We start from the raw sequence: 55198 nt of genomic DNA on the forward strand, positions 1-55198 counted from the left end.
GCACGAAACCGCTGAGCAGCGGAGCGAGGCGCTCCGGGACGCGGACCGTGACCTCCCTTTCCTCCTCCAGCCCGGCGAACGCCTCCGGCACCCGGTCGCCACCGTGCGTGCTGGGGATGTCGGTGAGGGTGGGCGCGCTGACGCGATCGAGGTGGAACGTGCGCATCGCCTCGCGCATGTGGCACCAGCCCTGCAGGTACCACTGTCCGTTCGTGATGAGGATCTGCACGGGATCCACGGTGCGCGTGGTGGGCTCGGCGTCGGGAGCCTGGTACGTGAACGACACGGCCACCCCGTTCTGCAGACCGCGCGCGACGACCTCACGCACCTCGTCCACCGCGGTCGGGGCGACGACGACGTCGGCCGGCGCATCGGCGGCACCGCGCGAGAGCTTCGAGATGAGGCCGGCGACGAGGCCGGAGTCGGATACGGCCGGGACGGCGGCGACCATCTGCAGACCGGCGAGCAGGGCTGCCGCCTCCCGTGCGGTGAAGCGCGGCACGCGGCGGAGGGCCACGTCGTTCGTGATCTCGATGACGTCCTCGAGGTCGAGGAGATCCCAGTTGATGTCGAACATCTCCTGCGGCTGCTGCCAGTAGCCCGCTTCGCCCGGCAGGCCGATGACCGTCAGCTTCTCGACCATCGCCCGCATCTCCCGCGGGGTCACGCCGAACTCCTCGGCGGCCTCGGCGAGCGAGACCTGCCCGTGCTCGAGCAGGTACGGGACGAGCGTCAGGTACAGACGCACGCGATCCGCGGCGAGGAGAGGCTTCGGAGCCGCGCTCATGCGGACACCTCCGCATCGGTGTGGGCCTCGACCACCGCGCGCAGGCGGCCGATCACGGCATCGCGGAGTCGTGCGGGCTCGACGACGCGGACCTCGGGACCGTAGGACGCGAGCTCGTCCGCGAAGATGTGCAGATCGACGAAGGGCACGTGGATACCCTGCGCCGCGGGCGTCGCCCGCCGCCCGAGCCGCAACGCGGCCTCAGTGCCGGGCGTCACCTCCAGGAGCGCCGAGTTCTCCGCGGCGACGCGCTCCAGACCTCGCAGAGCCCGCTCCCCCGCCCCTTCGCGCAACGCGGGGTCGAAGGTGCTCGTGCTGACGACGACATCGCCGACGATGCGGCTCAGCAGGAACGTCCGGTCCTCGTCGATGTCGACGTCGACGCCGTACACGTGCCAGCGCGCTTCATAGTCCACGAGGGCGAGGGGCCGGATCCGACGCCGTCGAGGAGCGTCCTCGCCCGGCTTCACGTAGTCGAAGGACACCACCCTGCTGCGTTCGATCGCGTCCTGCAGCGGGGCGAACGCGGGGTCGCGCGCGGTGATCCGCGGCGCGAAGCCGATGATCGGTTCGTCGCCGTCGATGCCGAGGGCCCGGATCTTGCGGACACCGGACTGTGCGTCTCCCGAGACCGACTCCGCACTCCAGACGCTGCCCGCGAGGCGGAGTACAGCCAACTCGGCAGGCGAGAACTCGATGTCCCCTGGCAGATCGTATTCCGCCTGCGGAATGCGATACCTCGCCTCACGGAGATCGTTCGGGTCCGCCGCGTCGCCGATGGTCTCGATGGGGACACCCAGCGAGCGGAGCTCGTCCTTATCCCGCTCGAACATCTTCTCGAGCGCATCCGACCGCGTGCCCGCGTCGGCGCGCTGGCGATAGCCGGAAACGTTGTCGAGGATCTGCTGCTTGGTGAGCCCGATCTCCGTGGCCATCAGCGCCACGACGAGATTCGTCAGGCGCTCTTCGGCAGGGATCCGGGCGGCCATCAGGGTGCGGCGACCGGGGACACGCCGAGGATGTCGACCACGACGGCCATGGCCGGGGAGCTCTCGGTCTTGGGGAGCACGACGAGGACCTGCGAGCCGACCGGCTTCCCGACCAGCGCATCCGCGACCGGCGCGGCGATCTGCCGGATGCCGTCGGTGGCGGACTGGCCCCAAGTGCTCTGCACGACGGTCTTGTCGTCCCAGTTCACCGCGGTGAAGTGCACGAGCGGCGTCTGCTCCTCGGTCAGCTCCTCGCCGTCGCCGCGGATGAGTGTCTGGACGACCTGCTCGTCCGGGGCGGCACTGTCGGGGATGATGATGCCGGGGGTGCCGTCGTCGGCGCGCACGACGGTCGGCATGCCCTGCGCGTCGTTGAACTGCAGCGTGCCCTCGGCCTTCGGGAGGAACGCGTCGACGACGTCGATGACGAACACCGCGATGTCGTCCTGGCCCATGCCGAAGCCGCCGAGATTCGCCTCCCCGAAGTCCTCCGGGGTCAGACCCGCCACGATGCGGCTGCCGCCGGTCGCGCACTCCAGGACATCGGCGAGTCCGGGAGACTGCGCGGCCCAGGACCCGATGGTCGAGGCGCGCGTGGTGTCCTCGTCGTACGTGGTCGCGAAAACCTGCTTGCCGGTCGCCCCGTCGTAGATGGAGATCTGGGCGACGAGCGGCTGGGCGTCGTCGACGAGTGCACGGCCGTCCCCCGTGACGACGTCCGCATAGGACGTCTCCGTGAGGCGCACCGGCGCGAAGATCTCGACGTCCGGCTCGGAGCCGACCTCACCGGAGACGGTGACGGCGCTGTCGATGCCGTTGGCGTGTCCGCCACGATCGCACGAGGCGTCGGCGGACGAAGAGGTCACGCTGCACCCCGTCAGAGCGAGGGCGGCGAGGCTGAGGGAGGCCAGAACGGCGGACGTTTTACGCACGCGCTCCAGTCTATTCCGTCGTGTGCTCGGATTCGCGCGATGCCGCCGCCAGCCGCGCGCCCTCCGCCGCCTTCCCGGCCTCTCGCGCGCGCTTGCGGAGGTTCTTGTCCGTGATCTCCCGATCGCCCACCGCGCCCGGCGTCCACAGTTCGACGTCCTCATCGCTGTAGCTGCTCTTCGAGGCCCGACGCTTCACAGACGGGGCCACGGCACCCGGGGCGAGCCGGCGAGCCGTGAGGAGGAACCCCGTGTGCGCGACCATGCGGTGGTCCGGCCGGACAGCCAGCCCCTCCACGTGCCACCCGCGGACCATGGTCTCCGACGCCTCGGGGTCGGTGAAGAGCCCGGTGCCGCGGATGAACTCGGCGACGCGGGAGAGCTGCGTGGCGGTGGCGATGTAGCAGAGCACGACACCGCCGGGGGTCAGCGCCTCCGCGACCGCCTCGATGCACTCCCAGGGCGCGAGCATGTCTAGCACCACCCGGTCGACGGTGCCGGGTTCGACTTCTTCGGGCAGCGCGGCGACGAGGTCTCCGACGACGACGCGCCAGGAGTCGGGGCGCTCCCCGAAGAAGGTCTCCACATTGGCCTGGGCGACCTCGGCGAAGTCCTCGCGGCGCTCGAAGGAGAGCAGGCGCCCCGTGGAGCCCACGGCCCGGAGGAGCGAGAGCGAGAGAGCACCGGACCCGACACCGGCCTCGACGACGGTGGCGCCCGGGAAGATGTCGGCCTGCATGACGATCTGCGCCGCGTCCTTCGGGTAGACGATCGCGGCACCGCGGGGCATCGACATCGCGAAGTCCCGCAGCAGCGGCCGCATCGCCAGGTACTCGTGCCCGGAGCTGTTCGCCACGACCGAGCCATCAGGGAGCCCGATGAGGTCGCGGTGCCGGAGGACCCCGTGGTGCGTGTGCAGCTCGCCGTCCTCGCGGAGCGTCACGGTGTGCAGGCGACCCTTCGGGCCGGTGAGCTGTACGCGGTCGCCCTCCCGGAAGGGGCCGCTGGGGCGCGGGGCGGACGTGGTGGTCATCGAGTGGCCTCCGTGATCGCAGCGCGGGAGCCGAAGAGCTGCACGAGGTCGGCGGCACCGCGGCCGTCGAGGGTCGGCCACAGCTCGTGGGCGCCGAGGCCATCGAGCGGGACGATGTGGGGCACGCCGAGCGTCAGAGCGCCGGAGGCGAGGCCCGCGCGGAGACCGGTCGGGGAATCCTCGATGACCACGACCTCGGCGATGTCGACGTCGAGGAGCGCGGCGGCCTGGAGGTACGGCTCCGGGTGCGGCTTGGGGTTGTCGACATCATCTCCGGCCACGACGATGTCGAAGGCCTCGAACTCGATCAGCCCGACCACGTCGAGAGCCATCCGGCGCAGCGACATCGTCACCAGACCGGTCGGGATCCCGGCGGCACGGAGATCGCGGAGAAGCTCCTGGGCGCCCGGCCGGAAGGGGACGCCCTGGGCCCGCAGCGACTCCTGCACGGCCGTCGTGAGGTGGGAGACGATCGCCTCCGGAGCCATGTCGACCCCCGCGCCCTGGAGGATGATCGCGCTGTCGATGAGGCCGCTGCCCACGAGCTGCAGGGCGTCCTCATGGGACCAGGTGCCGCCGAACGACTCCACCAGTGCGGTCTCGGCCGCCATCCAGTACGGCTCGGTGTCGACGAGTGTTCCATCCATGTCCCAGAGGACCGCGCGGGGCTTGTTGCTCACTGAACCCATGCTAGCCGGGCCCGCCCACATCCCCTCGACGCGGGCTAGCCTGGGGGGACGGAGCCACGACCTCGAAGGGAGTACGGCATGGACGTTCTCGGTTCGCGCATCATCATCGCCGCCTTCGACGGCTGGAACGACGCCGGTGAGGCCGCGACCGGAGCCGTCGGCGCGCTGCAGGCGGCGGGCGGCTACGACCTCGTGCACTCGGTCGACCCGGAACTCTACTTCGACTACCAGTACACGCGACCCGCCACCCGGCTCGACGCGGAGGGCCGCCGTCAGATGACGTGGCCGGAGGCGGGGCTGTGGCGTCCGCGCGAGCCAGGACCCGGCCCCGAGTTCTGGCTCCTCACCGGTGCCGAGCCCGCGCGCACCTGGCAGGCGTTCGCGTCCGAGTTCATCGACGTCGCCCTGCGCGACGACATCACCGGCTTCGTGACCCTCGGCGCCATGCTCTCCGACGTGCCGCACACTCGCCCGATCTCGATCTTCGCGTCGAGCCAGAACGAGCAGGTCCGGGAGGCGCATGCGCTGGAGCGGTCGGTGTACGAGGGCCCGGTCGGCATCCTCACCGTTCTCGAGCACTTCGCCGAGAACGCGGGCATCCCCTCCGTGAGCCTCTGGGCGAGCGTCCCGCACTACGTCGCCTCTGCCGCCCCTTCGCCGAAGGTCACCCTGGCCCTCCTCGACCGTCTCGAGGAGCTGACCGGGGTGGATGTCGACCGCCGGCACCTCCGCACGGAAGCCGCGGCCTGGGAGGCGTCGATCGATGCCGCCGCATCCGAGGACGAGGACATGGCGGAGTACATCCGGCAGCTGGAGCGCACGCGGGACACATGGGACTCCCCCGATGCGTCGGGAGACGCGATCGCCCAGGCCTTCGAGCGCTACCTGCGGCGCCGCGACGACGGCCGCGGCGACCGCAAGCGCTGATCAGGCGTCCGGCTCAGGCCGAGGCCGGGATCACGCCCATCGCGAGCAGCACGAGCAGCACGCCGCCGAGCAGGATCCGGTAGATCACGAACGGCAGGAAGCTGCGCTTCGAGATCCAGTTCATGAAGAACGCGATCACGCCGAGCGCGACGACGAAGGCGACCCCTGTCGCGGCCATCGTGTCGCCGAGCGAGAAGAAGGACGGCTCGCCCCAGCTCTTGAACAGCTGGTAGAAGCCGCTGCCGAACACGGCCGGGATCGCCAGCAGGAACGCGTAGCGGGCGGCGGCGGCGCGCTCGTAGCCGAGGAACAGCCCCATGGTGATCGTGCCGCCGGACCGCGAGACGCCGGGGATGAGGGCGAGTGCCTGGGCGAGTCCGAAGGCGATGCCGTGCGGGTAGGTCAGATCGTCGAGCGTGCGGCGCTTGGCTCCGACGTGGTCGGCGATGCCCAGGAGGATGCCGAACACGATGAGCATGATCGCCACGATCCAGAGCGAGCGGAAGACGGTCTCGATCTGGTCCTGGAACAGGAGTCCGAGCAGCACGATCGGGATGCTGCCGATGATGATGAGCCACCCCATGCGCGCGTCCGGGTCGTTCCGCGGCACCTTTCCGGCGAGGGACCGGAACCACTGGGAGATGATGCGGACGATGTCGCGCCAGAAGAACACGACGACGGCGGCCTCGGTGCCGATCTGCGTGATGGCGGTGAACGCCGCGCCCGGGTCCTCCCCTGAGGGCAGGAACGTCCCCACGACCCGCAGATGGGCGCTGGAGGAGATCGGCAGGAACTCGGTGAGACCCTGGACGATTCCCAGGATCAGAGCTTCGAGCAGGTGCATGGAGAGGCCTTCGTCTTTCGGGGCGGCACGGAGCGCGTGGACGCCGCTCAGTACGTGCGCAGCAGATCGGCCAGCACCCGCTGACCGAAGACAAGTGAGTCTACGGGCACCCGCTCGTCGACTCCGTGGAACATCCCGGTGAAGTCGAGATCGGCCGGCAGGCGCAGCGGGGCGAAGCCGTAGCCGGTGATGCCGAGCGTGGCCAGCGCCTTGTTGTCGGTTCCCGCGCCCAGGAGGTACGGGATGACCGGGACACCGGGGTCGTGCCGCCCCAGCGCCGCCACCATCGCCTCGACGAGCTCCCCTGTGAACGGCGTCTCCATGCCGATGTCACGGACCACGGTCTCGATCCGGATGTCGTCACCCACGATGCGCTGGAGCTCCGCGAGCACGTCATCCTCGGTCCCCGGGATCACGCGGACGTCGATCAGCGCCTCGGCGCGCTCCGGGATGACGTTGTGCTTGTAGCCGGCGGTGAGAGCCGTCGGGTTGGTCGTCGTGCGGAACGTGGACCGGAGGAAGGCCTCAGCCGGACCGGCCGCGGCGGCGAGGGCGTCGGGGTCGTCGGCGCTCCGGCCGCTCAGCGCGCTCAGGCCCTCGAGCAGCGCCTCCGTCGTCGGCGTGAGCCGGACCGGCCACCGCGTCCGGCCGATGGCGGCGACGGCCTCGGCGAGCTTCGTGACGGCGTTGTCCTCGTGCAGGCGACTGCCGTGCCCCGCCCGGCCGGTGGCGACGAGACGGATCCAGATCAGGGCCTTCTCCCCCACCTGCAGCAGGTACGCCCGACGGTCGTCCACCGAGATGGAGTAGCCGCCGACCTCGCTGATCGCGGCCGTCGCCCCGGCGAACCACTCCGGCCGGTCCTTCACGACGAGCGCGGAGCCCTCGACCCCGCCGTTCTCCTCATCGGCGAAGAACGCCAGGACGAGGTCGCGCTCCGGCTGCTCCCCCGCGCGCAGGATGTCGGCCACGGCGGTGAGGATCATCGCGTCCATGTTCTTCATGTCGACCGCGCCGCGACCCCACAGCATGCCGTCCTGCACGGTGCCGGCGAACGGATCCACCGTCCAGTCCTCGGCGACCGCGGGCACGACGTCCAGGTGGCCGTGCACGACGAGAGCCGGCTTGGTGCGGTCGCGGCCCGGGACCCGCGCCATGACATTCGTGCGCCGCGGGATGGGCTCGTAGTACTCGACCTCGAGTCCCAGCTCCTCCAGGTACGCCCCGACGTACTCGGCCGCCTCGCGCTCCCCTTTCGCGTTGCCGCCGCCGTAGTTGGAGGTGTCGATGCGGATGAGGTCGCTCGCGACGCGGGCGACCTCCGGCAGGGAGGAATCGGTCATGGACTCAGGCTATCGAAACCGCGTGCCACGCCCGGGCGTCACGCTCGGTTCGAGACGCCTCCGAGAACGTGCTAATCTCATTCTTCGGTCGGCAACGATCAAACCCAACACCTGCGCGGGTGGCGGAATGGTAGACGCGCTAGCTTGAGGTGCTAGTGCCCGATAGGGCGTGGGGGTTCAAGTCCCCCTCCGCGCACAGAGAGCGAAGGCCCCGGATCCACGGATCCGGGGCCTTCGTGGTTTCCGGTGCGGTCATGGCGGTGCGCTGCGGTCCCGCGCGAGCGGGACCGCAGGACCGTCACACCGCGCCGACGCCGAAGAGCAGACCCAGCGCGTAGGTCACCGCCGCCGCGCCGAACCCGATGGCGAGCTGCCGCAGGGCCCGCCGGAGCGGCGGTCCTCCGGAGAGGACGCCGACCATCGCACCGGTGCTGAGCAGCGCGACGCCGACCAACACGAGCGCGAGCACGATCGCCGCGGTGCCCTCCATGCCGAAGATCCAGGGCAGGACGGGCACGATCGCGCCGGAAGCGAAGAGGAGGAAGCTGGAGATGGCCGCCGTCCAGTCGTTGCCGACGACCTCGTGGGCGTCGCCGCCCTGGACGGCCACCGGCCCCGTAGCCGCACGCCGGACGCCTTCCTGGGCCGCCTGGACGATGCGACGGGCCCGGGCCAGCGACTCGCCCTGATCCATGCCGCGGGCGCGGTACACGAGCGCGAGCTCGTTCTCGTCGATGTCGAGGTCGGCCGCGGCCGCCGCGGCATCCTCGTTCGCCTCGGTGGCCGTGAGGAGCTCCCGCTGCGACCGCACGGACACGAACTCCCCCGCGCCCATCGACAGTGCGCCCGCGAGGAGACCCGCGATGCCGCTGAACAGGACGAAACCCGAGCTCACGCCGGTGGCGCCGATGCCGAGCACGAGGGCGAGGTTGCTTACGAGACCGTCGTTCGCCCCGAAGACGGCCGCGCGGAAGGAGCCGGAGAGGCGCCGGCGGCCGCGCGCGGCGAGACCGCGGACGACCTCGTGGTGGACCTTCTCGTCGGCGCGCATGGCCGGGGTGGCCCAGCGCTCGGCGTCGTACGGAGAGCGGGCCTCGGCGCTCTGGGCGAGGGCGAGGACGAAGATCGAGCCGAAACGGCCGGCCATCCACCCCAGGAGGCGGGAACGGACCCCGGCCCGCGGCAGGCGCGTCGGTTCGCCGCCCAGCAGGTCGAGCCAGTGCTTCTCGTGGCGGCGCTCGGCCTCGGCGAGCCCGAGCAGGATCGCCCGCTCCTCCCCCGACCGGCGGGCCGCGAGGCGCTGATAGACGGCGCCCTCCGCCCGTTCCTCGACGAGATAGCGAGCCCAGCGCCGTCGATCGGCGGCCGTGGAATCGGCTGCGGCAGGGGCTGTCATGGAACCTCCAGGTGTCACGGTGCCCGGCATCCGGGCAACCGTTCCACGCTATCCGCGCGGTGCCGCCCCGGCCGCGTCCTGGCACGGATTGCCAGCATTTCGGGGATCCGAAGCAGCGACCGGAAAGTGCTCAGGAGCGGACGCGCTTGCGCAGCACCTCGATGCGGGACTGCAGCTGCGTCACGGTCGCCTGCGCCACCGCCGGACCGCCGCAGATACGACGGAGCTCGGCATGCACGGCGCCGTGCGGCTGGCCCGACTGCCGGGCGTAGAGGCCCACCAGGCTGTTCAGCAGCTGGCGCTGCTCGCGCAGGGTGCGATGCAGCGGCGCCGGCAGTGTCGTCGTCTGCGTCGGGTCGGCCTGGGCCTCCCGGACCTCGCGGTGCCGGGACTGGCGGGCCTGCCGCTGCATCAGGAGCTCGTGCACGTGCTCGGGCTCGAGCAGACCGGGGAAGCCGATGAACTCCTCCTCCTCGGGCGTGTTCGGCTCGGCGAGCTGGCCGAACTCCTTCCCGTCGAACACCATGCGGTCGAAGTGGGCGACGGAGGAGATGGCCTGGTAGCTGAACTCCTGGGTCAGCGCGTCGGAGGCCTCGTCCTCGCGGTTCGCGCTCTCCAGCAGCGAGTCCTCGAGGCCGTCGTCGTCCTTCGACTGACGGTCGAGCGCGTGATCGCGCTGCTTCTCCATCTCGTTCGCGAGCTTCATCAGCACGGGGACGTGCGGGAGGAAGACGCTCGCCGCCTCGCCTCGACGACGCGCCCGCACGAAGCGGCCGATGGCCTGAGCGAAGAACAGCGGGGTGGACGACGACGTCGCGTACACGCCCACCGCGAGCCGCGGCACGTCGACGCCCTCCGAGACCATGCGCACCGCGACCATCCACCGGGCGGTGCCCTCCGAGAACTTCTCGATACGCTCGGAGGCGGTGGCGTCGTCGGACAGCACGATCGTCGGCTGCTCGCGGGTGATGCTGTGCAGGATCTTGGCGTAGGCCCGGGCGACGGTCTGATCCGTCGCCAGCACGAGTCCGCCAGCATCGGGGATGTGGTGCCGGATCTCGGTCAGACGGCGATCCGCCGCGGAGAGCACAGCAGGCATCCAGTCGCCCTCGGGGTCGAGGGCCGTTCGCCAGGCCTGCGAGGTGACGTCCTTCGTGTTGTCCTGTCCCAGATGGGTCTCGAGTTCGTCGCCGGCACTCGTCCGCCACCGCATCTTCCCGGCATACATGTGGAAGAGCACGGGACGGACGACGCCGTCCGCGAGAGCGCGGCCGTACCCGTAGGCGTAGTCGGTGCTGGAGACCCGGGCTCCGGTCTCGTCCGGGAGGTACTCCACGAACGGGATCGGTGCGGTGTCGCTCCGGAACGGGGTCCCCGAGAGCAGCAGTCGGCGTTTCGCAGGTCCGTAAGCATCGCGGATCGCGTCGCCCCAGCTCAAGGCGTCGCCGCCGTGGTGCACCTCATCGAGGATGACCAGGGTCTTCGCGTCCTCCGTCAGGTGACGGTGCACCGACGACTTCGCGGCGACCTGCGCATACGTGACCACGACGCCGTGATAGTGCCGCGCCGGTGCCCAGTCGCTGTTGCGGAAGCGCGGGTCGAGCCGGATGTGGACGCGGGCGGCGGCGTCGGCCCACTGGGTCTTCAGGTGCTCCGTGGGTGCCACGACGATGACCCGGTTCACCTCGCCCATGCGCATGAGCTCGACCGCGAGGGTGAGCGCGAACGTGGTCTTGCCGGCGCCCGGTGTGGCGGCCACGAGGAAGTCACGCTGGTCGGCCTGGAAGTACGCGTCCAGAGCCTCCTGCTGCCATGCCCGCAGCTTGTTCGCCGTTCCCCACGGGGCGCGCTGAGGGAAGGACGGAGAGAGCATCGACTCCACGATAATCGCTCCCACCGACACCGCGGCATCCGCGGGGGTGCCGCGCGCGTCCCCCCTCGAAGGCACCGGCACGGGTAGGCTCGGTCACTGCGCGGCGGTCACCATCGTGCGCGCACGCCTTCGCGAAGGAGAGCCGGATGAGCGATCAGGAATCGACCAGGACCCCGTACGTCGCGAACGAGACTCCGCACCCGTGGCGCCGGTTCGTCGCGATCGGCGACTCGTTCACCGAGGGCATCGGCGACCCGGACCCGGCGGCCCCCGGGGGTCACCGCGGCTGGGCCGATCGCGTCGCCGAGGTGCTCGCCCAGCAGGTCGACGACTTCGCCTATGCCAACCTCGCCGTCCGAGGAAAGCTCATCGCGCAGATCGTCGCCGATCAGGTGGAGCCCGCCGTTGCGCTGCGCCCCGACCTCATCTCGATCTGCGCGGGCGGCAACGACGTCATCCGCCCCGGCACCGATCCGGATGCCATCGCCGCACAGCTGGAGGACGCGGTGGCGCGCCTGTCGTCCACCGGCGCGGCCGTGGTCGTGTTCACCGGCATCGACACGGGGTTCACGCCGGTGTTCCGTCCCTTCCGCGGCAAGGTCGCGATCTACAACGAGAACGTCCGCGCGATCGCGGAGCGCCACGACTGCATCGTCGCGGACCAGTGGGCACTGAAGGTCGTGCAGGATGCGCGATTCTTCGACGACGATCGCCTGCACTACAACGCGCTCGGCCACCACGAGGTCGCGCGGATGGTGCTCCGCGCCCTCAACGTTCCGAACGACCTCGAGGCCATGCAGCCCGAGCCGCTGCCGCTGCGGACCTGGCGTGCCGCCCGCAGCGAAGACCTCGGCTGGGCCCGGGAGCACCTCGTGCCCTGGGTGCTCCGCAGGCTGCGCCACCAGTCCTCCGGCGACCACATCGCTGCCAAGCGCCCCGAGCCCTCCCCGGTCATCCTCCCCGGCAAGGAGTGACGCGCGCTCTCACTCCGCGGGAGCGAGTGCCCACAGCGCCACGGCGGCGGCCGAGGCCACGTTGAGCGAATCCACGCCGCCGGCCATCGGAATGGTGACCACGGTGTCCGCGCTGTCGAGCGCGGTCCGCGTGAGACCGTCGCCTTCGGCTCCGAAGAGCAGCGCCACCTTCTCGGGCCGCTGTGCCGCATACATCCGGAGATCCACGGCTGTGTCGCTGAGCGCGAGGGCAGCGATGTCGAAGCCCTCCTCACGGAGATCCGAGAGCGCCGACGACCACTCGTCGATCCGGGTCCAGGGCACCTGGAACACCGTGCCCATGCTCACCCGGACGCTGCGACGGTAGAGCGGGTCGGCACAGCGCGCCGACACGAGCACCGCATCCGCCCCCAGGCCGGCGGCGGCGCGGAAGGCGGCGCCGACGTTGGTGTGATCGCCCAGGTTCTCCAGCACCAGCACCAGCCGCGCGTCGCGCACCACGGCGGCGACCGGCGCCAGAGCCGGACGGCGCATGGCGGCGAGGGCTCCGCGGTGGACCTGATAGCCGGTGACCTGTTCCGCGACCTCGTCCGGGACCACGAGCACCGGAACGGCGCGCTCCCCCAGGATGCGCCGCACCTCGTCGACGCGCCGGGCCGAGGCCAGCACCGATCGGGGTTCGTGCCCGACGGCCAGCGCGCGCTCGATCACCTTGGCGGTCTCGGCGATGTAGAGTCCCTCCGCGGGCTCGCGGACGGCGCGGAGGGCGGTGTCGGTGAGGCCGCGGTAGTCGTCCAGCCGCGGGTCGTCGATGTCGGTCACATGCTGGAGGTCCACCGCTCCACTCTGCCATCCCGGTTCTCGTCCCCCCGCGCCGCGTAGACTCGATCGAGGAGGTCCTGTGAGCGTGACGAACACCGCCGAGCCGTCGGCCGAGCTCTCCCACGCCGCCGACCTGCTGCGCGGCAAGCGGATCGCCCTTCTCACCGGCGCCGGGATCTCGACCGACTCGGGCATTCCCGCGTACCGCGGCGAGGGGGCGCGCACCCGCAGCGACCCCATGACGATCCAGACCTACCTCGGCGACGAGGCCGCCCGGCGCCGCTACTGGGTCGGCGGCCACCTCGGCTGGCGGGCGTTCGCGCAGGCCGCCCCGAATCCCGGCCACCGCGCCCTGGCGGAGATGGAGTCCAGGGGCGTGGTCTCGGGTGTCATCACCCAGAACGTCGACGGACTGCACCTCCGCGCGGGCAGCTCGCACGTCATCGAGGTGCATGGGACCATGCGCCGCGTGCTCTGCCTGCACTGCGGTCAGGTGTTCGACCGTCGCGACATCGCCGTGCAGATCGAGGAGCGCAACCCCTGGATCACCGTCCCGGAGAACGTGGCGCTGGCTCCGGACGGCGACGTGCTCCCGGAGAGCACCGAGGGCTTCGTGGTCCCGACCTGCACCGTGTGCGCGGGCATGCTCAAACCCGACGTGGTGTTCTTCGGAGAGTATGTGCCGCAGGACCGCTTCCGTGCCGCCGAATCGTTGCTGCGCTCCAGCGACGCGCTCATCGTGGCCGGCTCCTCTCTCGTCGTGAACTCCGGCGTGCGCCTCGTGAACCGGGCGCGTCGACGCGGCATCCCTCTGATCATCGTCAATCGCGAGCCGACCCGCGCGGACGCCTGGGCCGATGTCACCATCGCCGCCGGCACCAGCGACGCGCTCCCCGCCCTGCAGGAGATGCTGTCGTGACCTATCTCACCCTCATCCGCCACGGTCAGACCGACTGGAACCTCGCCCGCCGCATCCAGGGGTCGACCGACATCCCGTTGAACGAGACGGGCCGCGAGGACGCGCGGTGGGCGGCAGAGAAACTCGCCGGCACGACGCACCATGCCGTCTACACGAGCCCGCTCGTGCGGGCGAGCGAGACCGCCGGCATCATCGCGGAGCGCCTGGGCTTGGAGATCGCCGGCGTGGTCCCCGACATCCGGGAGCGGGAGTTCGGCGAGGGCGAGGGCATGCTCGTCCCCGACTACATCTCGACCTACGGCGACTGGCACGCGGAGGTCCCCGGCGCGGAATCGCTGCACGAGGTCGGCGTCCGCGCCATCGCGGCGCTCCACCGCATCGCGCGCGACGCCCGGCGGAGGTCGGCGCCGCAGGCGGAGTCGGTGCTCGTGGTGACCCACGGCGGAGTCATCCGCGCCGTCATCGACCATGTCTCCGGCGGTACGCTCCCCCGGGACGGCGAGGTGCTGCGCAACGGCTCCGCGCACCGGTTCGTCGCGGCACCCGGCTACCTCCGACTGCTCGAGGAGACGCCCGTCCTCTGACGGGACGGTCAGCCGGCGCGGGAGACCACGGCGCGCGCGTGGCGCAGGACGGGCTCGTCCACCATGCGCCCCCGGAAGCGAAACACACCGCGCTCCTGCGCCGCAGCGGCGAGCACCTCGCGCGCCCATGCCACGGTCTCGGCGTCCGGGGCATATGCCGCCCGGATGACCGCGACCTGACTCGGATGGATGCATGCCGTCGCGCGGAACCCCGACGCCGCCGCATCGTTCGCCTCCCGCTCCAGCCCCGCGGTATCGCCGATGTCGACGTGCACCGCGTCGATCGCCGCCTTGCCGTGCGCACCGGCCTCCAGGAGCACCCGGGAGCGGGCGTAGCGCGCGATGTCGCGGTAGCCGCCCTCCGTGTTGCGGGACGAGGTGCCGCCGAGGGAGGCCACCAGATCCTCCGCGCCCCACATCAGTCCGGCGACCGCCGGGTGCGCGGCGATCTCGGGCGCCGCATGGATTCCGCGCGCCGTCTCGCACAGCGGGAGGAGGGTGAAGCCCGCGTCGAAGGCGTCCAGGCCCTCCGCGCTCTCCGTCTTCGCCACCATCACGGTCCGGAACGGCGAGCGAGCCAGGGCCTTGAGGTCGTCCGCGAACGCCGCGGAGTCCGGCGCATTCACCCGTACGATGACGCGCGCGGGGTCGAGGTCCGCGGCGACGATGTTCTCGCGGGCCTCGCTCTTCGCCTCCGGCAACACGGCGTCCTCCAGATCGAGGATCACGGCATCCGCCCGCTCCTGGGCCTTCGCGAAGCGTTCCGGGCGGTCCGCCGGGCAGAACAGCAGGGCAGGGCCGAGTTCGAAGGTCATGCGGCGTCCTCCTCCGGCCGGCAGCGCACCAGCACCGTCCGGACGGCCGTCGCGACCACCGTGCCGTCCTGATTGCGTCCGGTGTGCGCGATCTGCACGACGCCCTGGCCGGGACGGGACGACGAGAGCCGCTTGTCGACGACGACGCTCTCGGTCGTGAGCGTGTCCCCGGCGAACAGCGGATGCGGGAAGGCGATGTCGCCGAGGCCGAGCTGCGCCACCAGCGTCCCCTGCGTGAGCTGGGCGACCGAGGAGCCCACCATCGTCGACAGCGTCCACATGGAGTTCATGAGGCGCGCGTGGAAAGGCTCCTGGGCATCCGCGAACGCCGCGTCCAGATGCAGCGCCTGGGTGTTCATCGTCAGCGTCGTGAAGAGGACGTTGTCCGCCTCCGTAGCCGTGCGACCGGGGCGGTGCACGTACCGGACGTCGGTCTCGAACTCCTCGTAGTACAGGCCGCGCTGCACGACCTCGCGCATGGTCATGCCTCCACGCTACCGGGCGAGTCCGAGCGCCCTGGCGATCACGAGGAGCTGGACCTCGGTGGTCCCCTCGCCGATCTCGAGGATCTTGGAGTCACGGTAGTGGCGCGCCACCGGGAATTCGTTCATGAAGCCGTTGCCACCGAAGATCTGCGTCGCATCGCGGGCGTTGTCCATCGCGGCCTCGCCCGCGACGAGCTTCGCGATGGCCGCCTGCTCGGCGAACGCCTCTCCCGCGTCACGCAGGCGTGCAGCGTGGAGCCAGGCGAGCCGTGCGGTATGCACGCGCGCCCTCATCCGCGCCAGCGTGAACTGGGCGTTCTGCCGCGTGCTGAGGGGGCTGCCGAAGATGGTGCGGCTCCTGGCGTACTCGACCGCCGCCTCCAGGCACCCCTCCGCCGCGCCGGTCGACAGGGCGGCGATCGCGATGCGGCCCTCGTCCAGGATGCTGAGGAAGTTGCGGAACCCGCTCCCCCGCTCGCCGAGGAGATTGCCCGCCGGCACCCGCGCTCCGTCGAACGTCAGCGGATGGGTGTCCGACGCGTTCCACCCCACCTTGTCGTAGGGCGGCTCGACCGTGAATCCCGGCGTACCGTTCGGGACGATGATCGTCGAGATCTCCTTGCGTCCCTCGCTCTGGCCGGTGACCGCGGTGACCGTGACGAAACGGGTGATCGGAGTGCCCGAGTTGGTGATGAACTGCTTGGAGCCGTCGATCACCCACTCGTCGCCGTCGAGCCGCGCCGTCGTGCGCGTCGCCCCGGCGTCGCTCCCGGCCTCGGGCTCGGTGAGCCCGAACCCGGCGAGGGCACGACCGGCGAGGAGATCCGGCAGCAGCTCGCGCTTCTGCTCCTCGGTGCCGAAGCGGAAGACGGGCATCGCCCCGAGGCTCACCCCGGCCTCGAGGGTGATCGCGATCGACTGGTCGACCCGTCCCAGAGCCTCGATGGCGAGGCCGAGCGCCGTGTAGTCACCGCCCTGCCCGCCGTACTCCTCGGGGAAGGGGAGTCCGAAGAGACCGAGCTCCCCCATCTGCCGCACGACGTCCATGGAGAGCGTGTGCGTGCGATCCGCCTCGTACGCCTGCGGCGCGACGACCGTGTCGGCGAACTCGCGTACCATCGCGGCGAGCTCGCGCTCCTCCTCGGTGAGATCGTGCATCATCGGTCCTCCTCCGTCATCGTCACGCGGGCGACCGGTTGGTCGCGCCGCACCTGATCGCCGACCGCGACCAGCAGCCGCACCACGCCGTCGTGCGGCGCGAGCACGGGGTGCTCCATCTTCATCGCCTCGATCGACACGAGAGGCGCTCCCGCACGCACCCTCTCGCCGTCCGCGGCATGAACAGCCACGACGCCGCCGGGCATGGGCGCGCGAGCCTCGGGTTCCGTGGCCCTGGCCTCGCGTTCCGCGGCGGCGAGGCGCCTGCGCATCCGGCCGCGGCGGTCCAGGGGACGCAGCCGGAGCGTCCGCCCTTCCTCGCTGACCCATACCGCGCCCTCGGCGTCGCGGGCCACGTGCACCCGGTCGGAGCGCACCAGGGGCGGCGTCGCGCGCGCGATCTCGTCGTCGTCGGTGAGCAGGGCGACGGGTTCGGGGGTGCACGGCGCCGCTCCGAGACGCCATCCCGGGAGGCTGTGCCACAGCGGGCCGGCGCTCTCGCGCGCGGTGACCGTCGCGGAGCGGGTCTGCACCACGCCGGCGGCCGCCGCGAGCTGCGCCGCCGACGGAGGCACCGGTGCGAGCGGGAGCAGGGTCTCGATGAGTCCGGTGTCGAGGTCTCCCTCGCGCACACGGCGGTCCTGAAGCAGCTGGCGCAGGAACGCGATGTTCGTTTCCACGCCCAACACCACGGTGCGGGCGAGGGCGTCGTCCAGGCGCTGCAGCGCCGTCTCCCTGTCCTCCGCCCACGCGATGACCTTCGCGATCATCGGGTCGTAGAACCCGCTCACCACGCTCCCGGACTCGACGGCCGCATCCACCCGGACGCCCGGAGGCGCCTCGAAGAGCAGCACGGTCCCCGTCGAGGGCAGGAACCCCCGGTCCGGCGACTCGGCGTACACCCGCGCCTCCACGGCATGGCCGGTCGTGCGGGGCTCGACGTCGAGCGGCTGTCCATCGGCCATGCGGAGCTGCAGCGCGACGAGGTCGAGTCCGGTGACCTCCTCGGTCACCGGATGCTCCACCTGCAGCCGGGTGTTCATCTCGATGAAGAAGACGTCTTCCGGGGCGTCCGCGTCGACGAGGAACTCCACGGTGCCGGCCCCGACGTAGGCGACGCTCTCCGCTGCCCGCACCGCCGCCGCGAGCAGCCGGTCGCGGGTCGCGGACGGGATCCCGGCGGACGGCGCCTCCTCGATCACCTTCTGATGACGACGCTGGAGCGTGCACTCGCGCTCGCCGAGCGCCACGACGGTGCCGTGGGCGTCGCCGAACACCTGCACCTCGATGTGTCGCGGTCGACGGATGAGACGTTCCAAGATGAGCGCGTCGTCGCCGAAGGCGGATGCCGCGACCCGTCGGGCGGAGCTGAGCGCGCTCGCCAGACCCGTGCTGTCGGCGACGACCTCCATGCCCTTCCCCCCGCCGCCCGCGCTCGGCTTCACGAGGAGCGGGAATCCGACAGCCTCCGCCTCCTCGCGGATCTCCGCGTCGGACAGCCCGCGCGCGTCGAACCCCGGCACCACGGGCACGCCGCTGCGGCTCACGTGCTCACGGGCTCGCGCCTTGTCCCCCATGATCTGCAGCGCCTCGACGGTGGGACCGATGAAGACGATGCCGCTCTCCGCACACGCCTCCGCGAGCCCGACGCTCTCGGAGAGGAATCCGTAGCCGGGATGGACGGCCTCCGCTCCGGAGGCACGAGCCGCCGCGATGACGGCATCGATGTCGAGGTACGACTCCGCAGCCGGTGCCGGACCGATCCGCACGGCGGCATCCGCCTCGCGGACGTGCGGCGCGTCCGCGTCCGCGTCGCTGTAGACCGCGATGCTGCGGATGCCGAGGTCGCGGAGGGTCCGGATGATCCGGCGCGCGATCTCGCCACGGTTCGCGACGATGACCGAGGAGAACGAGAGTTCGGGTGAAGGCGACATGGGGCTCACATCCGGAAGACGCCGAAGCGCGGCTCGGGCAGAGGACTGCGGGCGACGACGTCCAGGGCGAGTCCGAGGAGGTCACGGGTCTGCTCCGGATCGACGATGCCGTCGTCCCAGAGCCGTGCGGTGGCGTAGTACGGCTCGCCCTGCTCTTCGTACTGCGCCCGGATCGGCTCCTCGAACGCCGCACGCTCCTCCGCGGTCCACGACTCCCCTCGCGCCGAGAGCTGGTCGTCCTTCACGGTGGCGAGCACCGAGGCGGCCTGGGGTCCGCCCATGACCGAGATCCGACTCGCGGGCCAGGTCCAGAGGAACCGCGGAGAGTAGGCACGTCCGCACATCGAGTAGTTGCCCGCTCCGAAGGAGCCCCCGATGATGACGGTGAGCTTCGGGACGCGGGTGGTCGCGACGGCCGTGACCATCTTCGCCCCGTCTTTCGCGATGCCACCGGCCTCCGCATCGGAGCCGACCATGAACCCGGTGATGTTCTGCAGGAAGAGCAGGGGGATGCCCCGCTGATCGCAGAGCTCGATGAAGTGCGCGCCCTTGAGCGCCGACTCGCTGAACAGCACGCCGTTGTTCGCGACGATGCCGACGGGGTGGCCGTGCAGCCGCGCGAAACCCGTCACCAGCGTGGTGCCGTACTCGGCCTTGAACTCATGGAAGGTGTCGCCGTCGACGAGGCGGGCGATGACCTCGCGCACGTCGTAGGAGGCGTTGACGTCCACCGGAACGACGTCATACAGGGAGCCGGCCTCCGCGGGCGGTCGACTGTCGCCGACGTCCCAGGCCGGGGCGGGCGGCGGCGGAAGCGTGGCGACGATTTCCCGGAGGATCTCCAGGGCGTGCTCGTCGTCGTCGGCCAGGTGATCCACGACGCCACTGCGACGGGCGTGCAGCTCCCCTCCCCCGAGCTCCTCCGCCGTGACCACCTCGCCGATCGCCGCCTTCACCAGCGGCGGCCCGCCCAGGAAGATCGTGCCCTGTCCCCGGACGATGACGGTCTCGTCGCTCATCGCCGGAACGTAGGCGCCCCCGGCCGTGCACGAGCCGAGGACCGCTGCGAGCTGCGGGATGCCCTGCGCGGACAGCCGCGCCTGGTTGAAGAAGATGCGTCCGAAGTGCTCCCGATCCGGGAACACCTCATCCTGGCGGGGAAGGAAGGCGCCGCCCGAGTCGACGAGGTAGAGGCAGGGCAGGCGGTTCTCAAGCGCTATCTCCTGCGCGCGCAGATGCTTCTTCACGGTCAGCGGATAGTAGGTCCCGCCCTTCACGGTGGCGTCGTTGCAGACCACCATGACGTGCCGGCCGTGGACCAGGCCGATGCCGGCGATGACACCGGCCCCGGGCGCCTCGCCGCCGTACAGGCCGTCGGCCGCGAGCGGCGCGACCTCGAGGAACGGACTGTCCTCGTCGAGGACGCGCGCCACCCTGTCGCGAGGAAGCAGTTTGCCGCGGGCGACGTGTCGCTCACGCGAGGCGGTCGGCCCGCCCTGCGCTGCCGCGGCGAGACGGTCGCGGAGCTGCTGGGCGAGCGCTTCCTGGGTTGCCGGCATCGTGACGTCCTCCTCGACCCACGTCGCGCCGGGTGGGAGCCTGGCGCGCTGCATGCATTCTCGGTTAGTGTTCACTAACCCGTTGATTCAGGTTAGCGAGGATTAACTGAGATGACAAGCCCCGCCACCGCCCGCGACCGCGCCAAGGCGGAACGCTCCGACGCGCTTCTGCATGCCGCGGCACGGCTCTTCGCCGCGCGCGGGTACAGCGGCGTGAGCCTGGAGGACATCGGCGCCGCCGTCGGCGTGTCCGGGCCTGCCGTGTACCGCCACTTCGCCGGGAAGCAGGCCCTTCTCGGCGCGGTCCTGGTCAAGGTCAGTCAGGACCTCGTCGCGGGCGGACGACGCGTGTCCGCGGAGACGACGGCAGCCGACGAGCGGATGCGCGGACTCATCCGCTTCCACGTCGAGTTCGCGCTCGGCAACGCCGAGGTGATCCAGGTGCAGGACCGGGACCTCGCCTTCCTCGACGACGACGACCGCGCCGAGGTCCGTCGCCTGCAGCGCGCCTACATCGAGCTCTGGATGGATGCGCTCGCCGCCCTGGATCGTCCGGAGTCCCTGGACCGCGACGAGCTGCGGCTGCGCGTGCAGGCGTGCTTCGGTCTCATCAACTCCACCCCGCACAGCACACGCGCCGCGACGAGACGGCACGCGGCCACCGCGACCGTGCTGGTCGCGATGGCCGAGGCCGCGCTGCGCGCCGCTAGCTGAGCAGCATCGCCCGCCCCGGGTCCTCGAGGATGTCCGCCACGTCCTTGAGGAACGTCGCGCCCTCGGCCCCGTCCACGAGGCGGTGGTCGAAGGACAGGCTCAGCGTCATGAGCTGACGCAGCGCGATCTCCCCGCGGTACTCCCACGGCTGCCGACGCACGGCGCCGACCGCGAGGATTCCGGACTGCCCCGGCGGGAGGATCGGTGTTCCGGCGTCCACCCCGAACACCCCGATGTTCGACAGCGAGAACGTACCTCCGGCGAGTTCGGCCGGCGAGGTCTTCCCCGCACGCGCGGTCTCCGCGAGGGCACGGATCGCTGCGGACAGCTCCACCAGATTCATCCGCTCCGCGTCCCGGATCATCGGCACGATGAGACCACGCTCGGTCGCGGCGGCGATGCCCAGGTCGACGAAGCCGTACTCGACGATCTCCCCGGACTCCTCGTCCCATCGCGCGTTCAGGCCCGGAGCACGGCGCAGGGCGAGGCAGACCGCCTTCGCTACGACGGCGAGCGGGCCGATCCGATGCTCCGAGAGCGCTCGGTCGTCGCGGAGACGTGCCAGCATCTCCATGGTCGCGGTCACATCGACCGTGTGGAACACCGTGACGTGCGGGGCGGTGAAGGCGCTCTGCACCATCGCCGCCGCCGTGTGCTTGCGGACCCCGCGGATCGGGATGCGCGTCTCCCGCGGCCTCCCCTCCGCGCGCGGGAGAGTTCCGGAGATCGGGGTGGTCTCGCGCTCGGGTGCCCCGACCAGCCGCGACGGCTCCGCTCCGATGCGCTCCGCATACGCATCCACGTCTGCCCTCGTGATCACGCGGTCGCCGACTTCCGCGGCGACGAGGACGAGGTCGACGCCCCGTCGCTTGGCGTAGGCGCGCACCGGCGGGGTGGACCGTGGTCGCTCGAGAACGGGCTCGACCGCGACCGATGGCGTCGCGTCGTGCGGAGCCGCCTCGAGAACGGCCGTGTCGGCCGCCGAGGCCACCGGGGCGGCACTCCGGCGCCGTGCCCGGCGCGCGGGGCGTCCGCTCGAGGTCGGGGCGGCTCCGTAGCCCACGAGGTTCGGCTGCGCCTTCTCCGCGGAGGACTCCTGCTCGCCACCGGACGGCGCCGCCGGAGGGTCGTCCCCCTCGATGTCGAAGGCGATCAGCGGCGCTCCCACGGCGACGGTCTCTCCCGCGTCCGCGTGCAGGGTCGACACCGTGCCCTCGTACGGCGACGGCAGCTCGACGACGGCCTTGGCCGTCTCGACCTCCGCGAGAGTCTGGTTCAGCGCGACGCTGTCGCCGGGCGCGACGAGCCACTGCACGACCTCGGCCTCGGTGAGTCCTTCGCCGAGGTCGGGGAGACGGAATTCGGCGATCATGCGTCTGCTCCCGTCAGGCTGTGCGGGCGATCCATCACGCGGTCGACCGCATCGAGGATCCGGTCGAGGTCCGGCAGGTGGTACTTCTCGAGCTTGGCCGGCGGGTAGGGCACGTCGTGGCCGGTGACCCGCAGCGGAGCGGACTCCAGGTACTCGAAGCAGCGCTCGGTCACGCTCGCGATGACCTCCGCGGCGAGTCCGGCTTCCCGAGAGGCCTCGTGTGCCACGACCACACGCCCGGTCTTGCGCACCGAGGCGGCGACGGAGTCGTAGTCCACCGGCGAGAGCGACCGCAGGTCGATGACCTCCAGGGCGATGCCCTCGTCCTCCGCGGCTTCGGCCGCCTGCAGCGCGGTGCTCACCATGGCCCCGTAGGTGAGGACGGTGACGTCGGTGCCCGGGCGCACCACCCGCGCGACACCCATCGGCGGGGCATCCGCGAGCGGGGCCTCCAGGTCGACCTCCCCCTTGTGGTGATAGAGGCGCTTGGGCTCGAAGAACACGACGGGGTCGTCCGAGGCGATCGCCTGGCGAAGACTCCGGTAGGCGTCCTCCGGGTTCGACACGGCGACCACCCGAAGGCCGGCCGTGTGCGCGAAGTACGCCTCCGGAGACTCGGAATGATGCTCCGCGGCACCGATGCCGCCGGCCCAGGGGATCCGGATGGTGATCGGCATCTTCACCCGCCCCTGGGTGCGGTAGTGGAGCTTCGCGACCTGGGAGACGATCTGGTCGAAGGCCGGGTAGACGAACCCGTCGAACTGGATCTCGACGACCGGGCGGTAGCCGCGGAAGGCGAGGCCGACGGCCGTGCCGACGATCCCGGACTCCGCGAGGGGGGTGTCGATGACCCGGGCCGCCCCGAACTCGTCGAGGAGGCCGTCCGTGATCCGGAAGACGCCGCCGAGCTTGCCGATGTCCTCCCCCAGGAGCACCACCTTCTCGTCGTCGCGCATCGCCTGACGCAGGCCGGCGCCGAGCGCCTTGCCGAGAGTGAGCTCGGTCATGGTCACGCCTCACCCTCGAACGACGCCAGATAGGCGGCGTACTCGTTGCGCTGCCGCTCCAGACCCGTGTGCGGCTCGGCGTAGACGCCGTCGAAGACCGCCAGCGGCGGACGGGTGACCATGCCCAGGCAGGTCGCGCGCATCTCCTTGGCGATGGCGTCCGCAGCCGCCTGCGTCTCGGCGACGTGCTCCGCGGTGAGGTCGCCGGTCGCGCGGAGGTACGCCTCGATGCGCGCGATGGGGTCGCGGCGCCGCCACGACTCTAGCTCGGCCTCGTCCCGGTACCTGGTGGGGTCGTCCGCGGTGGTGTGCGGACCCATCCGGTAGGTCACCGCCTCGATGTAGGCCGGCCCCTTCCCGGAGCGCGCGTGCTCCAGCGCCCAGCGCATCGCCGCCAGGCACGCGAGGACGTCGTTGCCGTCCACGCGGAGGCTCGGGATCCCGAATCCGGGGGCGCGTCCCGCGATCGGGTACTGCGACTGCACCGCGACCGGCTCGGAGATGGCCCAGTGGTTGTTCTGGCAGACGAACACGACCGGCGCCTGGTAGGACGCGGCGAAGATCATCGCCTCGTTCACGTCCCCCTGACTGGTGGCCCCGTCTCCGAAGTAGGTCACGGCGACCTCCGGGGCCTTCTCGTGCCGGATGCCGAGGGCGTACCCGACCGCGTGCAGGGTCTGGGCGCCGATGATGATCTGCAGCGGAGCGACCCGCAGGACCGCGGGATCGTAGGCGGCACCCTCCTCGCCGCGCCACATGCGCACGTAGTCCCCCGGCTGGGCGCCGCGGGCGTAGATCACGCCGGTCTCACGGTAGCTCGGGAAGACGTAGTCCTGCGGATCGAGGGCCCGGGCGGTGCCGATCTGCGTGGCCTCCTGCCCCTGGCACGGCGCCCAGAGACCGAGCTGCCCCTGGCGCTGCAGGGCGACACCTTCGGCGTCGATCCGGCGGAGGATGACCATGTCGCGATGCAGGGCGCGCAGCTGCGCGGCGTCGACATCGGCGACGAACGGGTCGAGGCGGGCGTTCGCGACGCGGGTCCCGTCCGGAGCGAGGATCCGCTCCGACAGCTCGAGATCCTGGGCGGTGTCCGCGATGGGGGTGGTCTGCGGCGACATCATCGTCCTCCTCGTCCCTGGCGGCCCTCGTGGGGCGACGCACAATGGAGCCGGCGTCATCACCGGCATGGTCTGAGGGTACGTCCGGTCAACACCTCGCTCAAGCAACTCAACGCCGATTGAGCATGTTGCTCATTTTTCTCCGATGCCGTGCTGCTAGGGTTTGGCACTATGCCTGGACTGGACCGGATCGACCTGGAGCTTCTCGCGGCCCTCGCCGACGACCCGCGCGTGACGATCGTCGCTCTCGCCGAGCGCATGAGCCTGTCGCGCAACACCATCCAGGCGCGGATGGCCCGACTGGAGCAGAGCGGCGTCTTCCTCTCCTACGAGCGCGCCTTCTCCCCCGACGTCCTCGGGTTCCCGCTGCAGGCGTTCGTCAGCATCGGCGTCCGCCAGACCGAGCTCCCCCGCATCATCAACGAGCTGGCGCGCATCCCGGAGGTCGTCCAGGCACACGGTCTGAGCGGCTCCATCGACCTGCTGGCGCGCGTGGCGTGCCGCGACGCCCGTCATCTGTTCGACACGGACGCCCGGATCCTCTCGATCGAGGGTGTGGAGCGGACCGAGACCTCGCTCGCCATGGGTGAGGTGATCCCGTTCCGAGTGGCCGGGCTCATCGGCCTCGCGCGACGGGAATCCTGAGGAACCGACGGATCGCGCCGGCCGCTTCCGACGGCGTCTCATAGTGGATCAGGTGACCCACCTGGGCGATCTCGACGAGAGACGCGTCGGGGAAGAGCGTCACCAGCTTCCGTTCCGCCTCGATCGGGGTGATGTCGTCGCGCTGTGCGGCGATGAGGAGCGTGGGCACGTCGATCGCGGGGGCGAACTCCCTGACGTCGTGCGAGACGCTCGCGACGAAGGCGTCGTGCAGCACGTCGCGATCGGAGAACCGCGAGAAGTAGGTGTCGTGCTGGTCGTGGATGAAGCGCCGCAACTCGGGGTCCCGCGTCTTCGCCATGGTCATGCTCATCACGCGGACGATCACCCGATTCCGCAGCAGCGCGGTCCCGATCCGCGGCGGGAGCTTGGCGCCGAGCGCGTAGTACAGCACTGCGAGTCGGGTCATGACGCCCTTCGGACCCTCCAGCGCCGGTGCGCCGATGGGGTTCACGAGGATCAGCCGCGGCGTCTCGAGCCCTCCGGCCACGGCGGCGGCGGCCACGATGGAGCCGAAGGAATGGCCGAGGATGACCGCCCCCGGCGCTGTGGCCGCGGCGAAGTCGGTCACCCACCCCGCGTACTCCTGCAGGTCGTGGCGACGACCGGGCAGCGGTGCGGACTCCCCGAACCCGGGCAGATCAGGCGCGAGCACGCGGAGCTCCGGAAGGAAGGCGAGGACCGACTCGAGGCCGTGGTGCTCGCCTCGGAAGCCGTGAACCGCGATGACGGTCGTCTCGGCGTCGTCCGGACCGTAGACCCAGTACGCCGTCGTTCCCCCGCGCACCTCCACCTCCTGGCGCTGCACCGGAATCCGGCTCAATCGCTCCGCATACGGGGAAGGCACATTCATGGTCCGAGTCTACGAGGCCTCTGCACTCCCGCCTTCCCGACGGATACCCCCGGGGCGTCCCCACCGTCTTGTCAGTGGCGTGGGTTAGTGTCCAAGAAGCCCCGGCCACCCAGGACGAGGCGCAGCAAGGAGTGTCGGTGCAGTTCACATCCACGGACATCGAGCAGGTGGAGTCCACCTGGCAGCAGTTCGTGCCCTCGGCGACCCTCCAGGACGTGGACCCCCGCCGGTTCCGCTTCGACTGGCGCTCGGTGGAGGCGGCGTCCATGTCGCTCGTCCGCTACCAGCTCGCGGCCCAGGTGCACTCCCGCGCCGAGCCGGAGGATCAGCTGCTGGTGTGTCGCGTCGATGCCGCCGACGCCCGGATCTGGTCGGGCCGGCAAGGACTCGACGCCGGTCAGCCGTGGCTCACGGACGGCGTCCGGGTCGAGGCGAAGTGGAACCAGGTCGCCCGCGTCCGTGCTCTCGTGTTCGATCGCGCGGCGGCGCGTGACTCGATCAGGCAGATCACCGGCGACGACCGCCTCGAGCTCCGCGCCACCGGACTCGCTCCGCACACGCGGGAGGACGGGGCACGGTGGGAGCGGATGTTCTCCTACATCGACGGCTCGTTCGGTCCGGATGGCGCCGACCCCCTCATCGCCGCCGAGCTCGAGCGCCACGCCCTGCTGCTGACCATGTCGGCGTTCCCCACCACCTTCAGCGAGTCGCTGCACCGTCCGGCCCAACGCTCCGCGGCGCCGGCCTCGGTGCGTCGCGCCCTCGCGTTCATCGAGGACAACGCACACCTGCCCATCACGGTGGACGACGTCGCGGCGGCGGCTTTCATGTCCACCCGAGGCCTGCAGTACGCGTTCCGCCGCGCGCTCGACATGACACCGAACGAGGCCCTGCGGCGCGCCCGGCTCGACGGCGCGCACCGCGATCTGCGACACGGCAAGGGCGCATCGGTGTCCGCGATCGCGCGCCGGTGGGGGTTCAGCAACGTCTCCCGGTTCGCCGTGGCCTATCGCGAAGCGTACGGGAATCCGCCCGCTCTCACCGCTATGTGACGGGAGACTGACACCGCGCGCATACTCTGTTCGCAGCAGACGGCGCGTCGCCCTGATGCGCACGATGTCGTGCGCAAATTGGCTAGAGTCCAAGTATCCCCGGGAGCGGTCTGCCGTCTTCCCCCCACGTTCCCAAGGAGCGCCATGAACATTCCCGCAGCCCCCGCCGCGAAGGTCGGCTGACCATGGGCAGCCTGTATTACGGCGACACCCAGACGCCGATCCAGATCGAAGACCGTGCGCTCGCTCACCTCAAGGTGGTCATCGCCACGAAGCTGCGCCGGAACGAGAGCTTCACGCTCTCCTGGCGCCACCCCGAGGGCGATGCCCCCGGCCGCTCCACACTCTGGCTGCACCCCTCCATCCCCCTCCGTTTCGTCTTCGAGGAGGCCGAGACACCCGAGCTGAGCCGGCGCTGGATCGAGGAACTCGCGCACTCCGCGAACTCGAGCGGAGGCATCACCCTCGTCGAGGAGCACCTCGAAGGCGCGGACGTCACCTGACGAGAAGGGCCGCGGGTTCTCCCGCGGCCCTTCTCCTTTCCGTCTGCGTGCGCTCAGAGCCCGTCGTCGGAGCTCGAGCTGACGGAACGCCGGGTCGTGGGCTCACCCGTCGCCGGGTCGACGTACGTGCGCGACACCGTCTCCGTGCGACGCCGACGCGCGAGAAGCACGATGCCGATGAGGAAGATGATCACGCCGGCACCCATGAGGATGTAGCCGACCATGTCCAGGTCGACCCACGGCACGTCGACGTTGATCGCGAACACGAGGATCGCTCCGATGACGAAGAGCGCGATTCCGCTGCCGATGCTCATAGTCTCTCCCGTTCTCGCGGCGCGGTGCCGCTCTCGGGGAGCATGTCAGTTCGCGGCGGCCTCGAGGAGGGGCTTGACACGGCTGCACGCAGGTCTTTCGCAGTGGGGTCAGGCCGCGGCGGTCTTCGGCTGACGAGCCCAGAGATCCGGACCGAAGACCTCGTACTCGATGCGCTCCGGCGCGATGCCGCGTGCCGTCAGAGCGCTTCGGATCGCCTGCATGAACGGCAGCGGCCCGCACAGGAACACGCGCGCCGTCGGCGGGAGGTCGATGCCGGCGAGATCCATCCGGCCGGAACGCACCGCCGGCCACTCCGCTGCGCCCTCGGTGTACCAGGTCAGGGTGCGGACGTCGTTCAACCGCTGCGCGTGGGCGCGCACGTCCGAGACGAGGGCGTGGGTCTCCGGCTCGCGGTCCACGTGGAACAGGTGCACCGGCCGGTCGGGACGCCGTCGCGCGAGGTCGCCCACCATCGCTGCGACGGGCGTGATGCCGATTCCCGCCGAGATGAGGACCAGCGCATCATCGGAGTCATCGAGGAGCAGGTCCCCGGCAGGCTGGGAGACGTCGAGCACCGTTCCGACGTGGGCGTTCTCGTGCAGCCAGGTCGACACCTGCCCGTCTGGTGCGCCGTCCGCGCCGCGCACGCGCTTCACGGTGACGCGCAGTGAGGCCTCGGGCGTCGACGAGGAGATCGTGTACTGCCGGGGCTGGCGCGTGCCGTCAGGGAGGTCGACGGCGACGGCCACGTACTGCCCGATGCGATGGGGCGCTCGGCGACCGTCCACCGGCTCCAGGCTGAGGGAGATGACGTCGCGAGCCTCCTCCACGCGGTCGACGACCCGGTGCGGTCGCCACGGGTTGTCCGGGTCCGTGCCGGCGTCCGCGTAGAGCCGCGCCTCCTCGGCGATGAGGGAGCAGCCGAAGAGCCAGTACACCTCGTCCCACGCCGCATGCACTGCCGGCGTGATCGCGTCGCCGAGTACGTCATCGACCGCGGCCAGGAGATAGCGGCCCACGATCGTGTACTGGCGCGCCGAGATACCCAAGGAGACGTGGCGGTGGGCGATGCGTCGCATCACCGGGGAGAAGTCCGGCGCGTCCGGATCGATGAGGTGCACCGCGAACGCCACGACGGACGCCGCCAGCGCCTTGGGTTGATCGCCTTGGACCTGATGCGCGCGGTTGAAGACGTTCAACAGCTCAGGATGGGCCTCGAACATCCGCCGGTAGAACAGGGCGGTGATCTCGTCGGCGTGTGCGGCGACGACGCCGGCGGTGGCGCGGACGATGACTTCGGAGTCCGTGGAGAGCTGCATGACTGCCTTTCGGTCGGTGTCCGTTCAGCCTCTCGACGACGAGCGCGCCACGCCGCCGCTGATACCGTGGAAAACGAGGGCGCGGCGCGCGGCCGCCCTTCACCTCACGTAGCCGTACGACTCGACCCGCGGGAACGCGAGCCCATCGCCGTCGCCGGTCCACACGCCGGTGAAGCGCAGCACGACGCTGTCTCCGGCATCGAGCGGCCCGTTCCACGTGACGGCATTCCCCGCGACGGAAGCGCGACCGGAGGTCGCCTCCAGGGCCGACGCTGCCCAGGTCGAGTCGTCGAGGAGGCCGTCCAGGCGGAACGTGAGCGCGCTCTTCGTCGAGTCGACCTCGCCGTTGTTGAGGAACTGCATGGTGTACGTCACGGTGTCCCCCACCTGGGGATCGGTCGGACTCATGTTGAACGTGTACTGGAAGAAGAGACACGCCGCCCCGACGCGCTGCGTGAGAACGCCCGTGCTATGCGTACTCGACGCCGTCGGATCCGCGGGCGTCGACTCGGCGTGAGCGGCGGAAGCGAGCACCGCCCCGCCGAGCGAGAGAGCGGCGGCCACGCCGAGGGTGGCCGAGGTACGGGCGAGGAGCGTCTTGGTCATGAGAGGTGCCTTTCTCCGACGCGCTGCGGCGTCGACGTCGTCGTCGAGGGAGAGCCCCTCGACGACGACAGGACGCTGAACGGCGCGATCGATCACGCGACGACGGTGAAGTCGTTGCGTGATCGATCGGCGTGGCCCCTCCCGGCCCTCAGTCGCCGGTGCGCGAACCCGAGACCCGGTGACGGACGCCGAGCGCCACGACTCCGGCGACCAGCAGCAGCGCTCCCAGGAGGATCGGGCCGGTCGGCCCCTCGGCCCCGGTCAGGGCGAGCTCACCGCCCGGCGTGGGCGGAGGAGTGACCGCGGTCCCGTTGGTGAGCACGACCGCGACCGTCGCGTCTTCGGAGATCGTGAGCGTGGCACCGCCGTCGCCGACGTCGACTCCCGCGCCGGTGAAGCGCGGGCTCTTCCACGTGACGCCCTCCACGGAGCTCGGCGCCTTCTCGCGGAGCGTGACGACCGTTCCCGCCGGCAGATCCGCGAGTCCGTCGCTCTTCCCAGCGCGGAGCGCGAGTTCACCGGTGACGGGCTGTCCCGCGAGCTCGTACGAGTACTCCACCGTGAACGTCTGGTCCGCAGGGACCAGCGACGTCCCCGGGCCCGTGACGTTCTTGGTCACCGTGAAGCCCCCGACCGGCGGCGGCGTGACCGTCGTCGGGTTGGTGAGCGTCACCGCGACCGTCGCCCCCCGTGCGATGGTGACGGTCGCGCCGCCATCGGTGATCGCCACACCGGTGCCGGAGAAGACCGGCGCCTGCCAGGTCACGCCGTCGACGTCCGCCGGCGTGACCTCAGATAGGGTGACGACCGTGCCCACCGGCAGATCCTTCAGGCCATCGGTCTGGCCGGACCGCAGGGCGAGCTCGCCCTCCACCGTCTGTCCGGCACGCTGATAGGAGTAGGCCACCCGGAACTCGCGGTCGTCGGGCACCAGAGCCGCGCCGGCACCGCTGACCTCCTTGGTCACGGTGAATCCGCCGACCGGGAGCACCCCTTCGCCATCGCCCCCGCCCTGGGAGTAGATGACCGGTGTGCTCTCGGTGACCCAGCGGGAACCGGTCACGGTGTTGTGGAACGCATCACCGGGACGGACGTCGGTGGGCAGAGCCGTCTTGTAGCGGAGCACGTAGATCGCGTCGGCGACGATCGGCGCGTTCACTGTCACCGTGAACGACTCGGAGCTGACCTCCGTGACGGTGAAATCGCTGCCCGACTGTAGCCCCGTCGACACGGTGTACTTGCCTCCCGCCCAGTCCTTCGCGAGCACGTACGCCACGGTGACGGACGCGGGATCGAGCACGAGGCCGGCCGTGAACGTGTCGGTGAGCGTCGGAGCCTCCCCGGCCAGCGCGGAGGACGGGATGTTCACGCCCCACGCGATGTTCCGACCGTCGAGCGTCACGTCGCCCCACTTGGTCGGGGTCGTCGGCGCCGGGAACTCCGGGACCGGTCCGATCCCGCCCGGGACGTCGACCGGGACGACGGTTCCGCCGCCCGTGGTGAACGGGATCTCCGTCAGTGTGGTCTCCTCGTCGGCCCTGGCACGGAAGTGCAGTGTGCCGCTGACGTCGGTGTGGCTGTCGACGTAGTCCGTGAGCGTGCACACGAGCTCACCGGTCGACACCTCGCACATTCCGATGGTCTGGCCATCCGGAGCCGTCAGGGCGAAGGAATCCCGCACCCCGGTCAGGCTCGGGCTCGTCGGAAAGGCGAGGCGGAACGTGTCCCCCGCGGTCGCCGTGTCCGGCACTGCCCAGGTCGCTTCGAACGCGATCCGGTCCCAGACCTTGATCTGGTCGGTGGGTTCGGTGATGGTCAACGAGGTGATCCCCGCCACCTCCGCAGCGCGGGCCGTGGCCGGCGTCGCGATGACGGCCGCCAGGGCCGCCAGACAGATCGCGAGCAGAGCACCCACGAACGTCGTCAGGCGCGTTCCCCGCGCGCCCGATCTGATTGCATGCTGAATGACTGGCACTTTCGACTCCCCAGATGATCGATGAACTCGCGCATTTGGCTTCTTCCGCGCGAGTGATGTCCCCAGGAAGGGATGCAGAACGGCGCGTTCTGTTACGCGGTTCGGCCGAACGGGTTTCTCGCGGCACACGCAATATGCCGTGATCCTGCGGAAAACGGCGTCATGAAACGGTCACCTCGTCATCTCTCCCGTGACGGATCGCTTCCCCTTCCGACGCGTCCGTCCGTCTGTAGAGGCATTCGCCGTCTACCTGGTGCCGGGGGCATCGTTGTCTCTCCCCGCTCCCGGCACCTCCTTTCGCAGCGCATCGATGCTCCACCGGTAGCGCTTCAGCCCCGCGAGCAGGATCGCGGCGGCTGTGAAGACGAAGACCGGGTACCGGAACGGCGCAAGCGGTCCGAGGAAGACGAGCATCGTCACCCCGAACGTCGCCGTGAGCAGCGCAGCGACTCCCGCCGCGATCCGGGTCCACAGCCCGACGGCCAGAAGCAGGGCGAGGATGGTCTCCAGAGCCGTCGCCAGCACGGCCGCCGTGTCCACCACCACGTCGACGGGGACAGGGACGAGCTGCGCGGTGTACGCACGGAAGATCGTCCACGAGCCCCACGACACACCATCTGCCCCCGGGCCGCCGAGGACGCCGAAACGGTCGGCGACGGCGAGGGCGAAACTCGCCGCGATCGCGAGACGCAACGCGAACTGCCCCACATCCTCGATCCGACGACGCGTCCCCGCGTTCGGCACACTCGTGGTCGACATGGCTCCTGCTCCGATCCGGAGGCTGACGGGCGTCGAGACCTCCAGAGAAGAGACAGGAGAGCGCCGCGACGATTACGACAGACGAGGCCAGGGAGTAGGGCGGGTCGGACTTGAACCGACGATCGTTGGGTTATGAGCCCACTGCCTTAACCAGCTTGGCCACCGCCCCGTACCGCCCAGCCTAGCGGGGGGAGGTCTCACGCCTCGCTCGCCTGCGTGTGCGTGGCCACGTGTTCCAGGTAGATCGCGGCATTCGCCAGCAGCGCGGCGCGTTCGTCGTCGGAGAGCGCCCTGCGCACCTTCGCCGGCACGCCTGCCACGAGGGAACCCGGCGGCACCTCGGTCCCACCCAGCACGACGGCACCGCCGGCGATCAGGCAGCCCTCTCCGATCACGGCGCCGCTGAGGACGACGGCCCCCATCCCGATGAGAGAGCCGTCACCGATCGTGCAGCCGTGCACGACAGCGTTGTGCCCGATCGACACCCGTGACCCGACGAGGACGGGATGCCCGGCGTCGACGTGGATCGACACGTTGTCCTGCACGTTGCTGCCCGGTCCGATGACGATCGGCGAGGAGTCACCGCGGAGCACCGCGTTGTACCAGATGCTGGCACCGGCTCCGAGAGACACCGCGCCGACGATGCGCGCGCCGTCCGCGACGAAGGCGGTGTCGTCGAGCTCGGGGGTGCGATCCGGGAGGGCGAGGACGGAGGCTCCGGCAGCGATGCTCATGAGGCGAGACTACCCTCACTCCCCCGGAATCACGCGGAAGTGAGTGGAGCCTCAGCTTCCTTGCGGAATGCCTGAGCCTGAGTAACGTTGTACTCGTCAGACAGAGAACTTCATTCGGAGGAGCAAGAAGATGAGCAAGGCCCAGACCGTTTCCACCACCGCCATCGACCCGACTGTGGCCGCCGGTGCGGCGCAGTTCCTCTCCCCCGTCGTCCTCGGCCTCCAGGCGCTGACCGTCAACGGCAAGCAGGCGCACTGGCACGTCCGCGGCGCCAACTTCGTCGGCGTGCACGAGCTGCTCGACACGATCGTCGCCCACGCCGGAGACTTCGCCGACACTGCCGCCGAGCGCATCGTCGCTCTGGGCCTTCCGATCGACGCGCGCGTGAACGCCGTCGCCGAGAAGGCAGGCGCCACCGGCGTTCCGGCCGGCTTCGCGCAGTCGGACGAGCTGATCCGCGCCGTGATCGCCGACATCGACGCGATCCTCGTCGATGTGAAGGCGGCCGTGGAGGGCCTCGACGAGGTCGACCTCACGAGTCAGGACGTGGCGATCGAGATCCAGCGCGGGCTGGAGAAGGACCGCTGGTTCCTCGTGTCGCACATCGCGGCCTGACACCACGTACACGACGAAGGGCGGCTCCCTACGGGGCCGCCCTTCGTCGTGTGCGCGCTGCCTCAGGCGAGGTGCGTGAGGCGACCGCCGAGCAGCGTGGTGGTGACGGGCATCGTCCGGAGCCCCGCCGCGTCAGCGGTGCGAGGATCACTCCCGAGGAGCACGATGTCTGCGCTCTGACCGGGACGGAGCGACGTGCGGACACTCGCTTCGAGGGCCTGATCCAGCGTCACCCGCTCCTCCGGATGCCAGGCGGCCCTGTCGTCGTCGGTCCGCCAGACCGCCGCGGCGATCGCATGCCAGGGGTCGAGCGGCGCGACCGGCGCATCGGAGCCGAAGCGCACCTCCGCACCCGCCGACAGCAGCGAGGCGAGCGGGTAGCCGATCGCGGTCTGCTCCGCCCAGTGGTGCTCGACGAGGTCGCGGTCGTCCACCGCATGCTGGGGTTGGACGCTCGCGCGCACCCCGAGCCGGCCGAATCGGGCGAGGTCGGCGTGCCGCACCAGTTGCGCGTGCTCCATCGACCCCGTGGCACCGGAAGCGCCGAACGCGTCGAGGGCCGCCGTCACGGCGCGATCGCCGATCGCGTGCACGGCGACCTCGATCCCCGCTCCCGCCGCAGTGGTCAGCAGCGCCGTGAGCTCGTCCGGAGGCACCGTCAGCACCCCGAAGTTCGCGGGGTCGCCGGGGTAGGAGTGTGAGCACGCCGCCGTACGGGTGCCGAGCGAGCCGTCGCTGATCACCTTCAACGACCCGACCCGCACGAGGGACACGACAAGCCCGGTCGGATCCGTCACCGCAAGGCGCTCCCCCGTGCGGAGGCCCGCGGCGATCGCCCGATCGAGATCCGCCGGGTAGAACGCGAACTCGACACGGTGCGCGGCGAAGCCCGCGAGGATCCGTCGCGGCCAGGCATCGGCGTTCCACGCCATGTCGAAGTCGACCAGACCGGTCACGCCCCGTGCCGCGGCGGCCGCCCCCGCGCGGATGACCGCCTCATCGCTGTGGGCAGGATCGACGGCATTGAGCCGCCGGGAGATCTCGAACGCGTCCTCCTCGCGGAGCAGACCGTCGTCTCCGCGGAAGCCTTCGCGCGCCAGGGCCGCCGAGTTCAGCCAGACGCTGTGCACGTCCGCATTGATCAGGTAGGTGGGCACGACGCCCGTCTCGGCATCGAGCGCGGCCACGGATGGCCGATCCGGCCACAGCGCGTCCCGGAACCCCGTGCCGATCCGTCGGCCGTCCGGCAGCACGGGCGCGTCGCGCATCAACCTCGCGGCCCCGGCGGCCGAGTCCGCCGCGCCGAGCGGCACGCGCTCCGCGGCGAGTGCCCACTGCACAGTGTGCACATGGTTGTCCCAGAGCCCCGGCACCGCCCAGGCACCGTCGGCCTCGATGACCTCGCCGCGCGCCGGCAGGGCCCCGGTCGGCGCGATGTCGACGATGCGTCCGTCGGCGAGGTGGAGGTCGACCGGCTCATCATCCAGCAGGAACTCCCGCCCCGGACCGACGGGGCGGACGGCACGGACCGTTCCGACCTCGACTCCGAGGGCGCTCACGCCCTTCCACCCGTCCGTGCGTCCTGTGCACGACGCATCTCCGCGGCGAGGGCGGCGTTCGCATACGGCCCTTCGGCATGCAGCGCCGCGATCACCGCCTCGATGGTCTCCGCGGGCTTGTTCTGGCTCAGCTTCCGCTTGGCGACGACCTTCGTCGGGGTGAGGCGGAAGCCGACCGTTCCGGATTCGAGTCTTTCGATGAAGGCCGCGTCGTTCGGACGCTCCCACATCAGGCGCGGGTCGGGCAGCCGCGACTCGAACCGCGCGACCAGGGCATCGAGCACACGGAGGTTCTCCGCGGTGCTGAGGATCTCGGGAACGCCCGACAGGTGCACCGCGGTGTAGTTCCAGGTCGGGACCGCGGGAACGTCGCCGTACCAGCCCGGGGAGACGTACCCGTGCGGCCCCTGGAAGGCGAGCAGGATCTCCCGCTCCCCCAGGCCGTGGATGGCGTCGTCCGGGCGGCCCACGTGCCCCACGACCGTCAGATCATCGCGGTCGTCGTCGAGGAGGACGGCATAGTGCGAGGCGACCAGACCGTCCTCAGGCGCACTCACCACCGTCGCCCACGGGTTGGCGTCGATGACGCGGCGGATCTCGGCCACATCGGCGAGCGTGAAGCTCGGATTCTGTCGCATGGATCCCAGCCTAGAGCGGCGGGAGCCCCGGGGATCCCGCCCTCAGGCCTGACAGCGCGGGCACCAGTACAGCTTGCGGGCGCCGATCTCCTCCAGCGCGATCTCGGTCCCGCAGACCCGGCACGGCAGGCCGGCCCGGTGGTAGACCCAGTGACGATCGTCGCGGCTCGCCATCGCGGCGCGGTACTGCTCGGGAGACAGCCCGTCCATGGTCATCATCTGACCCGTCTCCACGCCGATGGCCAGCAGTCGCACCCAGTCATGCCAGAGCGCCCTGACGACATCCTCCGGGACGTCGCGGCCGGGCGTGTGCGGGTTCAGCCGCTGCCGGTAGAGCATCTCGGCGCGGTACACGTTGCCGATGCCGCTGACGACCGCCTGGTCCATCAGCAGCAGCGCGATCGGGGTCGGCTTCTTCCGCACGGCGCGGACGAACCGCTCCTCGTTCTCCGCCGGATCGCCGACGAGCGGATCGGGACCGAGCTTGGCCACCGTCGCCAGCATCTCCTCGGGAGTCTGCAACACGCAGGCGGTGGGACCGCGCAGGTCGGCCACCGTGATGTCGGTCATGAGGCGCAGCCGCACCTGACCCACCACGGGCGGCGGCCATTCGTCGACCTCGTCGGTCAGCCCCTTGGTCTGCTCGGACATCCGCACGTGGACCCTGGCGCGCCGCGGCGCCCCGATCGAGGCGAGGGAGTTCTCCCCCGCGTCGTCGAGGATCGCCTCGTCGAGAGTGGTGCCGCGCTGATTGGTCTGGCCCATCCTGCCGTTGGCCGACGCGATGGTGGGGTCGACGAGGATCTCCCCCGCGAAATCCCAGGCACCGTAGAGACCGAGATGCACGCGCAGCCAGAGGTCACCCTCCGCCTCGAGGAACATCTGCTTGCCCACGGCCTGCACGCTCACGGCCTGGCGTCCGTCGAGCACCGCGGCGCCCTCGGCGAAGCGTCCCTGCGGGCTGGAGGCGCTCATCGTCTTGCCGACGAAGTTGCGATCGAACTGCCGCGCGATGCGGTGGACGGAATGTCCCTCGGGCATGTCAGGCTCGGGGGTCCGGGAGGAGCGAGCCGTCGCGCTCGAAGTCGGCGATCTGTCCGATGCGCCGGACGTGCCGCTCGTCGCCGGAGAACGGCGTGGCGATGAACCGGTCGATGAACGCCGTGACCTCGTCGTAGGTGTGCTGACGAGCTCCGATGGAGATGACGTTCGCGTCGTTGTGCTCCCGCGCGAGCTCGGCCGTGGAGAGGTTCCAGACGAGCGCTGCGCGGACCCCGGCGACCTTGTTCGCGGCGATCTGCTCGCCGTTGCCCGAGCCCCCGAAGACGACCCCGAGCGCCGGCACCCCTGTCGCCTGATCGACGACGACGGCCTGCGCCGCCCGGATGCAGAAGGCCGGGTAGTCGTCGAGCGCGTCGTACTCCACCGGACCGTGGTCGATCACCTCGTGCCCCGCGGCGCGGAGATGCTCCTGCAGCTGGGTCGAGAACTCGAGTCCGGCGTGATCGGTGGCGATGTGGATGCGCATGGTCTCCATCCTAGGATCCGCTCTGCCCGCGACTCAGGGGGCGATGCCGGCAGCCGCGGGCTTGAACCCCGCGCGCACGTTCTCGCAGCACCCGGGACGGCAGACGTCGAACGCGCCGGGCAGATCGGTGACGTGCGGACGCTCCGCGTTCGGGCGACCCTGCAGGCGCTCCTCGATGAGGTCGACGATGCCCTCGACGAAAGCCTCGCGGACACCGGGCGTCGGCGTGCGGACGAAGGCGAGGCCCGCCTCCTCCGCGGCCTCGGCGGCCTCGGTGTCGAGATCCCAGAGGACCTCCATGTGATCGCTCATGAAGCCGACGGGGACCACGATGACCGCCTTGCGACCGCGCGCCGGGAGCTCCGCGATCACGTCGCAGACGTCGGGCTCCAGCCAGGGCTGCGACGCGGGGCCGGAACGCGACTGGTAGACCAGCTCCCAGGGCACGTCGGCGGCTCCCGGGACGGCGGCCCGCACCTGCTCCATCGTCCATTCCGACACGGCGAGGTGCTGGGCGGCGTAGGCCCCGCCCTCGCCCCAGTCGATGTCGCGGGCGCCGGAGCGCTCGGCGTCGGCGGTCGGGATGCTGTGCGTGGAGAAGAGGACCTGGATCTCGGTCGGCGCGAACCCCTGGTCGAGGTAGCCCTGCACCGACTCCCGCACGCCCGCCTCGAAGGCCTCGACGAAGCCGGGGTGGTCGTAGAAGGGACGGATCTTGTCGATGGTGACCGTCTCGCCGAGGCCGGTGTCGGTGAGCACGCGGGCGAAGTCCTCGCGGTACTGGCGGCAACTGGAGAACGAACTGTAGGCGCTCGTTGCGAAGGCGAGGAGGGTGGTGTGGCCGTTGGCCGACGCCTCGGGGAGCACGTCCTCGAGGTACGGACCCCAGTTGCGGTTGCCCCAGTACACCGGGAGGTCGATCCCCCGGGCCACGAGCGCCTTCTCCAGCGCCTCCTTGAGCACGCGGTTCTGGCCGTTGATCGGGCTCACGCCGCCGAAGTGACGGTAGTGGTGCGCGACCTCCTCCAGCCGCTCGTCCGGGATGCCCCGACCACGCGTCACGTTCCGGAGGAAGGGGATCACGTCCTCCTGGCCCTCCGGGCCGCCGAAGCTCGCCAAGAGGATGGCGTCGTAGGCGACGGGCGTGGTCGCATAGGGGTCGCCGCCGGCAGCGGCGGGCGAGGCAAAGGGAACGACATTCGGCTCGATCGCGGTCACCCCTCCATCTTCCCATCTCCGCGGACGACGAGCGTCCGCACGACCGTGACTATCCCCGGTTCGTGAGGATCGACGGCGCGCGCGTCGCTCTGGCGTAGGCTGTCATGGTTGCCGTCGGCGCCAACTGCGCCGACCCCCGGTTACATCCCCTCACCCCTGGGAGTACAGCTTTGCCTGGAGAGAACCTCACCCGAATCGAAGCGCAGGAGCGCCGCGACGTCGTCGACACGCACTCCTATGAGGTCGCCCTCGATCTGACCAAGGGCGCCGAGGTCTTCGGCTCCCGGAGCGTCGTGCGCTTCTCCGCGTCCCCCGACAGCTTCACCTTCATCGACCTCATCGCCCGCGACGTGCGCGAGATCTCGCTCAACGGAGAGCAGCTCGACCCGCGCGAGGTCTTCGCCGACTCCCGGATCGCACTCGCCGGGCTGCAGGAGGAGAACGTCCTCGTCGTCGACGCCGACTGCCTGTACACCAACACCGGCGAGGGCCTGCACCGCTTCATCGACCCGGTGGACGGCGAGGTGTACCTCTACTCGCAGTTCGAGGTGCCCGACTCCCGTCGCGTGTTCGCCGTCTTCGAGCAGCCCGACCTCAAGGCCACCTTCCAGTTCACGGTGACCGCCCCCGCGGAGTGGAAGGTCGTCTCCAACTCCCCCACCCCGGAGCCCATCGTCCACGACGACGGGGTCTCGGCCACCTGGGGCTTCGAGCCCACGCCCCGGATCTCCTCCTACATCACGGCCCTCGTCGCCGGACCGTACGAGGCCACCTTCTCGGAGCTCACCAGCGCCTCGGGCCGCGTGATCCCGCTCGGCGTCTACGGACGCAAGAGCCTCTGGCAGCACCTGGACGCCGACTACATCTTCGACAAGACCCGTGAGGGCTTCGCCTACTTCGAGTCGAAGTTCGGCGTGCCGTACCCGTTCGCCAAGTACGACCAGCTCTTCGTGCCCGAGTTCAACGCCGGCGCGATGGAGAACGCGGGAGCGGTGACGTTCACCGAGACGTATGTCTTCCGCAGCAAGGTGACCGACGCCGTCAAGGAGCGTCGCGTCGTGACGATCCTGCACGAGCTCGCCCACATGTGGTTCGGCGATCTCGTCACCATGAAGTGGTGGAACGACCTCTGGCTCAACGAGTCGTTCGCGGAGTGGGCGTCCACCATCGCAACGGCCGAGGCGACCGAGTGGACCGAGGCCTGGACCACCTTCAACGCGATGGAGAAGACCTGGGCCTACCGCCAGGACCAGCTCCCCTCCACGCACCCGATCGTCGCCGAGATCAACGACCTCGAGGACGTGCAGGTCAACTTCGACGGCATCACCTACGCCAAGGGCGGCTCGGTCCTCAAGCAGCTCGCCGCGTGGGTCGGCGTCGAGGCGTTCTTCGCCGGTGTCTCGCAGTACTTCCAGAAGCACTCCTGGGGCAACACCGAGCTCAGCGACCTCCTGACGGAGCTGGAGGCCACGAGCGGCCGCGATCTCGGCACCTGGTCGAAGAAGTGGCTGGAGACGGCCGGTGTGAACACCCTCGAGCCCGTCGTGGCCGAGGACGACAACGGCAGGATCTCGCGCTTCGCCATCACCCAGACGGCTCCGGCCGACTACCCGACCATCCGTCCGCACCGTCTCGGCATCGGCTTCTACTCGCTGCAGGACGGCGCGCTCACGCGCACCCATCACATCGAGGTCGACGTGGACGGCGACCGCACCGAGGTCCCCGAGCTCCAGGGCCTCGACCGTCCCGACCTCATCCTCCTCAACGACGACGACCTCGCGTACGCGAAGATCCGTCTCGACGAGAAGTCGCTCGCGACCGCGATCGCCCACCTCGCCGACATCCACGATCCCCTCGCCCGCTCGCTCGTCTGGGGAGCAGCCTGGGACCAGACCCGCGACGCGGAGACGGCGGCGTCCGACTACATCGACCTCGTTCTCGGCAACATCGGCCGGGAGACCGAGTCCACCACGGTCCGCACCACCCTCGCCCAGCTGCGCACGGCCGCGACCCTGTACGTCGTTCCGGCGGAGCGCGAAGCGGCACGGCTGAAGGTGGCGGATGGCCTCTGGGCACTCGCCGAGTCGGCGGAGGCCGGCAGCGACAGCCAGCTCCAGTTCGTCACCGCCTTCGCGAACAACCTGGTGACGCCGGAGCACGCCGGCATCGTCGGGCGTCTGCGCTCGGGTGAGGAGACTCTCCCCGGGCTCGACGTGGACGCCGACCTGAGCTGGCAGCTGCTCGTCGGCCTCGCGACGATCGGTGCGACCGACGCCGGGGCCATCGACGCCGCGCTCGCCGCCGACAACACCGCGAAGGGTGCGGAGTTCGCCGCGCAGGCGCGCGCCGCTCTTCCGGACGCGGCCGCGAAGCAGGAGGCCTGGGATGCGCTGATCGCGCGCGACGACGCCCCGAACACCATTGTCCGCTCGGCGGCGCTCGGCTTCGTCCACCCGGCGGGTGCGGAGGTGCTGGGCGCCTTCGTGCCGCAGTACTTCGACATGCTCCTGCCGGTGTGGGAGTCGCGGACCTACCAGATCGCGCAGTACCTGATCGTCGGACTCTTTCCCACCGCTCTCGCCGACGTCGCGCTGCGCGACGCGACGCGGGGCTGGCTCTCCGAGCACCAGGACGCGCCGCCCGCTCTGCGCCGTCTCGTGCTGGAGAACCTCGCGGACGTGGAGCGCGCCCTCGCCGCGCAGTCCCGCGACGCCGAGGACTGACCCTCCACCGCCGACACCGACACGGGCCTCTGCCGCCGCTCTTCCAGCCGGCGCAGAGGCCCTCTCGGTACCATCGAGACGATGCTGATTTCCGCTGAGACGACCCCCACGCCGACGCCGACCGAGCTCCCCCCATGGGTGGAGGACATGCTCACGCTGCTGACCACGGTCGGCGGCAAGCTCCTGCAGATCGCCCTGATCATCGGCGCCTGCGTCCTCATCGCGCTCGTACTGCGCCGGGTGATCAGGCGGGTCGTGCACCGCATCGTCGACACCGCCAAGAACAAGGCCGCCGTCGACGACACCCAGGCACTCGAACGCTCCCCGCTGGCCGACATGCGACTGGTCCAGCGCACACGCACACTCGGCACCATCCTGCAGAACATCGTCAACGTGATGCTCGTGATCATCGCGATCATCCTCATCGTCAACGCGATCGACAATGCTCTCCTCGGATCGCTCACCCTTCTCACGGCGGCGGTCGGTGCCGGCCTCGGTTTCGGTGCCCAGAACATCGTCAAAGACGTGCTGAACGGCATCTTCCTCGTCGCCGAGGACCAGATCGGCATCGGCGACGTCGTCGACCTCGGGCTGGCGAGCGGCGTCGTCGAGTACGTCAGTGTGCGCGTGACCCAGGTGCGGGACGTGAACGGGACCCTCTGGTACGTGCGCAACGGCGAAGTGACCCGGATCGGGAACATGTCGCAGGGCTGGGCGCGCGCGATCGTCGACATCGGTGTGGCACCCGATTCCGACCTCGAACAGGTCGAGCACATCCTGCTGGAGACGGCGCAGGGCCTGGCGAAGGACCCGAAGTGGCGCACCCGCATCGTGGAGAAGCCGGAGCTGTGGGGCCTGGAGTCGGTGGACGGCGACGCCCTCGTGGTGCGCGCCGTCATCAAGACCAGAGCGAACGCGCGAGACGACGTGGCGCAGGAGCTCCGACGTCGCCTTCGAGCCGCTCTGCTGGAGAAGGAGATCGACGTGCCACGTCTCGCGGACGTCGTGCCCACCGGATTGGAGGGTGCGCGCCGCGTCCGGGGCGCCAACCCGCCGAAGACGCGCCCCAACGCCGTCACCGGGGTGCCCGTCATCCCGGATCGCGGCATCTGGCGGCGCAAGAAGAACACCGGCGGCGACGGGAGTGCAGACAAGTGACGTTCTACGACGAGGTCGGTGGGCGCGAGACGTTCGCGAAGATCGTCTCGGTGTTCTATCGCGAGGTGGCCCTCGACCCCGTGCTCAAGCCGATGTACCCGGAGGAGGACCTCGGTCCGGCCGAGGAGCGCCTGCTCCTGTTCCTCGAGCAGTACTGGGGCGGCCCGAGCACCTACGGCGAGACCCGCGGCCATCCCCGCCTGCGGATGCGTCACATGCCCTTCCGGGTCGACCCCGACGCCCGCGATCGTTGGCTTCGTCATATGCGCACGGCCGTGGACGAGGCGCAGTTGTCCCCGTTGCACGAAACCACTCTCTGGGACTACCTGGAGCGCGCCGCCTATGCCATGGTGAACACATTCGAGCCGTCCGGCATCGGCACGGCACCCCAGGGGCGCACGACCCTGGAGACCCGCTCCCGTCAGGAATCAACGGAGACCCCATGACGACCACACCCCCGACCGCAGACGTCCTGGTGATCGGTTGGGGGTTGGCCGGTCTCGTCGCCGCCGCGGAAGCCCTCGAGGCCGGACGTCGGGTCGTCATCGTGGACCAGGAACCGCGGACGAACCTGGGCGGGCAGGCGTGGTGGTCCTTCGGCGGGCTGTTCCTCGTGGATTCTCCGGAACAGCGCCGCCTCGGCATCACCGACTCGCTCGAGCTCGCGACCCAGGACTGGTTCGGCACCGCCGGATTCGACCGCCCCGAGGACGAGTGGCCCCGGCGCTGGGCAGAGGCCTATCTGCAGTTCGCGGCCGGTGAGAAGCGCTCGTGGCTCCGCGCCCGCGGCGTCGGCTTCTTCCCGGTGGTCGGCTGGGCCGAGCGGGGCGGCTACGGCGCCCTCGGTCCGGGGAACTCGGTCCCTCGCTTCCACATCACCTGGGGCACCGGGCCGGGGATCGTCGCCCCGTTCGCGGCCGCCGTCGAGCAGGGAGAGCGCGAGGGACGGCTCACCGTCCTCGCCCGACACCGCGTCGAGGAACTCGTCCTCACCGGCGGGCGCGTGACCGGTGCCCGCGGGAGCGTGCTGGCGTCGGACGGTGCCGCCCGGGGCGTCCCCTCGTCCCGAGACGTGATCGGCGCGTTCGAGATCGACGCGACGGCGACGATCGTGGCCTCCGGTGGCATCGGCGGAAACCATGACCTCGTCCGCGCGGCCTGGCCCTCGCGCCTCGGCACTCCCCCGGCGCACATGCTCTCCGGCGTGCCCGCCTATGTCGACGGCTCGATGCAGAGCGTGAGCGCCGCCGCCGGCGCCCGCCTCATCAACGGCGACCGGATGTGGCACTACGTGGAAGGCATCACCAACTGGGACCCGGTGTGGCCGCAGCACGGCATCCGCATCCTGCCCGGGCCTTCGTCGCTGTGGCTCGACGCGACCGGACACCGGCTCCCCGTTCCGCTCTTCCCCGGCTTCGACACCCTCGGCACGCTCGAGCACCTGCGGCGGACGGGCCACGACCACTCCTGGTTCGTGACCTCGCGGCAGATCGTGGAGAAGGAGTTCGCGCTGTCCGGCAGCGAGCAGAACCCGGATCTCACCGGCAAGGACGTGGCCCTGCTCCTCAAGTCCCGCCTCGCGAAAGGGCCGACCGGACCCGTGCAGTCGTTCCTCGACGAGGGCGAGGACTTCATCGTCGAGAACGACCTGGAGTCCTTGCTGGAGCAGATGGCGGCCCACCCCGGGGGCGAGCTCCTGGACATCGAGGCCGTGCGCCGCGAGGTGGTCGCCCGGGACCGGGAGATGGCCAACGACTTCAGCAAGGACCCGCAGATCGGCATGCTGCGCTCGATGCGGGCCTATCGCGGGGACAAGCTCATCCGCACCGCGGCCCCGCATCGGCTCCAGGACCCCGCCGCCGGGCCGCTGATCGCGGTCAAGCTTCACGTGCTCACCAGGAAGTCCCTCGGGGGGATCAACACGGATCTCGACGGTCGCGCCCTGGAAGGAAGCGGCGCGCCGATTCCGGGTCTCTTCGCCGCGGGCGAGGCCAGCGGCTTCGGCGGCGGTGGCGCGCACGGCTACCGAGCCCTGGAGGGCACGTTCCTCGGCGGGTGCCTGTTCTCCGGCCGTCAGGCCGGACGCGCAGCGGCTGCCCTCGGCTGATCCGGAGCTGCCCGCCGGTCCCGTGGTCCCGTCAGGCGCGGGTGCCGGTGGCTCGCACGCCGGTCAGCCCGGAGGCCACGGGACCGCGGGCGAGCACGTGGCCGCGGCGGAACGCGAGCCGCGTCCAACGACCGGAACGCGTCACGGGCACGTCCTCTTCGCCGGAGATGAAGCCGAGCGCGTCGGCCGCGAAAGCGACGCCGCGCGGCAGGCCGCCGAGGTCGTCGTCCGGCTCGCCCCAGATCGCCGCGCGGAGCGCACGCACCGCCTCTTCGCCGGATCCCGGTCCCGCGCCGTGCGCGACCGCGGAGATGCCCCACTGCGCGCGCTGCGCGATGACGGAGGCGGGAAGGGTCGACTCCAGCGCCCACCCCTGTCGTGGGGGCGCGACACCGGCCCACGCGGGCGAGAGAGCGGTCTCCGGCAGAGCGAGGCGCTGCGGGTCGTCCGTCGACCTCAGGGCGTCGATCACGAGGTCGCACTCGAGTTCCGGGTCGGCACGGACGATGCGCATGGCAAGGATCGTCGGCGTCTGATCGAAGAGCCCCTGAGGCGCGAGGACCGCCGTGGTGAGCGCCAGGACGCCCTGATGAGCCTGGAGACGCACACCCTCGTCGGACACCCGGGCCGCGCGGCCCGTGAACGTGAGGACATCCTTCGCCGTGTCCGGATCGGCGAGCAGGAGCTGAGGGGTCACGCGTTCTAAACTACCAACGAGCGGCGACCCCGGGCCGCGGAGGGGAACACATGAGCGCCGACGAGCACGCCATCCAGACCGTGGAGCGTCTTCTCGACGTCCTCGACCTCGACGCCACCCAGGCGCGGACCACCGAGGACATCTTCACGGGCTCGTCGCACCCGATGCCGAGCGGCCGCATCTACGGCGGACAGGTGCTCGCGCAGACCCTCGTGGCCGCGGAGCGCACGCTTCCGGAGGACCGCGCCGTCCACTCGATGCACGGCTACTTCCTCCGTCCCGGCGATGCGAGCCAGGGGATCACCATCGCCGTCGACCGGATCCACGACGGACGTTCGTTCTCCACCCGCCGCACCCAGGCGTACCAGAACGGCGTGCCGATCTTCTCGATGATCGCCTCGTTCCAGGATGCCGACCCCGGGGTGGAGCACGCCGAGCCCATGCCCGCCGGTGTGCCCGTCCCGGAAGACCTCGCCCCCGATGAGGACCGTGTGCCCGGACTCGCCGGAGGCGCGCGACGCATGCTGAGCGAGCGTGCGGCCGACATCCGCCACGTCGACTCCCCCCTCTATCTGCCGAACGATGACGAACGGGTCCCCCGGCAGGCGGTGTGGATGCGACTGCGCGCCCCGCTCCCCGACGACCAGCGGCTGCATCGTGCCGCGCTGGCCTACCTCAGCGACATGACGATCCAGGAGTCGATCCTGCGCGCTCACGGGGTCTCCTGGTCACTTCCCGGCCTGAAGGTCGCGAGCCTGGACCACGCGATGTGGTGGCACCGTCCGGCGCGCGTGGACGAGTGGCTCCTCTATGTGCAGGAGTCGCCGAGCGCCCGCGGCGGTCGCGGCCTGGCCACGGGGCGCGTGTACACCCGAGAGGGCACGCTCGTGGCGAGCGTCGCTCAGGAGATCATGATCCGGGTTCCCGAGGATCGCTGACGCTGCGCTCAGCGGTGTGCGTACTCGATGGAGGGACCGACGTACGGCTCCCACGCCTCGCGCATCTCCGCCGTCAGGCGTGTCGGCCGTCCCCTGCCCGCGTCGACGAGCACGATGATCGCGGTGGATCGCGCATAGAGCTCACGCGGCTCGGCCGCGGGGTCGTTGTGTACCTCGTAGCAGACCTCGACGCTGGACCCGCCGAGCTTCCCGAACCACATCTGCACCTCGAGCGGGCGCCGCTGGTACGGAACCGGAGCGAGGTACTCGATCTCCTGCCGCGCGATGAGCGTCAGGATCCCCTCCTCGATCCCGGAGTCGAGGACGGCGGTGGACGGCGCCTCCTCGCCGGGTCCCGCACGCCAGAACGCGCGGACGCGCGCCTCCTCGAGCAGCTTGAGCATCGAGGTGTTGTTGACGTGGTTGAACGCATCCAGATCGCCCCAACGGAGGTGGATCGGGATGTGCAGGCGGGAACCCGGCGAGTCGGTGCTCATGGCCGCCTCAGTCGCGGGTGAGCTTGCGGTGCGTCGACCGGTGGGGCTTCGCCGCATCCGGGCCGAGACGCTCGATCTTGTTCTGCTCGTAGGCCTCGAAGTTGCCCTCGAACCAGTACCACTGGTCGGGCTTCTCGTCCGTGCCCTCGTAGGCGAGGATGTGCGTCGCGATCCGGTCGAGGAACCACCGGTCGTGGGTGATGACCACCGCACAGCCGGGGAACTCGAGCAGCGCGTTCTCCAGGGAGCTCAGCGTCTCGACGTCGAGGTCGTTGGTCGGCTCGTCGAGGAGGAGCAGGTTGCCACCCTCCTTGAGGGTGAGCGCGAGGTTCAGACGGTTGCGCTCACCACCGGAGAGCACGCCGGCCTTCTTCTGCTGGTCCGGGCCCTTGAACCCGAACTTCGAAACGTAGGCACGGGACGGGATCTCGGTCTTGCCCACCGTGATGAAGTCCAGGCCGTCGGAGACGACCTCCCACAGGGTCTTGTTCGGGTCGATCGACGACCGCGACTGGTCGACGTAGCTGATCTTGACGGTCTCGCCGATCTTGAGGTCGCCGCCGTCCAGCGGCTCCAGCCCGACGATGGTCTTGAACAGGGTCGTCTTTCCGACGCCGTTCGGGCCGATGACGCCGACGATGCCGTTCGGCGGAAGGCTGAAGCTCAGGCCGTCGATGAGCGAGCGGCCGTCGAAGCCCTTCTTGAGGTTCTTGGCCTCGATGACGACGTTGCCGAGTCGAGGACCGGCGGGGATCTGGATCTCCTCGAAGTCCAGCTTCCTGGTGCGCTCCGCCTCGGCCGCCATCTCCTCGTACCGTGCCAGACGCGCCTTCGACTTCGTCTGACGGCCCTTCGCGCTGGAGCGGACCCAGTCGAGCTCGTCCTTCAGGCGCTTGGCGAGCTTGGCATCCTTCTTGCCCTGGATGTCGAGGCGCTCCGCCTTCTTCTCCAAGTACGTCGAGTAGTTGCCCTCGTAGCCGATGAGGCGTCCGCGGTCGACCTCGGCGATCCACTCGGCCACGTGGTCGAGGAAGTACCGGTCGTGGGTGATGGCGATCACGGCGCCCTTGTACGACTGGAGGTGCTGCTCGAGCCAGAGCACGCTCTCCGCGTCGAGGTGGTTGGTGGGCTCGTCGAGGAGCAGCAGGTCGGGCTTCTGCAGCAGCAGCTTGGCCAGCGCCACACGGCGCTTCTCACCACCGGAGAGCGGAGCGATGGCCGCGTCGCCGGGCGGGGTGCGGAGGGCGTCCATCGCCTGCTCGAGCTGGGAATCGAGGTCCCAGCCGTCCGCCGCGTCGATCTCCTCCTGCAGCGTCCCCATCTCCGCGAGGAGCGCGTCGAAGTCGGCGTCCGGATCGGCCATCAGCGCGGAGATCTCGTTGAACCGGTCGACCTTGGCCTTGATGGCGATGCCGTCCTGGATGTTCTCGAGGACCGTCTTCGACTCGTCGAGCTCCGGCTCCTGCATGAGGATGCCGACGGAGTACCCCGGCGAGAGCTTGGCCTCACCGTTGGACGGGGTGTCGAGCCCGGCCATGATCTTGAGGATCGTCGACTTTCCGGCGCCGTTGGGGCCGACCATGCCGATCTTCGCGCCCGGCAGGAACGCCATCGTGACGTCGTCCAGGATGAGCTTCTCACCCACCGCCTTGCGGGCACGAACCATGGAGTAGATGTACTCAGCCACCGAAAACCGCTCCTTCTGTTGGCGTCGAAGATCGACACTCCAGCCTACCGGCCGCGAGTGGGCTTATCTGTGTACGCGAGTCACCAGTCGATCGGCCGCGTCGCGCCCACCAGGCACCGCCCGCCGGCGAGCTGGGGCATGACCGTGGTCACGACGGCACCGGTGGAGGGACCGACCTGTCCGATCAGGCACTCCTCCTCGCCCCAGCGGACCGAGAACTGGATGCTCTCCGCCGGGTTCCCGACGGTGGACTGGTCCGGCGTGAGCTGCATGGCCTCCCGATCGAATCCCGCCGCGACGAGACCGTCGACGTACGCGCGCCCCTCCCCGCGTTGCTCCGTCCCCCAGACCTGCTCCGCCACTGCCGTGAACACAGGGAGGTTGTCCTCGGCGCTCCCGTCCGGCACCAGGGCAGGAGCGGCGGACGGCGTCGGATCAGCGGTGGCCGTCGCCGTGGGAGTCGGCGTCGCCGTGGGCTCCGGTGCGCATCCGGCGAGGACAGCTGCCGAGACACCGATGACGAGCACGAGCGCCGCAGCGCGGGACGGGAGGACCGATCGGAGCACGAGCAGAGTCTAGGCCGCCTCGGTCTTCACAGGCTGATCCCACGCGTCGCGCGCCTCGTCATCCACCGTCGAGAGATCAGCGCTCTCCCCCGCCTCCCCGGATGACGGCCGGGAGCTCGGCCGATATGCCGTGGTCCCCCACCGCAGATCGTGTCCGATGGTGTCCGCGTCGATGTCGACGCTCGTCCCCTGCTTGCCGTTGCTCTCCCACGGGCGCACCCGGAGTCGCCCGGAGACGATGACGCTGTCGCCCACTCGCAGCGATGCCCGCGCGTGCTCCGCAAGCCGTCGGAAGGCGGCGATCGAGAACCAGTTGGTCCCCGCATCCACCCAGGTCCCGCTCGCCGGGTCGAAGCGCCGGTGCGTGCTCGCCAGCCGGAAGTTCGTGACGGGCACTCCGGCGCTCGTCCGCCCGGGGGTGGGGTCCGTCGCGACTCTGCCCACGATGGTCACGGTGTCGATCATGTGTTCGTCCTCTCGGTGCCGGCTCGGCGGCCGGATGACCTCCAGCGTGCACCGCGCCGACGGGTGCGCGAGGGCGCGATCGCGCGTTCTGTGGAAGGTCGACAGCGGAGAGGATCCGTGCAGAAGAGGCCCGGTCACCGCCGGATATCGACACCCGGACGAATGTCGGTGGCCGGTCGTATGTTCGAACCATGGAAGGAGAGACCATGACCGCCACCACCACCTCGACCCCCGCTCCCGGAGTCCCGCTTGCAGCCCCGCCGCTCGCGTCCCGTCGAGAGCACCTCGTCCGTGCCGCCGATCACCTGTGGCGTGTCCAGGACAGCCGCGAGCATGTCCTCGGTCACCTCCGCGCGGTGGCCGATCCCCTCGGCGTCCGCTACCGCGCGGAGCGGCTCCATCTGGCGACGGGCGGCTTCCGGCTGATCGGCGAGTTCTGGCGCGCAGACGACGCGGTCGACGCGCTGCGGCACTGCTGAGACCCGTCGATCTGACGGGCGATCAGTGGCGCCCCCGGCAGGATTCGAACCTGCGACCAAGAGATTAGAAGGCTCCTGCTCTATCCCCTGAGCTACGGAGGCGGACGTCTCTACCGTACCGCGCCCCGCGGGTCGATGTCGGGGCCGTCGATAGGATGGCGACATGGTGACTGCTTCGGAGAACGACCGCCTCGTCTGGATCGACTGCGAGATGACGGGGCTCGATCTCGCCGTCGACGAGCTCGTCGAGATCGCGGTGGTGGTCACCGACTTCGAGCTCCGTCCGCTCGACCCCGGATTCCAGGTCGTCATCCGTCCGAGCACGGACGCGCTCGCGAACATGAACGACTTCGTCACCGCCATGCACGAGACCTCGGGGCTCATCGACGAGATCCCGCACGGAGTCACCCTCGAGGAGGCGGAGGAGCAGACGCTGGCGTACATCCGCCGCTTCGTCCCCCTCGAGCGCCGCGCCCCTCTCGCCGGCAACACGATCGGCACCGACCGGATGTTCCTCGCGAAGTACATGCCTCAGGTCGACCAGTGGCTCCACTACCGCAACGTCGATGTCTCCAGCATCAAGGAGCTCTCCCGCCGCTGGTACCCCCGCGTGTTCTTCCAGGCTCCGGCGAAGGACGGGGGCCACCGCGCGCTGGCCGACATCCTGGAGTCGATCCGCGAGCTCCGCTACTACCGGGAGGCCGTCTTCGTGGACGAGCCGGGCCCTTCCAGCGACGACGCCAAGGAGATCGCCGCGCGCACGGTGTCGGAGTTCGCCCCGAACATGTAATAGACTCGTGGGGTTGCCTGTTTCGACGGGCGCATGGTGGGTATAGCTCAGTTGGTAGAGCGCCTGGTTGTGGTCCAGGAGGTCGCGGGTTCAAGCCCCGTTACTCACCCCAGCTCGAAGAGGCTCGGACCGGTTCGGTCCGAGCCTCTTCGCCTCTCACGCGGGCCCTAGACTGTCTTGGTGTCACTGGCGGTCTGGTTCTCTCTTCTCACCGCATCCGTGGTGATCAGCTTCACGCCGGGGGCCGGCGCGATCAACACGATGTCCAACTCCCTCACGCAGGGCTGGAAGCGCTCGATCTGGGGAATCATCGGCCAGCAGATCGCGCTCATCGTGCATGTCGTGATCGTGGCTGCCGGCGTCGGGCTCCTCGTCTCGCGCTCGGACGTCCTGTTCAACCTCATCCGATACGCCGGCGCCGCCTACCTGGTGTACCTCGGCATCCGTTTGATCCTGACCCGCCCCGCTCCGGCGCTCGATGACGCGCCGGATCCGGTGGATGCCCGGGAGAGCCACTGGTCGATGATGCGCCGAGGCTTCTGGGTCAACCTGCTGAATCCCAAGGCGATCGTCTTCTTCCTCGCCTTCATCCCGCAGTTCATCCGGCTGGACCAGCCTCCGCTCCCCCAGTACCTGGCCCTCGTCGCGACCGTCGTGGTCGTCGACGTGCTCGTCATGTGGGGATTCTTCGCCACGGCCGCACGCCCCTTCCGGCGCCTCACCCGCTCTCCGCACGGCCAGCGGATCCTCAACACCGTGTTCGGAAGCCTCTTCATCGGCGTCGCGGCGCTGCTCGTCCTCCTGCACTGAGGAACCCGTCGTCGTCCCCGTAGGCTGGAGGGGATGGACATGGACGCCGCGGCCTTCGAGGCCCTCGTGATCGACGAACTCGACCAGCTGCCCGACGAGATGGTCGAGCAGCTCGAGAACGTCGTCTTCGTGGTGGAGGATCGTCCCGAGGACGGCAGCCTCGATCTGCTCGGCCTGTACGACGGCCTCGCGTTGCCGGAGCGCACGCAGTACGGGATGGGTGAGCTGCCCGATCGCATCATCGTCTACCGGGAACCGCACCTCGCGCAGTGTGAGGACATCGACGAACTCCGCGACGAGATCCACACCACCCTCGTCCACGAGATCGCGCACTTCCATGGCATCGACGACGCCCACCTGCACGAGCTCGGATGGGCCTGACCGTGTCGACTGCTCTTCCCGAGATCGATGAAGCCACCGATCTCTCCGCTGCGCCCCTGGAGCCCTGGGAGGTCGTCGTGTGGAACGATCCGGTGAATCTGATGAGCTACGTCGTCCGCGTCTTCCGCACCTACTTCGGCTACACCCGCGAGCATGCCACCCGCCTCATGCTCGCCGTCCACCACGACGGACACGCGATCGTCGCCACCGGACCCCGCGAGACCATGGAGGTGCACGCACAGGCGATGCACGACTACGGGCTCTGGGCCACCGTCAGGAAGGCCGCATGAACACCCCACCGATCACCGTCTCGGTCGCCACGATCGAGGGCATGCACCTGGCCCGGCTCGTCGATGACTTCATGGACCTGCTCCGGGATTCCGAAGGCGACGACCCGGGCGTGGCCCGGTTGACGCCGACCGCCTATCCGGACGACGACGACGCCGCGGCGGCGTTCGCCTCGGCCACCCGCGCGGACCTCCTGGACCGACGGCTGCACGACGCGCGGGTCATGCGCACGGCGCTGCAGGTGTTCGACCCCGACGCCGAGGTGACCGATGAGGGCGCCCGCGTTCCCCGCGACGTCGTCGTACGCCGTGAGGACGTGGACGCGTGGCTCCGCACCCTCACCGCCATCCGGCTCGTCATCGCCACGCGGCTCGGCATCACCGACGACGAACCCGACGTCGGCGGTGACGGCCAGGCCGTCTACGACTGGCTGGGATACCGTCTCGAGCTGCTCATCGAAGCCGTGGACGAGAGCGACGCCCACTTCCTCCGCTGAGCGGAATCACGGGACCTCGATCACGCGGGTGGCGAGTTCCCTCGGACGGTCTCGCTCGAGGTGACGGCGCTCCTGCGCCGCCCACCGGTCCCAGTGCGGGCGGTAGGTGTCGCCATCCCGCGCCAGCGCACGGGCCTTCCGCGATGACTCGCCGGACTCCACCCAGATCCGGATGTCGGCCAGGCGTGCCGTCGAGGGTCGCAGGATCCCGCTGCCCTCGACGATGACGCCGAGGGCCGGATCGACGGCGTGGGTCTCCGCCTCCTCGCCGTGCTCCCAGTCCCAGCGACGCCACGCCCCGAGAAGCCCGCGTCCGTGGGGACGGAGGATGCCCTCGAGCGCGCGCTCCGCCCCGTCGTCGAGGCCGTCCCAGCCGGGATAGAGGGAGTCCAACGCGATGACCTGCACGCGTCCGGTGACCGGCCAGGCTCGCGCCACGCGCGCGGCCAGAGAGGTCTTGCCTGCGCCGCTCCCCCCGTCGATCAGCACGACGGGGTTGGAGGCCGCGAGTGCGCGGACGTCTTCCGCGATCAGCGTCGCCGCGTGCGAGAGCGCCGCTGCGACCGCATCGTCACTTCTTGAGGGCACGGATGATGCGCGTGAGGGCCCGACCGGCGACCCAGACGAAGGGCACGGCCACGACGAGGAGCGTCACGATGTTCGGCTCGAAGCGCAGGCCCTCCTCGCGCCGGACGTAGACGCCCACCGGCACCGAGACGCCGCCACCTCCGCCGCCTTCTCCGCCGTCCCCGCTGGCTCCGCCGAAGCCCGCGTAGGTGAACGTCACCGGAGTGACGGTGACGCCATCGATCTCCTGCGGTTCTCCGTACGCGCTCTTCACGCCGAAGGACGCGACCTGATTCCCGAGTTCCAGTGCAATGTTCGGCATGTTCCCACGGTAGCCGACGGCGGCCTGCGGCGCGCGGTCAATCGACGCCGTGGTCCTTCGGATGCCGCGCGGCGCCCCGTCCTTCACCGCGTCCGATGTGGCGCGCCCTGCTGATCGTCGCCGAACCGAACCGCGCCATGGCCTCGTCGACGGCCCCTTCGACCTTGCGCCAGTCCTCGTCCTCGTCCCACAGCGCCAGCGCGCCACCTCCCGCCGGCCGGAGGTTCTCCGCCCGGACGCCCACGAGGCGGACCGGATCACTGCGCTCGATGAGCGCGAACAGGCTCTGGGCCGCCTCGCCGATGCGCTGGCCGACCGCGGTCGGCTCCGGCAACGTCTGGGAGCGGGTGACGGTCCGGAAGTCGTCGAAGCGGATCTTGATCGCGACCGTGGAGGTCTCCCACCCGGCCCGGCGCAGGCGCGCGCCCACGCGATCGGCCAGCCGCAGCAGCTCCGCGCGGAGGAAGGCACGATCCGCGACGTCGTGGTCGAAGGTCTCCTCGTGTCCGATGCTCTTCTCCACGCGCTCCGTGTCGACCGCACGCGCGTCCTCCCCCCGCGCCAGCTGCGCGAGCCTCGCGCTCAGCGCCGGCCCCACGGCGCGGTCCAGCATCTCGGGCGATGCGGTGCGGAGGTCGCCGATCGTGCGGAGGCCGCGGGCCTCCAGGGCCTCCGCCGCCTTCGGCCCCACGCCCCACAGCGCTCGCACGGGGCGCGGCGCGAGGAAGGCGAGAGTGTCGTGTTCCGCGACCACGAGCATCCCGTCCGGCTTGGCCATCGTCGACGCCATCTTCGCCACATGCTTGGTCGCGGCCACGCCCACGCTGCACGTGATGCCGACCTCGGCGAGGACGCGCTCACGAATCTGGGCCGCGATCCGGGCGGGGCTCCCCCAGAGCCGGCGCACACCCTGTACGTCGAGGAACGCCTCGTCCACCGACAGCGGCTCCACGAGCGGCGTGAACGACTCGAAGATCGCCATCACCTGCCGCGAGACCTCTTGGTACCGGTGGAAGTGCGGCGGGACGATCCGTGCCGTCGGGCACAGCCGCACGGCCTGCGACACGGGCATCGCGGAGCGCACGCCGTAGCGCCGTGCCTCGTAGGAGGCGCTGGAGACCACGGAGCGGCCATCCGGAGCCCCGATGATCAGCGGCAGTCCGCGGAGACTCGGGTCGTCCAGCACTTCGACGGCCGCATAGAACGCGTCCATGTCGACGTGGAGGATGCGCGTACCGGAGTCGTCGGCATCGGCCGAGGACACCATGCGGCCTCTGCCATCACCGTGTCCCATGAATCCATTGTCCCCTGGGCCTCCGACATGGAGGCCCAGGGGCGAGAATCACTGCGCGGCGCGCTCGAGGATGAGTTCGCGGACGCGGGCGGCGTCGGCCTGGCCCTTCATGGCCTTCATGACCGCACCGATGATGGCACCCGCGGCCTGGACCTTGCCGTCCTGGATCTTGGCCATCACATCGGGCTGTGCGGCGAGAGCCTCGTCGATCGCCGCGATGAGCGCACCGTCGTCCGAGACCACGGCGAGACCGCGTGCGTCGACGACCTCCTGCGGCGTGCCCTCACCGGCGATCACGCCCTCCAGCACCTGGCGTGCGAGCTTGTCGGTCAGCGTCCCGGCGTC

The 55198-nt window shown here is 70.3% G+C and carries 59 protein-coding genes, 4 tRNA genes and 1 pseudogene (2 of these 64 cut by a window edge); 22 read left to right on the top strand and 42 right to left on the bottom strand.

The annotated features are described in order from the left end of the window. The 5 genes in view from AB0300_RS05725 to AB0300_RS05745 are tightly spaced (at most 10 nt apart) and all read right to left on the bottom strand, a layout consistent with a single transcriptional unit that may run on beyond the window. On the bottom strand, positions 1–787 hold the 5' portion of the coding sequence (locus AB0300_RS05725; RefSeq protein WP_366215621.1) for a WYL domain-containing protein. It extends 203 nt beyond the left edge of the window; only the first 787 of its 990 coding nucleotides appear in the window; its start codon is at positions 785–787; the stop codon falls past the left edge of the window. Then, positions 784–1776: a WYL domain-containing protein gene (locus tag AB0300_RS05730; RefSeq protein WP_025103436.1), complete on the bottom strand. Its 993-nt coding sequence runs from the start codon at positions 1774–1776 to the stop codon at positions 784–786. The genes AB0300_RS05725 and AB0300_RS05730 overlap by 4 nt, the downstream gene beginning before the upstream one ends. Then, positions 1776–2708, bottom strand: coding sequence for a hypothetical protein (locus tag AB0300_RS05735; RefSeq protein WP_303709097.1), 933 nt, complete (start codon positions 2706–2708; stop codon positions 1776–1778). Before AB0300_RS05735 ends, AB0300_RS05730 begins: the two co-directional genes overlap by 1 nt. A 10-nt stretch (positions 2709–2718) precedes the next feature. Next, a complete protein-coding gene (locus AB0300_RS05740; protein ID WP_366215622.1) occupies positions 2719–3738 on the bottom strand; it encodes a tRNA (adenine-N1)-methyltransferase in 1020 nt (339 codons plus the stop codon). Beyond that, positions 3735–4418 carry an HAD family phosphatase gene (locus AB0300_RS05745; RefSeq protein ID WP_366215623.1) on the bottom strand — a complete coding sequence of 228 codons (684 nt, stop codon included), beginning with the start codon at positions 4416–4418 and terminating at the stop codon, positions 3735–3737. The genes AB0300_RS05740 and AB0300_RS05745 overlap by 4 nt, the downstream gene beginning before the upstream one ends. A gap of 87 nt (positions 4419–4505) precedes the next feature. Between AB0300_RS05745 and AB0300_RS05750 the strand changes: the two genes are divergently transcribed. Then, a complete protein-coding gene (locus AB0300_RS05750) occupies positions 4506–5354 on the top strand; it encodes a PAC2 family protein (protein ID WP_025103432.1) in 849 nt (282 codons plus the stop codon). Positions 5355–5367: 13 nt separating this feature from the next. Here the strand turns inward: AB0300_RS05750 and AB0300_RS05755 are convergent, their stop codons facing one another. Both AB0300_RS05755 and AB0300_RS05760 read right to left on the bottom strand, forming a co-directional pair. Beyond that, a complete protein-coding gene (locus AB0300_RS05755; protein WP_085607482.1) occupies positions 5368–6198 on the bottom strand; it encodes an undecaprenyl-diphosphate phosphatase in 831 nt (276 codons plus the stop codon). A gap of 47 nt (positions 6199–6245) precedes the next feature. Next, on the bottom strand, positions 6246–7541 hold the full coding sequence (locus tag AB0300_RS05760; RefSeq protein WP_085607480.1) for a M20/M25/M40 family metallo-hydrolase: 1296 nt from the start codon (positions 7539–7541) through the stop codon (positions 6246–6248). Between the two features lie 113 nt (positions 7542–7654). On the opposite strand from AB0300_RS05760, the gene AB0300_RS05765 reads away from it, so the two are divergent. Further along, positions 7655–7737, top strand: a tRNA-Leu gene (locus AB0300_RS05765). Between the two features lie 102 nt (positions 7738–7839). Here the strand turns inward: AB0300_RS05765 and AB0300_RS05770 are convergent. Together AB0300_RS05770 and AB0300_RS05775 are read right to left on the bottom strand one after the other, a co-directional pair. Continuing rightward, a complete protein-coding gene (locus AB0300_RS05770) occupies positions 7840–8937 on the bottom strand; it encodes a VIT1/CCC1 family protein (RefSeq protein ID WP_126893227.1) in 1098 nt (365 codons plus the stop codon). Positions 8938–9067: 130 nt separating this feature from the next. Then, the gene (locus tag AB0300_RS05775) at positions 9068–10810 is read right to left on the bottom strand and encodes a DEAD/DEAH box helicase (protein ID WP_029989244.1); all 1743 of its coding nucleotides are present in this window, start codon (positions 10808–10810) and stop codon (positions 9068–9070) included. 146 nt (positions 10811–10956) lie between these two features. Between AB0300_RS05775 and AB0300_RS05780 the strand changes: the two genes are divergently transcribed. Continuing rightward, a complete protein-coding gene (locus tag AB0300_RS05780) occupies positions 10957–11784 on the top strand; it encodes an SGNH/GDSL hydrolase family protein (protein ID WP_025103427.1) in 828 nt (275 codons plus the stop codon). A gap of 9 nt (positions 11785–11793) precedes the next feature. Here the strand turns inward: AB0300_RS05780 and AB0300_RS05785 are convergent, their stop codons facing one another. Then, the gene (locus AB0300_RS05785) at positions 11794–12600 is read right to left on the bottom strand and encodes an RNA methyltransferase (RefSeq protein WP_366215624.1); all 807 of its coding nucleotides are present in this window, start codon (positions 12598–12600) and stop codon (positions 11794–11796) included. A 64-nt stretch (positions 12601–12664) separates the two neighbouring features. Here AB0300_RS05785 and AB0300_RS05790 point away from each other — a divergent pair, with 64 nt between their 5' ends. Further along, positions 12665–13504, top strand: a complete 840-nt coding sequence (locus AB0300_RS05790) for a Sir2 family NAD-dependent protein deacetylase (RefSeq protein WP_366215625.1) — start codon at positions 12665–12667, stop codon at positions 13502–13504. Beyond that, entirely contained in the window at positions 13501–14088 is a 588-nt protein-coding gene (locus AB0300_RS05795; protein WP_025103424.1) for a histidine phosphatase family protein, read from the top strand. The genes AB0300_RS05790 and AB0300_RS05795 overlap by 4 nt, the downstream gene beginning before the upstream one ends. Positions 14089–14096: 8 nt before the next feature. Here the strand turns inward: AB0300_RS05795 and AB0300_RS05800 are convergent, their stop codons facing one another. The 5 genes from AB0300_RS05800 to AB0300_RS05820 are packed head-to-tail and all read right to left on the bottom strand — an operon-like array spanning position 14097 to position 20039. After that, positions 14097–14903 (bottom strand): CoA ester lyase, encoded by an 807-nt coding sequence (locus AB0300_RS05800; RefSeq protein WP_366215626.1) that lies wholly within the window; start codon positions 14901–14903, stop codon positions 14097–14099. Continuing rightward, entirely contained in the window at positions 14900–15388 is a 489-nt protein-coding gene (locus AB0300_RS05805) for a MaoC family dehydratase (protein WP_025103422.1), read from the bottom strand. The genes AB0300_RS05800 and AB0300_RS05805 overlap by 4 nt, the downstream gene beginning before the upstream one ends. A gap of 9 nt (positions 15389–15397) precedes the next feature. Then, a complete protein-coding gene (locus AB0300_RS05810) occupies positions 15398–16546 on the bottom strand; it encodes an acyl-CoA dehydrogenase family protein (protein ID WP_366215662.1) in 1149 nt (382 codons plus the stop codon). Next, a complete protein-coding gene (locus AB0300_RS05815) occupies positions 16546–18480 on the bottom strand; it encodes a biotin carboxylase N-terminal domain-containing protein (protein WP_366215627.1) in 1935 nt (644 codons plus the stop codon). Before AB0300_RS05815 ends, AB0300_RS05810 begins: the two co-directional genes overlap by 1 nt. A 5-nt stretch (positions 18481–18485) precedes the next feature. Then, complete coding sequence (locus tag AB0300_RS05820; RefSeq protein WP_366215628.1) at positions 18486–20039, bottom strand: carboxyl transferase domain-containing protein; 1554 nt, start codon at positions 20037–20039, stop codon at positions 18486–18488. 111 nt (positions 20040–20150) lie between these two features. On the opposite strand from AB0300_RS05820, the gene AB0300_RS05825 reads away from it, so the two are divergent. Further along, entirely contained in the window at positions 20151–20753 is a 603-nt protein-coding gene (locus AB0300_RS05825; protein ID WP_025103418.1) for a TetR/AcrR family transcriptional regulator, read from the top strand. Here AB0300_RS05825 and AB0300_RS05830 read toward each other — a convergent pair. Genes AB0300_RS05830 through pdhA form a run of 3 tightly spaced genes read right to left on the bottom strand, consistent with a single transcriptional unit; the run spans position 20746 to position 24250 of the window. Then, positions 20746–22125 carry a dihydrolipoamide acetyltransferase family protein gene (locus AB0300_RS05830; protein ID WP_366215629.1) on the bottom strand — a complete coding sequence of 460 codons (1380 nt, stop codon included), beginning with the start codon at positions 22123–22125 and terminating at the stop codon, positions 20746–20748. The two genes, AB0300_RS05825 and AB0300_RS05830, sit on opposite strands and share 8 nt — an antisense overlap. Next, on the bottom strand, positions 22122–23132 hold the full coding sequence (locus AB0300_RS05835; protein ID WP_025103416.1) for an alpha-ketoacid dehydrogenase subunit beta: 1011 nt from the start codon (positions 23130–23132) through the stop codon (positions 22122–22124). Before AB0300_RS05835 ends, AB0300_RS05830 begins: the two co-directional genes overlap by 4 nt. A 2-nt stretch (positions 23133–23134) precedes the next feature. Further along, positions 23135–24250: a pyruvate dehydrogenase (acetyl-transferring) E1 component subunit alpha gene (pdhA, locus tag AB0300_RS05840; RefSeq protein ID WP_126893262.1), complete on the bottom strand. Its 1116-nt coding sequence runs from the start codon at positions 24248–24250 to the stop codon at positions 23135–23137. A gap of 171 nt (positions 24251–24421) precedes the next feature. Between pdhA and AB0300_RS05845 the strand changes: the two genes are divergently transcribed. Then, a complete protein-coding gene (locus AB0300_RS05845; RefSeq protein ID WP_025103414.1) occupies positions 24422–24895 on the top strand; it encodes an Lrp/AsnC family transcriptional regulator in 474 nt (157 codons plus the stop codon). Here AB0300_RS05845 and AB0300_RS05850 read toward each other — a convergent pair. Next, on the bottom strand, positions 24867–25766 hold the full coding sequence (locus tag AB0300_RS05850) for an alpha/beta hydrolase (RefSeq protein WP_366215630.1): 900 nt from the start codon (positions 25764–25766) through the stop codon (positions 24867–24869). The genes AB0300_RS05845 and AB0300_RS05850 overlap by 29 nt on opposite strands. Positions 25767–25903: 137 nt before the next feature. Between AB0300_RS05850 and AB0300_RS05855 the strand changes: the two genes are divergently transcribed. After that, the gene (locus tag AB0300_RS05855; protein ID WP_303709089.1) at positions 25904–26818 is read left to right on the top strand and encodes a helix-turn-helix transcriptional regulator; all 915 of its coding nucleotides are present in this window, start codon (positions 25904–25906) and stop codon (positions 26816–26818) included. Positions 26819–27003: 185 nt separating this feature from the next. Then, positions 27004–27321 (top strand): hypothetical protein, encoded by a 318-nt coding sequence (locus AB0300_RS05860; protein WP_025103411.1) that lies wholly within the window; start codon positions 27004–27006, stop codon positions 27319–27321. A gap of 53 nt (positions 27322–27374) precedes the next feature. Here the strand turns inward: AB0300_RS05860 and AB0300_RS05865 are convergent, their stop codons facing one another. The 8 genes and pseudogenes from AB0300_RS05865 to AB0300_RS05900 all read right to left on the bottom strand — a co-directional run bounded on the left by AB0300_RS05865 (position 27375) and on the right by AB0300_RS05900 (position 33029). Further along, complete coding sequence (locus tag AB0300_RS05865; RefSeq protein ID WP_025103410.1) at positions 27375–27635, bottom strand: DUF6458 family protein; 261 nt, start codon at positions 27633–27635, stop codon at positions 27375–27377. Positions 27636–27743: 108 nt separating this feature from the next. Beyond that, positions 27744–28595: an FAD-binding oxidoreductase gene (locus tag AB0300_RS05870; protein ID WP_366215663.1), complete on the bottom strand. Its 852-nt coding sequence runs from the start codon at positions 28593–28595 to the stop codon at positions 27744–27746. Further along, positions 28581–28958, bottom strand: a pseudogene (locus tag AB0300_RS05875) (globin domain-containing protein); the annotation flags it as partial. The gene AB0300_RS05870 and the pseudogene AB0300_RS05875, both read right to left, overlap by 15 nt. Before the next feature lie 96 nt (positions 28959–29054). Next, positions 29055–29657 carry a hypothetical protein gene (locus AB0300_RS05880; RefSeq protein ID WP_366215631.1) on the bottom strand — a complete coding sequence of 201 codons (603 nt, stop codon included), beginning with the start codon at positions 29655–29657 and terminating at the stop codon, positions 29055–29057. Between the two features lie 52 nt (positions 29658–29709). Continuing rightward, the gene (locus AB0300_RS05885) at positions 29710–31476 is read right to left on the bottom strand and encodes a DUF5979 domain-containing protein (protein ID WP_366215632.1); all 1767 of its coding nucleotides are present in this window, start codon (positions 31474–31476) and stop codon (positions 29710–29712) included. Between the two features lie 306 nt (positions 31477–31782). Continuing rightward, the gene (locus AB0300_RS05890) at positions 31783–32295 is read right to left on the bottom strand and encodes a DoxX family membrane protein (RefSeq protein WP_126893238.1); all 513 of its coding nucleotides are present in this window, start codon (positions 32293–32295) and stop codon (positions 31783–31785) included. 95 nt (positions 32296–32390) lie between these two features. Next, positions 32391–32464 (bottom strand) — tRNA-Ile (locus AB0300_RS05895). 28 nt (positions 32465–32492) lie between these two features. Continuing rightward, positions 32493–33029, bottom strand: a complete 537-nt coding sequence (locus AB0300_RS05900) for a gamma carbonic anhydrase family protein (RefSeq protein WP_025103405.1) — start codon at positions 33027–33029, stop codon at positions 32493–32495. A gap of 130 nt (positions 33030–33159) precedes the next feature. Between AB0300_RS05900 and AB0300_RS05905 the strand changes: the two genes are divergently transcribed. Beyond that, a complete protein-coding gene (locus AB0300_RS05905; protein ID WP_025103404.1) occupies positions 33160–33645 on the top strand; it encodes a DNA starvation/stationary phase protection protein in 486 nt (161 codons plus the stop codon). Between the two features lie 62 nt (positions 33646–33707). Here the strand turns inward: AB0300_RS05905 and AB0300_RS05910 are convergent, their stop codons facing one another. Genes AB0300_RS05910 through AB0300_RS05930 form a run of 5 tightly spaced genes read right to left on the bottom strand, consistent with a single transcriptional unit; the run spans position 33708 to position 38588 of the window. Beyond that, positions 33708–35204 (bottom strand): amidohydrolase family protein, encoded by a 1497-nt coding sequence (locus tag AB0300_RS05910; RefSeq protein ID WP_366215633.1) that lies wholly within the window; start codon positions 35202–35204, stop codon positions 33708–33710. Continuing rightward, a complete protein-coding gene (locus tag AB0300_RS05915) occupies positions 35201–35842 on the bottom strand; it encodes an FMN-binding negative transcriptional regulator (RefSeq protein ID WP_025103402.1) in 642 nt (213 codons plus the stop codon). The genes AB0300_RS05910 and AB0300_RS05915 overlap by 4 nt, the downstream gene beginning before the upstream one ends. Before the next feature lie 42 nt (positions 35843–35884). Then, entirely contained in the window at positions 35885–36883 is a 999-nt protein-coding gene (locus tag AB0300_RS05920; RefSeq protein ID WP_025103401.1) for a DNA-formamidopyrimidine glycosylase family protein, read from the bottom strand. Between the two features lies 1 nt (position 36884). Then, positions 36885–37370: a ribose-5-phosphate isomerase gene (locus AB0300_RS05925; RefSeq protein ID WP_025103400.1), complete on the bottom strand. Its 486-nt coding sequence runs from the start codon at positions 37368–37370 to the stop codon at positions 36885–36887. A 33-nt stretch (positions 37371–37403) separates the two neighbouring features. Beyond that, positions 37404–38588, bottom strand: a complete 1185-nt coding sequence (locus AB0300_RS05930; protein WP_366215634.1) for a ferrochelatase — start codon at positions 38586–38588, stop codon at positions 37404–37406. Between the two features lie 170 nt (positions 38589–38758). Here AB0300_RS05930 and pepN point away from each other — a divergent pair, with 170 nt between their 5' ends. The 4 genes from pepN to AB0300_RS05950 all read left to right on the top strand — a co-directional run bounded on the left by pepN (position 38759) and on the right by AB0300_RS05950 (position 44576). After that, a complete protein-coding gene (gene pepN / locus AB0300_RS05935) occupies positions 38759–41311 on the top strand; it encodes an aminopeptidase N (protein ID WP_366215635.1) in 2553 nt (850 codons plus the stop codon). Between the two features lie 81 nt (positions 41312–41392). Further along, positions 41393–42469 (top strand): mechanosensitive ion channel domain-containing protein, encoded by a 1077-nt coding sequence (locus tag AB0300_RS05940; protein ID WP_025103397.1) that lies wholly within the window; start codon positions 41393–41395, stop codon positions 42467–42469. Further along, entirely contained in the window at positions 42466–42915 is a 450-nt protein-coding gene (locus AB0300_RS05945) for a globin (protein WP_025103396.1), read from the top strand. Before AB0300_RS05940 ends, AB0300_RS05945 begins: the two co-directional genes overlap by 4 nt. Continuing rightward, positions 42912–44576, top strand: coding sequence for an FAD-binding dehydrogenase (locus AB0300_RS05950; protein WP_366215636.1), 1665 nt, complete (start codon positions 42912–42914; stop codon positions 44574–44576). The genes AB0300_RS05945 and AB0300_RS05950 overlap by 4 nt, the downstream gene beginning before the upstream one ends. A 31-nt stretch (positions 44577–44607) precedes the next feature. Here AB0300_RS05950 and AB0300_RS05955 read toward each other — a convergent pair whose 3' ends face one another. Next, on the bottom strand, positions 44608–45273 hold the full coding sequence (locus AB0300_RS05955) for a hypothetical protein (protein ID WP_136052827.1): 666 nt from the start codon (positions 45271–45273) through the stop codon (positions 44608–44610). 50 nt (positions 45274–45323) lie between these two features. Here AB0300_RS05955 and AB0300_RS05960 point away from each other — a divergent pair, with 50 nt between their 5' ends. Further along, the gene (locus AB0300_RS05960; RefSeq protein ID WP_025103393.1) at positions 45324–46211 is read left to right on the top strand and encodes an acyl-CoA thioesterase II; all 888 of its coding nucleotides are present in this window, start codon (positions 45324–45326) and stop codon (positions 46209–46211) included. 8 nt (positions 46212–46219) lie between these two features. Here AB0300_RS05960 and AB0300_RS05965 read toward each other — a convergent pair whose 3' ends face one another. From AB0300_RS05965 to AB0300_RS05980, 4 genes are all read right to left on the bottom strand, one after another. Further along, positions 46220–46708, bottom strand: coding sequence for a thioesterase family protein (locus AB0300_RS05965; RefSeq protein ID WP_366215637.1), 489 nt, complete (start codon positions 46706–46708; stop codon positions 46220–46222). A 7-nt stretch (positions 46709–46715) separates the two neighbouring features. Beyond that, positions 46716–48395 (bottom strand): energy-dependent translational throttle protein EttA, encoded by a 1680-nt coding sequence (ettA, locus tag AB0300_RS05970; RefSeq protein WP_025103391.1) that lies wholly within the window; start codon positions 48393–48395, stop codon positions 46716–46718. An 80-nt stretch (positions 48396–48475) separates the two neighbouring features. Then, positions 48476–48961 (bottom strand): hypothetical protein, encoded by a 486-nt coding sequence (locus tag AB0300_RS05975; protein ID WP_366215638.1) that lies wholly within the window; start codon positions 48959–48961, stop codon positions 48476–48478. 9 nt (positions 48962–48970) lie between these two features. Next, positions 48971–49426 carry a single-stranded DNA-binding protein gene (locus tag AB0300_RS05980; protein ID WP_366215639.1) on the bottom strand — a complete coding sequence of 152 codons (456 nt, stop codon included), beginning with the start codon at positions 49424–49426 and terminating at the stop codon, positions 48971–48973. Between the two features lie 206 nt (positions 49427–49632). Here AB0300_RS05980 and AB0300_RS05985 point away from each other — a divergent pair, with 206 nt between their 5' ends. Beyond that, complete coding sequence (locus AB0300_RS05985; RefSeq protein WP_025103388.1) at positions 49633–49905, top strand: hypothetical protein; 273 nt, start codon at positions 49633–49635, stop codon at positions 49903–49905. Between the two features lie 26 nt (positions 49906–49931). Here AB0300_RS05985 and AB0300_RS05990 read toward each other — a convergent pair. Further along, positions 49932–50007, bottom strand: a tRNA-Arg gene (locus AB0300_RS05990). 61 nt (positions 50008–50068) lie between these two features. On the opposite strand from AB0300_RS05990, the gene orn reads away from it, so the two are divergent. The 6 genes from orn (at position 50069) to AB0300_RS06020 (ending at position 52670) form a co-directional block, all read left to right on the top strand. Continuing rightward, positions 50069–50695: an oligoribonuclease gene (orn, locus tag AB0300_RS05995; RefSeq protein ID WP_338566008.1), complete on the top strand. Its 627-nt coding sequence runs from the start codon at positions 50069–50071 to the stop codon at positions 50693–50695. 36 nt (positions 50696–50731) lie between these two features. Beyond that, positions 50732–50807 (top strand) — tRNA-His (locus AB0300_RS06000). A 68-nt stretch (positions 50808–50875) separates the two neighbouring features. After that, positions 50876–51505 carry a LysE family transporter gene (locus AB0300_RS06005; RefSeq protein WP_085607447.1) on the top strand — a complete coding sequence of 210 codons (630 nt, stop codon included), beginning with the start codon at positions 50876–50878 and terminating at the stop codon, positions 51503–51505. A gap of 33 nt (positions 51506–51538) precedes the next feature. Beyond that, positions 51539–51886: a metallopeptidase family protein gene (locus tag AB0300_RS06010; protein WP_025103385.1), complete on the top strand. Its 348-nt coding sequence runs from the start codon at positions 51539–51541 to the stop codon at positions 51884–51886. Next, positions 51877–52176: an ATP-dependent Clp protease adapter ClpS gene (clpS, locus tag AB0300_RS06015; RefSeq protein WP_025103384.1), complete on the top strand. Its 300-nt coding sequence runs from the start codon at positions 51877–51879 to the stop codon at positions 52174–52176. Before AB0300_RS06010 ends, clpS begins: the two co-directional genes overlap by 10 nt. Further along, the gene (locus AB0300_RS06020; protein WP_085607445.1) at positions 52173–52670 is read left to right on the top strand and encodes a DUF2017 family protein; all 498 of its coding nucleotides are present in this window, start codon (positions 52173–52175) and stop codon (positions 52668–52670) included. The genes clpS and AB0300_RS06020 overlap by 4 nt, the downstream gene beginning before the upstream one ends. A 6-nt stretch (positions 52671–52676) precedes the next feature. On the opposite strand, the gene AB0300_RS06025 is transcribed toward AB0300_RS06020, so the two are convergent. The 4 genes in view from AB0300_RS06025 to gatB are tightly spaced (at most 48 nt apart) and all read right to left on the bottom strand, a layout consistent with a single transcriptional unit that may run on beyond the window. Beyond that, entirely contained in the window at positions 52677–53258 is a 582-nt protein-coding gene (locus AB0300_RS06025; RefSeq protein ID WP_062634657.1) for an aminobenzoate synthetase, read from the bottom strand. Next, on the bottom strand, positions 53242–53559 hold the full coding sequence (locus tag AB0300_RS06030) for a hypothetical protein (protein ID WP_366215640.1): 318 nt from the start codon (positions 53557–53559) through the stop codon (positions 53242–53244). Before AB0300_RS06030 ends, AB0300_RS06025 begins: the two co-directional genes overlap by 17 nt. A gap of 37 nt (positions 53560–53596) precedes the next feature. Continuing rightward, complete coding sequence (locus AB0300_RS06035; protein WP_126893247.1) at positions 53597–54853, bottom strand: DNA polymerase IV; 1257 nt, start codon at positions 54851–54853, stop codon at positions 53597–53599. Between the two features lie 48 nt (positions 54854–54901). Continuing rightward, positions 54902–55198 carry the 3' end of an Asp-tRNA(Asn)/Glu-tRNA(Gln) amidotransferase subunit GatB gene (gatB, locus tag AB0300_RS06040; protein ID WP_366215641.1) on the bottom strand. 1218 nt of this gene lie beyond the right edge of the window, so only the last 297 of its 1515 coding nucleotides appear in the window; the start codon falls outside the window, past its right edge; its stop codon occupies positions 54902–54904.

The organism is Microbacterium sp. NPDC078814 (genome assembly GCF_040702645.1).
In the GTDB taxonomy this organism is placed as follows: Bacteria; Actinomycetota; Actinomycetes; order Actinomycetales; family Microbacteriaceae; genus Microbacterium.

Coding starts and splice junctions, on each gene's coding strand:
- AB0300_RS05730 (WP_025103436.1), bottom strand. CDS start 1,776: ATGGCCGCCCGGATCCCTGCCGAAGAGCGCCTGACGAATCTCGTCGTG.
- AB0300_RS05740 (WP_366215622.1), bottom strand. CDS start 3,738: ATGACCACCACGTCCGCCCCGCGCCCCAGCGGCCCCTTCCGGGAGGGC.
- AB0300_RS05750 (WP_025103432.1), top strand. CDS start 4,506: ATGGACGTTCTCGGTTCGCGCATCATCATCGCCGCCTTCGACGGCTGG.
- AB0300_RS05755 (WP_085607482.1), bottom strand. CDS start 6,198: ATGCACCTGCTCGAAGCTCTGATCCTGGGAATCGTCCAGGGTCTCACC.
- AB0300_RS05760 (WP_085607480.1), bottom strand. CDS start 7,541: ATGACCGATTCCTCCCTGCCGGAGGTCGCCCGCGTCGCGAGCGACCTC.
- AB0300_RS05770 (WP_126893227.1), bottom strand. CDS start 8,937: ATGACAGCCCCTGCCGCAGCCGATTCCACGGCCGCCGATCGACGGCGC.
- AB0300_RS05775 (WP_029989244.1), bottom strand. CDS start 10,810: ATGCTCTCTCCGTCCTTCCCTCAGCGCGCCCCGTGGGGAACGGCGAAC.
- AB0300_RS05780 (WP_025103427.1), top strand. CDS start 10,957: ATGAGCGATCAGGAATCGACCAGGACCCCGTACGTCGCGAACGAGACT.
- AB0300_RS05800 (WP_366215626.1), bottom strand. CDS start 14,903: ATGACCTTCGAACTCGGCCCTGCCCTGCTGTTCTGCCCGGCGGACCGC.
- AB0300_RS05805 (WP_025103422.1), bottom strand. CDS start 15,388: ATGACCATGCGCGAGGTCGTGCAGCGCGGCCTGTACTACGAGGAGTTC.
- AB0300_RS05810 (WP_366215662.1), bottom strand. CDS start 16,546: ATGCACGATCTCACCGAGGAGGAGCGCGAGCTCGCCGCGATGGTACGC.
- AB0300_RS05815 (WP_366215627.1), bottom strand. CDS start 18,480: ATGTCGCCTTCACCCGAACTCTCGTTCTCCTCGGTCATCGTCGCGAAC.
- AB0300_RS05820 (WP_366215628.1), bottom strand. CDS start 20,039: ATGCCGGCAACCCAGGAAGCGCTCGCCCAGCAGCTCCGCGACCGTCTC.
- AB0300_RS05825 (WP_025103418.1), top strand. CDS start 20,151: ATGACAAGCCCCGCCACCGCCCGCGACCGCGCCAAGGCGGAACGCTCC.
- AB0300_RS05830 (WP_366215629.1), bottom strand. CDS start 22,125: ATGATCGCCGAATTCCGTCTCCCCGACCTCGGCGAAGGACTCACCGAG.
- AB0300_RS05835 (WP_025103416.1), bottom strand. CDS start 23,132: ATGACCGAGCTCACTCTCGGCAAGGCGCTCGGCGCCGGCCTGCGTCAG.
- pdhA (WP_126893262.1), bottom strand. CDS start 24,250: ATGTCGCCGCAGACCACCCCCATCGCGGACACCGCCCAGGATCTCGAG.
- AB0300_RS05845 (WP_025103414.1), top strand. CDS start 24,422: ATGCCTGGACTGGACCGGATCGACCTGGAGCTTCTCGCGGCCCTCGCC.
- AB0300_RS05850 (WP_366215630.1), bottom strand. CDS start 25,766: ATGAATGTGCCTTCCCCGTATGCGGAGCGATTGAGCCGGATTCCGGTG.
- AB0300_RS05860 (WP_025103411.1), top strand. CDS start 27,004: ATGGGCAGCCTGTATTACGGCGACACCCAGACGCCGATCCAGATCGAA.
- AB0300_RS05865 (WP_025103410.1), bottom strand. CDS start 27,635: ATGAGCATCGGCAGCGGAATCGCGCTCTTCGTCATCGGAGCGATCCTC.
- AB0300_RS05890 (WP_126893238.1), bottom strand. CDS start 32,295: ATGTCGACCACGAGTGTGCCGAACGCGGGGACGCGTCGTCGGATCGAG.
- AB0300_RS05900 (WP_025103405.1), bottom strand. CDS start 33,029: ATGAGCATCGCTGCCGGAGCCTCCGTCCTCGCCCTCCCGGATCGCACC.
- AB0300_RS05905 (WP_025103404.1), top strand. CDS start 33,160: ATGAGCAAGGCCCAGACCGTTTCCACCACCGCCATCGACCCGACTGTG.
- AB0300_RS05915 (WP_025103402.1), bottom strand. CDS start 35,842: ATGCGACAGAATCCGAGCTTCACGCTCGCCGATGTGGCCGAGATCCGC.
- AB0300_RS05920 (WP_025103401.1), bottom strand. CDS start 36,883: ATGCCCGAGGGACATTCCGTCCACCGCATCGCGCGGCAGTTCGATCGC.
- AB0300_RS05925 (WP_025103400.1), bottom strand. CDS start 37,370: ATGCGCATCCACATCGCCACCGATCACGCCGGACTCGAGTTCTCGACC.
- AB0300_RS05940 (WP_025103397.1), top strand. CDS start 41,393: ATGCTGATTTCCGCTGAGACGACCCCCACGCCGACGCCGACCGAGCTC.
- AB0300_RS05950 (WP_366215636.1), top strand. CDS start 42,912: ATGACGACCACACCCCCGACCGCAGACGTCCTGGTGATCGGTTGGGGG.
- AB0300_RS05960 (WP_025103393.1), top strand. CDS start 45,324: ATGAGCGCCGACGAGCACGCCATCCAGACCGTGGAGCGTCTTCTCGAC.
- AB0300_RS05965 (WP_366215637.1), bottom strand. CDS start 46,708: ATGAGCACCGACTCGCCGGGTTCCCGCCTGCACATCCCGATCCACCTC.
- AB0300_RS05980 (WP_366215639.1), bottom strand. CDS start 49,426: ATGATCGACACCGTGACCATCGTGGGCAGAGTCGCGACGGACCCCACC.
- AB0300_RS05985 (WP_025103388.1), top strand. CDS start 49,633: ATGACCGCCACCACCACCTCGACCCCCGCTCCCGGAGTCCCGCTTGCA.
- orn (WP_338566008.1), top strand. CDS start 50,069: ATGGTGACTGCTTCGGAGAACGACCGCCTCGTCTGGATCGACTGCGAG.
- AB0300_RS06010 (WP_025103385.1), top strand. CDS start 51,539: ATGGACATGGACGCCGCGGCCTTCGAGGCCCTCGTGATCGACGAACTC.
- clpS (WP_025103384.1), top strand. CDS start 51,877: ATGGGCCTGACCGTGTCGACTGCTCTTCCCGAGATCGATGAAGCCACC.
- AB0300_RS06020 (WP_085607445.1), top strand. CDS start 52,173: ATGAACACCCCACCGATCACCGTCTCGGTCGCCACGATCGAGGGCATG.
- AB0300_RS06030 (WP_366215640.1), bottom strand. CDS start 53,559: ATGCCGAACATTGCACTGGAACTCGGGAATCAGGTCGCGTCCTTCGGC.
- AB0300_RS06035 (WP_126893247.1), bottom strand. CDS start 54,853: ATGGGACACGGTGATGGCAGAGGCCGCATGGTGTCCTCGGCCGATGCC.